Genomic DNA, 57,671 nt, shown 5'->3' on the forward strand with positions numbered 1-57,671 from the left:
TTTCGTCGCCGTGCATTTGGCTCCACATCATCACTTTGATTGGGCCTGTGCCGATTTTAAGAGAGTTAAGTGCCTGTCCTTGGAAAGAGGTGCCTAATTGTTTTAGTGTAACGCTTGGGTGTTTTGCTGCGCTTTTTAAGTGTGGCTCTATATCGGCGTAGTAAATCGCAGGTTTATCTAAGCCAGCTACAGCGGTGTCTTCAATCGTACTTGCGAATGTCGTGTTACTTAATACTAAAAGGGCTGTGGCGAGTGCATATAGGCGCATAATTATCTCTTTTATTCTTTATTTTAATGTTATTAAGAATATTATATTTTTTATGGTTTGGCTAATCCTTGTTCAGTATTAAAGCTTTGATTGCTACTGACTAAGTATGTTTTAAAACGCTATTTTTATGCTATTTTCTTTTTCTTCATTGCTTTTCGCTATATAAAATACAGTATTACTTTTAAATACTTAGCTGTAATAAGGTTGGTTTTTTACAGTTTGTTATCAAATGGCTAAATAATACTTAACCATGTGCTGTTAAATTCTACTTGTACCGTCTGTTGACTTTGTTATACTCCACATCGAAATTTCAGTAATTACTGAAACTTTATTGATGAAGATCATGTTACCGCATTAAAAAATAGGGTAAGCCACTTACCTCAAATGCAGTAAAAGCGATAAAAAGGCGTGAGTTTTGCGAGCAATTAATCAGTCACAAGGTGTCAAACAGTCTAGCTTAGCTAGATTGCAATTGGCTGCGCGTGCGTTTTTTGCTGGTAAAGAGCTAATGTCAGTTTTAGCCTTGTTGCTGATTAATTCAGCGATGCTAATCAACGGTACATTAGAAGATGCTCAAGGGCTAAGAAGTTTATTAAGCGAAGGTGCTTTATACGAAGCACCATTGCTTAACGTGTTGAGTTTTTTAGCTTACCCTGTGGTGTCTTGCCAATTACTTATTGGTTTATGCTGGTTGGTCTTCCATTTCTTCCCTGCGCGTCGTGCAGGTGTCATTTTACGTAAAGCGGCCTTCGCTGCGCGTGAAACGATAAAGTCTTTAGTAGTACACAGCGCTCATGGCTGTCGTGCTCCTCCTCGTGTAAGTGGTTGTCTGTAAATGAGCTTTGTTGCTTAAGTTCAGCCATTTTAGTCATTTTCTAAGTTGTCTTTACTAAGCACCTAGTGGGATTTTTACGCCCAAATTTCAGTCAGCCAACCTAATAAAATCCCTCACTTTTTAGCGTGCCTTTTTGTCGTGCTCGTTATTCAGCCGAGGGATATCTGTAGCATCTGTTGCAGAAAAGCGTCGTGTTCTTATTTCGACAAGTGTTAACTTTTAGGTTGTAGGATATTCCTTTGTCAATTCGAAACCTTTGTAATATTGCTCTAGCGTCTTTAGTGCTGGCTTTGTCTGGCTGTAAAGGCGGGGTACTCGATCCAAAAGGTCAAATTGGTGTCGACGAGAAGTATTTAATTATCGTAGCTACGGTGTTAATGCTGATTGTTGTGATTCCAGTTATTGCCATGACAATTTATTTTGCATGGAAATACCGTGATGGACGAGATCAAGAAATTTACGCTCCAAAGTGGGCGCACTCTAATAAGATTGAAGCTGTAGTTTGGACCATTCCTATCATCATCGTTGCGATTTTAGGTGTGATCACGTGGCAGTCAACGCAACAACTTGACCCATATAAACCACTTGAGGGTAAAGGTAAGCACCTTACTGTTGAGGTTGTTTCTTTGAACTGGAAATGGTTATTCATTTATCCAGAACAAGGCATCGCCACAGTGAATGAGCTTGTTTTTCCTGCCAATGTGCCAGTGCAGTACAAAATCACCTCAGAAAGCACCATGAACTCGTTTTTCATTCCACAGCTTGGTAGCCAAATTTATTCAATGGCCGGTATGGAAACAAAGCTTCACTTAATCGCTGATGAGCCGGGTACTTTTAAAGGCTTTTCTGCTAACTACAGTGGTGCAGGTTTCACTGGTATGAAGTTCGATGCCATTGCAACAGCCACAGAAGCTGATTTCGATGCTTGGGTAAACAAAGTAAAAAATACCGGTTCTGCATTGACTAAGCAAAGCTATGTTGAACTTGCAAAACCAAGTGAATACGACCCAGTTAAATACTATGCCAGCGTAGATAAAGATATGTTCCATTCAATCGTAATGAAATATATGCAAGCGCATGGCTCTCACGGTGCAATGCAACACGCTATGCCAGAGCACTCAGCTCATAAAAAGCACAGCGAGGACGAGGAATAATCATGTCGTTGTTAGGTAAATTAACATTAGACGCAATCCCGTTTCATGAACCAATTATCATGGTTACCATGACGGTTGTTGCTGTCTTAGGTCTGTTAGTGGCAGGCTTAGTAACAAAATATAAAAAGTGGGGCGTGATTTGGCACGACTGGATCACCTCAATTGACCATAAGCGTTTAGGTGTGATGTACATCATTCTTGCGCTTATCATGCTTTTCCGTGGTTTCGCGGATGCCATTATGATGCGACTGCAATTAGCAATGGCTACCGGCGGTGCAAGTGGTTACTTACCACCAGAACACTATGATCAAATCTTTACGGCGCACGGGGTGATCATGATCATCTTTATGGCGATGCCGTTTATGATTGGTTTAATGAACATCATCTTACCGTTGCAAATTGGTGCTCGTGATGTTGCATTCCCATTCTTAAATAACCTTAGCTTTTGGTTAACTGCTGGCGGTGCAATCCTAATCAATATCTCATTATTCTTTGGTGAGTTTGCGAAAACGGGTTGGGTGGCATATCCACCATTGTCAGAGTTGTCATTCAGTCCGGGTGTCGGGGTCGATTATTATATATGGGCCTTGCAGATATCCGGCTTGGGTACCTTATTAACTTCGGTAAACTTCTTAGCGACTGTATTTAAAATGCGTGCACCAGGCATGACATTAATGAAAATGCCTATTTTTACTTGGGCATGTACGTGGGCGAATATCTTAATTGCAGCATCGTTCCCAATTTTAACAGCGGTACTGGCAATGCTAACGCTTGATCGTTATCTCGATTTCCACTTCTTCACGAATGAATTAGGTGGTAACGCGATGATGTACATCAACTTATTCTGGGCCTGGGGTCACCCTGAGGTTTACATTCTGATCTTACCTGCGTTTGGTATTTTCTCAGAAGTTATCTCAACGTTTGCGGGTAAACGCCTGTTTGGTTATAAGTCGATGGTTTATGCAAGCGGTGCAATTTCGATTTTAGGTTTCATCGTTTGGCTTCACCACTTCTTTACTATGGGCTCAAGCGCTAACGTTAATGCCTTCTTTGGTGTTATGACCATGGTTATTGCGGTACCGACCGGGGTTAAGTTGTTTAACTGGTTATTCACTATGTATCGTGGTCGTTTACGTATTACTGTGCCTGTCCTTTGGACTTTAGGTTTTATGGTGACGTTCACTATCGGTGGTATGACCGGCGTGTTACTTGCTATTCCTGGTGCTGACTACGTATTACATAACAGCTTATTCTTAATCGCTCACTTCCATAACACCATCATTGGTGGTGCGGTATTTGGTTATTTAGCTGGTTTTGCGTTTTGGTTCCCTAAAGCAATGGGCTTCAAACTTGACGAGAGCTGGGGCAGACGATCTTTCTGGTGCTGGTTAATTGGTTTCTTCGTGGCATTTATGCCGTTATACGTACTTGGTTTCTTAGGTATGACACGTCGCTTAAACCACACGAACAACCCTGATTGGAACATTTGGTTATACATTGCAGCTGGTGGTGCGGTGATCATTATGTTCGGTATCTTGTTCCAAGTTGTGCAACTTGTAGTGAGCTTCAAAAACCGCGAGCAACTTGATGATACAACGGGCGATCCGTGGAATGGTCATACCCTTGAGTGGGCATCGGCTTCACCTCCGCAGTACTACAACTTTGCGAAAATCCCTCATGTTGATGACATCGATGCGTGGACAGACATGAAAGAAAAAGGCTTAGCTTACAAGCAAGAAGACTCTTATAGCCCAATCCATATGCCAAAGAATACATCGGCAGGTGTATTAATGAGCGCAGCTTTAACAACCTTCTGTTTTGCCATGATCTGGCACATTTGGTGGCTTGCAGCCTTTGGTTTACTGGGTGCTATCGTGGTGTTCATCAAACGTTGTTACATCAGCGATGTTGATTACTACGTGCAACCAGATGAAATTGTTGAACTGGAAACGGCTCACAATACAGCCGCTACGAAGGAGGTGAATGCATGAGTAGCATTTCTGCAGGACTCGACACCTTAAACGGCGCACACGGTCATGTCGATGCACATGACCATGAGCACCACGATACAGGTGGTAACACCGTATTTGGTTTTTGGCTTTACCTTATGACTGACTGTTTGTTGTTTGCATCATTCTTTGCAACCTACGCAGTATTGTTCATGAACACTGCTGGCGGTGTGTCGGGTAAAGACATTTTTGAACTTGATTTTGTTGCGGTTGAAACCGCAGCTCTACTACTTAGTAGTATCACTTTTGGTTTCGCGATGATTTCTGCTCATGGGCAGAAAAAGGCGGCTACGTTAACTTGGTTGCTGGTTACTTTTGCCTTTGGTGCAGTGTTTATTGGTATGGAAGTTTACGAATTCCATCACCTAATTGCGCACGGTAATGGCCCTCAGCAAAGTGCCTTTTTAACATCGTTCTTCTCTTTGGTGGGCTTACATGGTCTTCACGTAACAGCTGGTCTTATTTGGATGACTGTCCTGATGATTGAAGTTGTGCGCCGTGGTTTAAACCCACAAACAGTGACACGCCTAAGTTGTTTAAGCCTATTCTGGCACTTCTTAGATGTGGTGTGGATCTGTGTATTTACCGTTGTTTATTTAATGGGAGCAATGTAATGAGCCACAGTGAATCACATGTAATGAATAACTTAGAAGTTCATGCACATAACGAACAATCACATGGCAGTGTTAAAGACTATTTAATTGGTTTTGTATTGTCAGTGGTTTTAACGGCTATTCCATTTTGGGCTGTGATGAGTGGTTCGTTTTCTAAAACGACCACTGCATGGTGCATCGTGAGCATGGCGATTGTGCAAATTTGGGTGCATTTGAAATATTTCTTACACCTAAACTTCAAAACTGAAGACGGCAAGGCAAGTTCATTGTCGTTTATCTTTAGTGCTTTAATCATTGTAATGGTGGTTGGTTTGTCGGTGTGGATCATCTACGAATCGAACGCCATGATGATGTACTAATAACAATTACTTGGTAATTGGTAAAAGATTTACGAAAGGAGCTGGTTAGTCTGAGGTTGTGTCTCCAGTTCTCACAGTCTGTTACTAACTAGTTTCTTTCGTAATATTGCGTTTGTGCTGAAAATTAGAGGAGTCGAGGAAGTGTTTCGACGTTATTTAAATGTCACTAAACCTGGCATTATCATGGGCAATTTGATCTCTGTCGCGGGGGGATTCTTGCTAGCCTCTCGTGGTGATGTTGACCCATGGTTAATGATCGCAACCTTACTAGGGTTATCTTTAGTAGTGGCATCAGGATGCGCGATTAATAACGTAATTGATCGTGATATTGATGTTGCTATGGCGCGCACTCGCAAACGCGTCACAGTGACTGGCGAAATGTCAGCAAAGGCGGCTATGGCACATGGCATCGTGCTTGGTGTTATTGGTTTCGGATTATTAGCAGTGTATACCAACGTAGTGGCACTCTTATTTGCTACTTTTGGTTACGTCATCTACGTAGGTGTGTACAGCTTATACATGAAACGTCGTTCTGTGTACGGCACCTTTGTAGGAAGTTTATCTGGCGCAGTACCACCTGTAGTGGGTTATTGTGCCGTAACTGGGCAGTTTGATGCTGGTGCTGTGATTTTATTGGTTATGTTTAGTCTATGGCAAATGCCTCATTCATATGCAATTGCAATCTTTCGTTATAACGACTACCAAGCGGCCAGAATTCCCGTGTTACCAGTAGCTCAGGGGATCGAGAAGGCAAAGCATCACATTGTTTTATATATCGCCGTGTATGCGTTGGTTGTGATGTTATTAACCATTAGTGGTTATACAGGTTTAGCCTTTATGGCTGTAGCCTGTACAACGAGTTTTTGGTGGTTGCTAATGGCGCTTCGTGGCTATCGTCGCAATATTGACGTAAGCGGCTGGGCGCGCCAAGTGTTTGCTTTTTCAATTGTAAACATCACGGTTTTGAGCATAGCTATGGCTTTAGATTACCATTCGGTAGCTCCACAGCTACTTGTTTTAACTTAGAAAAAAGTTGCTAACATATCCCAATGTTACAGTAGCAAAGGCCCGGTTTTTTCTCCACCGGGCCTTTTTTCTTTGTTGTTTTTAAAATCGAGCAGCTTGCTCTACCACAATGCCATGACGAGCCGCTAAACGGCGATGGTCTTTATCATAACCACCCCCAATTACGGTTGCGACAGGTACATTGTGCTCAAGGCAACGTTTGAGAACTAAATGGTCCCGTTGTGCTATCCCTTGCCAGCTTATATCAAGTTTTCCTAAGCCATCTTGCTGCCACACATCTACACCTGCATCATAAAGCACTAAATCTGGGTTTAGGGTGTTTAATAAATAACTCAGCGTATCGTCAACAATGCCTAGGTATTTATTATCAGCGACATTCGGTGCTAAACCTATGTCTAAATCGCTGGCTGACTTTCGAAACGGAAAATTCTTTTCACAGTGAATAGAGCAGGTATAAGCATAGGGCTGATGCGCCAGCATTGCTGCAGTACCATCACCTTGATGAACATCTAGGTCAAAAATAAGTATATTGGTCACTTCACCACTTTTTATCAGGGTTTCGCTGGTAAAAGCGAGATCGTTTACCATGCAATAGCCTGAGCCAAAATCAGTATGGGCATGATGAGTGCCACCGGCTAAGTGACAAGCGATGCCATGTTTAAGTGCTAAACGTGCTGTTTGTAAGGTGCCTAGAGGCGCAGTAAAGGTACGTGCCATCAGCTCTTTTGACCAAGGTAAGCCAATACGGCGCATCGCTTTTTCATCTAAGCGGTTGTGCCAAAGGTCGTGGATATAGTTTTCGCAGTGCACTAATTCAAGAGGTTCAGGGCTGCCAAGCACTGGTTGAGTTAGGTTGTCATTTATTAATCCAAGGTTTTGCACATGCTCATATAAATAAGCAAACTTACTCATTACAAAGCGATGGTTAGGATCGAAACTAAACGAATAATTAGGATGATACACCAAGGGTAAGTGGGGATTTAACTGCATAGCTCATTGAATAGCTGAATTTGCTACAGCATAACGAATCTACCGACAAATGTTTACTCTGGTGTGTGAATTAAATGAGCTAACTCGCGATGTAATAATGCTTCGTCACCCAGATTGAGCTCAATCAATCGTTTTAAGTGAGTAATACTATCAATATCAATATGTTCGCAGCGAAGGCCTGCATGCTGATGCTCAACATGGCACAGCTCCACTTGCATTTTAATCTCGATAGTTGACTCTGGCAGGGTGAAGATTAAGTCAGCTTTACTATGAATAGGCACTAAAAATGAATCACTTTTAGTAATGAGCGCACCTTGTAAAGATAAATCAAGTAACTGACAGTGATAGTCGTTATCTTCGATACGAAGGATCGCAGGGCAAGAAAATAATACCCGCGAAAACTCTCTGCGTTCATTCATAGCTGTATCTCCCACTTTAGTTACTTAATGAGTATAGATCATAATGGAGTGAGTGATAGTAAAGCTTAATGCAACAAAAAAGCCCCTAAACAGGGGCTTTTTGAGTATCAGCTAATTAGCCAATTTTTTTGTATTTAATACGCTTTGGTTGTGCCGCTTCTGCGCCTAAGGTTTTCTTCAACCACTCTTCGTATTCTGTGTAGTTACCATCGAAGAAGTTAATTTGGCCTTCATCACGGTAATCAAGAATATGTGTAGCAATACGGTCAAGGAACCAACGGTCATGCGAGATACACATTACACAGCCAGGGAACTCTAAAATAGCGTTCTCAAGTGCACGTAGTGTTTCAACGTCTAGGTCATTGGTTGGCTCATCCAGTAGTAATACGTTGCCACCTGCTTTTAATAGCTTAGCTAGGTGTAAACGGTTGCGCTCACCACCTGATAGGTCTTTAACGAATTTTTGTTGGTCGTTACCTTTGAAGTTAAAGCGGCCAACATAGGCACGGCTTGGGAATTCAAAGTTACCAATTTTTAATACGTCTTGGCCGTTAGAGATTTCTTGGAAAACAGTGTTGCTTTCGTCCATGTCGCCACGGAACTGATCAACCGTTGCAAGCTCAACAGTGTCACCAACAATGATCTCACCGCTATCTGGCGTTTCTTCACCACTTAGCATTTTGAATAGCGTCGATTTACCCGCACCATTGGCACCGATAATACCTACGATAGCGCCTTTCGGCATTGCAAAGTTTAAGTCATCGATTAATACGCGATCGCCAAAGCTCTTCTTCAGGCCTTTCACTTCGATAACTTGGTCACCTAAGCGTGGACCCGGTGGAATGAATAGTTCATTCGTTTCGTTACGCTTTTGGTAATCGTTTTGCTGAAGCTCAGAGAACTGTGCCATACGTGCTTTAGACTTAGCTTGACGGCCTTTCGGGTTTGAACGAACCCATTCAAGTTCTTGCGCGATTGATTTTTGACGTGCTTTTTCAGATTTCTGTTCTTGTTGTAAACGTAAATCTTTTTGCTCAAGCCACGATGAGTAGTTACCTTCCCAAGGAATACCTTCACCACGGTCAAGCTCTAAAATCCAACCTGCTACGTTATCTAAGAAGTAACGGTCGTGGGTTACAGCAACCACGGTACCTTCATAGTCGTGTAAGAAGCGCTCTAACCAAGCAACTGACTCAGCGTCTAAGTGGTTGGTAGGTTCGTCAAGAATAAGCATATCTGGTTTTTCAAGTAGTAAACGACAGATCGCAACACGGCGACGCTCACCACCCGAAAGGTGTTCAATTTTTGCATCCCAAGGTGGAAGGCGTAATGCATCAGCTGCACGCTCTAACACGTTGTCGATATTGTGACCGTCGTGCGCTTGGATGATAGCTTCTAATTCGCCTTGCTCTTTAGCAAGCGCATCGAAGTCAGCACCGTCCATTGCATACTCGTTGTATACTTCATCAAGGCGGTTTAGTGCATTTTTAACTTCGCTAACTGCTTCTTCTACCGTTTCGCGAACTGTTTTGCTTTCGTCTAGCACAGGCTCTTGCGGTAAGTAACCGATTTTAGTGCCTGGTTGAGGGCGAGCTTCACCTTCAAAGTCTTGGTCAACACCAGCCATAATGCGAAGTAACGTTGATTTACCTGCACCGTTAAGACCTAGCACACCAATTTTTGCGCCTGGGAAAAAGTGTAAAGAAATATCTTTTAAGATAGTGCGCTTAGGTGGCACAACCTTAGAAACTCGACTCATCGAGAATATAAACTTATCTGGTAACACCATGAAAGGAGCCTTCAATTTATAAGAAAAATTAACAGCGTATATTGTATACCCAAACCACCTCAAGGTGCGAGTTTCAGTTGGAATTAAAAGCGATTTAGGCAAGGCATTGATTGCAAACAATAGTGGTTCTATTGTTAAAATCAATAACGCAGTATAAATCGCTTTTAAACCAACCCTTTGGGCGCTTCACAGGCACTTACTCTCATCGTTGTTACTTTTTAAAAGGGACTGCCATTCTTGCAAAGTAACGCCTTGATATTAAGCTCCTGTGAAACGCTGAATTCTGCATCTTGAGGAGGCTTGGGTATAGATGCTCTGTCGCGTATACGTCAACGAAACAGGCTTTTATGGGCTTTGCTTTCAAACAATTAAAATTCATTTGGACATCTAAACATCTAGAGGTTGAAATTTCTAACTATCCGTTCATAATTAGCAGTCAGATAAGTATGCTCGGAGCCAGCTATGCCCATTACAGTAAAAGATGAATTGCCTGCCATTGCAAAGTTACGTCAAGAAAACGTGTTTGTAATGCCAAAAAGTCGTGCTAAAACGCAAGAAATCCGCCCAATGCGTTTGGCCATCTTAAACTTAATGCCAAACAAAGTTGAAACCGAAGTGCAGTTTATTCGCTTGTTAGCAAACTCACCGTTGCAAGTTAATGTTGAGCTGTTGCGCTTAGATACCCATCGCACCAGTAGTAACTCTGAGCAGCACATGGATACGTTTTATCGTTATTTTTCAGAAGTGAAAGATAATAACTACGATGCCATGATCATAACAGGCGCGCCGCTTGCTCATTTAGAGTATGACGAAGTTGCTTACTGGGACGAACTAAAAGTTATTTTAGATTGGGCAGAGCAGCATGTGACGTCTACGCTGTTTTCGTGTTGGGCGGCCCATGCGGGGCTTTATCATCACTATGGTCTTAAACGTGATTTGAAACCAAACAAACTCAGTGGCGTATTTACCCATAAAAGCTATTTTGACCATGCAGCGCTAACGCGTGGCTTTGATGATACCTTTTTAGTGCCACATTCTCGTTATGGTCATATTGATATCGATAAGATCACTGCCTGTGAAGAGCTGGTGGTGCTTGCCGGATCAGAGCGAGTTGGTGCCTACTTAATTAAAAATAAATCAGGCAGCCAAGTGTATATTACTGGCCATCCAGAGTACGATGCTCATACCTTAAAAGGGGAGTATTTACGCGACCAAGAAAAATCAGCAGATGCGCCTAAGCCAGAAAACTACTTCCCTGACGATAACCCAGACAACGAACCGTCGAAAACGTGGCAAAGCCATGCCTTTTTATTGTTTTCGAATTGGTTAAACTATTATGTGTACCAAACTACACCGTATGATATTAACTTAGTTAGCCAAGATGTAAGGACTAACAACTATGCCGAGTAATGCAGTGAATAAACGCGAACAATTAACCGAGGCGCTAAAACAGCGAATTTTAATCCTCGATGGCGCGATGGGCACCATGATCCAAGAATATAAATTAGAAGAACAGGATTATCGCGGTGAGCGCTTTAAAGACTGGCATGTACTTATTAAAGGCAATAACGATTTATTAAGCCTGACTCAGCCAAAAATCATTGCTGATATTCACCGTGCTTATTTAGAAGCGGGTGCCGATATCATCGAAACGAATACCTTTAATGCCACGACTATTTCGATGGAAGATTACGACATGGCGAGCCTTAGCCGCGAAATCAACCTCGAGTCAGCGAAGCTTGCACGCAGCGTGTGTGATGAACTTGAAGTAAAGGATCCTAGCAAACCGCGTTATGTAGCCGGTGTGCTTGGGCCAACGTCAAAAACCTGTTCTATTTCACCAGATGTAAACGACCCAGGTTATCGTAATATCAACTTTGATAAGCTAGTGGCTGCCTATGTTGAGTCTACACTGGCATTAATGGAAGGTGGTGCTGACCTTATTTTGATAGAAACCATCTTTGATACCCTTAATGCAAAAGCGGCTTCGTTCGCTGTAGAAGAAGCATTCGAGCAAGCTGGTCGTAGTTTACCTGTGATGATATCAGGCACCATTACCGATGCCTCAGGCCGTACTTTATCAGGGCAAACCACAGAAGCATTTTATAACTCAATCCGTCATATCAAACCGCTATCAATCGGCCTTAACTGCGCCCTTGGCCCTGACTTACTGCGCCAGTATGTTGAAGAGTTATCGCGCGTTTGTGAAACCTTTACCTCGGTGCACCCAAATGCAGGTTTGCCAAACGAGTTTGGCGAATATGATTTAGAAGCTCCTGAAATGGCAAAAGAAATTATTGATTGGGGCAAGTCTGGCTTTATCAACATTGTAGGTGGTTGTTGTGGCACGACACCGGCTCATATTAAGGCGTTTGCGAAAGGCCTTGAAGGTGTTAAACCTCGCCAATTACCTGAGCTTGAAGTGCGTATGCGCTTATCGGGCCTTGAAGCGTGTAACTTAAACTAGGAAACCGACATGACTGACCAAATTGCTGTATTTACTAACGTCGGTGAGCGTACCAATGTAACAGGCTCGGCTAAGTTTAAGCGCTTGATCATGGAAGAAGATTACGAGACTGCTCTCGATGTTGCCCGTGAACAAGTAGAAAATGGCGCGCAAGTGATTGATATCAACATGGATGAAGCCATGTTGGACTCGAAAGCGGCGATGGTAAAGTTTTTAAACTTAATTGCCTCAGAGCCTGATATCTCAAAAGTACCTATCATGGTCGACTCATCTAAATGGGACGTGATTGAAGCAGGCTTAAAGTGTATTCAAGGTAAGGCCATTGTTAACTCAATTTCACTTAAAGAAGGTGAAGAGCCTTTCATCCGCCAAGCTAAGTTAATTAAACGCTTTGGTGCTGCTGCGGTTGTAATGGCGTTTGATGAAACCGGGCAAGCAGAAACTGCTGATCGTAAGTTCGAGATTTGTCAGCGTAGTTACAAAATACTCGTTGATGATATTGGCTTTCCGCCAGAAGACATTATTTTTGACCCGAACATTTTTGCCGTCGCAACGGGCATTGAAGAGCACGATAACTACGCTGTTGAGTTTATCGAAGGTACGCGCCGAATCAAGCAAGGCTTACCGCATTGTAAAGTGTCGGGCGGTGTATCGAATGTGTCGTTCTCGTTCCGAGGTAATAACCCAGTGCGTGAAGCTATTCACTCTGTGTTTTTATACCACGCGATTAAAGCGGGTATGGATATGGGCATTGTAAATGCTGGCCAATTAGCGGTTTACGACGATATCCCCGAAGAGCTGCGCAAAGCTGTAGAAGATGTGATCCTCAATAGCGACCCAGGTGCTGGTGAGCGACTTGTTGAACTTGCACCAAAATACTCAGGTATGGCGCAAGCAGAGAAAGTAGAAGATTTAGAGTGGCGTACTTGGCCTGTTGAAAAGCGCCTAGAACATGCGTTAGTAAAAGGCATTACCGAGTATATTGACGAAGATACTGAAGAGTGCCGCAAGAGCAAAGCTAAGCCTATCGAAGTGATTGAAGGTCCGCTGATGGACGGAATGAACGTAGTAGGCGACTTATTCGGTGCAGGTAAAATGTTCTTACCTCAGGTTGTTAAATCTGCTCGTGTAATGAAACGCGCCGTTGCTTATCTTGACCCTTTCATTGAAGCCGAAAAAGAAGAGGGCGCAACCAATGGTAAAGTGGTTATGGCAACCGTTAAGGGCGACGTACACGACATTGGTAAGAATATTGTAGGCGTTGTACTGCAGTGTAATAACTACGAGGTTATCGACCTTGGTGTGATGGTGCCGGCAGAGAAAATCTTGCAAACCGCCATTGACGAAAAAGCCGACATTATTGGTTTATCAGGGCTTATTACCCCTTCGCTTGATGAAATGGTGCATGTTGCGAAAGAAATGACCCGTCGTGGCTTTGAATTGCCGCTACTAATTGGTGGTGCAACAACCTCTAAAGCGCATACCGCGGTTAAAATTGAACCTCAGTATGATAAAGGTGTGGTTTACGTCAATAATGCCAGCCGCGCTGTTGGGGTGGTTTCTAATTTACTGTCGAAAGAGTTAAAGCCGGCATTTTTAGAGAAAACCAAGGCTGAGTATGAAAAAGTACGTGAACAACAAGCACGTAAAAAGCCGCGCTCAAAACCAGTTACTTTACAACGTGCTCGCGACAACGCTGTAAAACTTGATTGGGACAACTACACACCACCTGTGCCGAAAAAGCTGGGTGTGACTGAGTTTAAAGATGTTTCGATTGCGACGTTAAGACAGTACATCGACTGGACTCCTTATTTCATGACGTGGTCAATCGCTGGTAAGTACCCACGTATTCTTGAAGATGAAATTGTAGGTGAACAGGCTAAAAGCTTATTCGCTGATGCCAACGCAATGCTTGATGAGCTTGAGCAATCAGGTGCGCTGCAACCTTTAGGTGTCATTGGTTTATTCCCTGCAAACCGAGTAGGGGATGACATTGAGATTTACACCGATGAGTCGCGTACAACGCTTTTAACTACATCGTGTCATTTACGTCAGCAAACGGAAAAAACCGACTTTGCTAACTACTGTTTAGCTGATTATATTGCGCCAAAAGGCACTCCTGATTACTTTGGTGCTTTTGCGGTTACTGGTGGTCTTGAAGAAGATGACCTTGCCGATGCCTTTGATGCTAAGCAAGATGATTATAATAAGATTATGGTTAAAGCCGTTGCAGACCGTTTAGCTGAGGCGTTTGCTGAGTACTTGCATGAGCAAGTGCGTAAAGAGTATTGGGGCTATGCGGTAGATGAAAATCTATCGAACGATGAACTTATTCGTGAAAACTACCAAGGTATTCGCCCAGCGCCAGGTTATCCTGCTTGTCCTGAACATACAGAGAAGAAGAAAATCTGGCAGTTACTTGATACCGAGCAGCGTATTGGCATGAAGCTAACAAGTTCATACGCAATGTGGCCGGGTGCGGCGGTTTCTGGTTGGTATTTCTCTCACCCTGAAGCTAAGTACTACGCAGTGGCGCAAATTCAAAAAGATCAGGTTGAAGATTACGCTAAGCGTACCAACATGACTCTTGCAGAAGCCGAGCGTTGGTTGTCGCCTAATTTGGGCTATGAACCAGAATAATAACCTTTAGTTATTAGCTTTTGTTTAAATTAAAAACGAGCCCCCAAATGGCTCGTTTTTTTATGCTCATTTTTTATCATACTTTTTTCTTTTTAATTGTTTTAATACTGGCAAATTCCTTCTAATTTATATATTTGTGTTAAAGTTATACCAATTCGCTTAATAAAGTGGTCTATTTTGAGGCAATAAAACCTCGTTGATAACAAGGCAAAAATTTCGTTATTTAGTTGTTCTAAATGAGAAATTTTTAACGCAGGTAGCGACAGGTTTAATCCCTCAAAATGATTAAGTATTATTGCGGATTGGTATTGTTGAGATTGATCAAGAAATCTAAGGTGAAATTGTGATTGATACAGTGAATGCAAGTGACAAAGATAAAGCACGATTTTTACGTGTTTTTGCATTTATTGGTTCGATCACCTCGTTTTTAATGGCGATCACCAGCTATCAAGATGGTTACCATGCCCTTAGCTATTTATTGATTATTGGCGGCTTTGTGTTTGCCTCACCTTTCGTTATTAAAAATCGTGACGAAACCATAGCAGTACTTATGCTGTACGCTCTCTATTCGATGATGTGTTTTTTAATCGTCTCAGGAGGTAGTAATGGCACGGGGCCATTGTGGTTGTTTATCGTATCTCCTGTGACCTTTTTTATTCGTGGTTTAAAGCGCGGAGCGTTCGATCTTATCTTGCTTGCCATTATTATCTCGGTGCTTTTCTATTTTACCGATCAATTTGGTTATTACAGTTATCCGAGTCATTACTTTCCTACACGTGTCATGCTGTGTTTCTCGATTTTATGTATTTTGGCTGGCTTCTACGAATATTACCGTAACAAATACAGTTTGCAGTTAATGGAGCAACTTAAGCTTAATCAAAAGCTTGCTCGCACTGACGCAATGACAGAACTCGCTAACCGTCGCTACACAACTGAATGCTTGCAAGATAAGCGCTTTGGCGAAGGGGCTGTATTCTTGCTGATGGATGTTGATAACTTTAAGCAAATCAACGACACCTACGGTCATCAAGTGGGTGATGAGGTGCTGATATTCTTTGCTGATGTCTTTAAAGAAGTGTGCACAGAAGAAGATGTTATTTCCCGTTGGGGCGGCGAAGAGTTTTTAATAGTGATCCCAACAGGGTATGAGCTTAGAGCCAGAAAAGTCGCTGAAAGAATCCATAAGAAGCTTGCTGAAAAGCCATTTACGAGCGGCCAGCATCGTTTTCATGTTACCTTAAGTATTGGCTTGTACGTGCGTGTCGCTGATGAGAGCGTGGATCACTGTTTGAACATTGCCGATAAACGGCTTTACCGCGCTAAATCGCAAGGTAAAAATCAAACGGTTGCTGAAGTCGATTTAGCAAAGCATGAGCCTGCTTGATAAATAAAGCCGCAATTAGCGGCTTTATCTATTGCTCAAATTAATGGCTTTTTTCAAAGTCGCTGACTTCACGCTCAGCTTCTTCTTTCGATTTACCGTATTTTTGCTGGATTTTACCAACAAGCTCTTTACGGCTACCCTCAATCACATCTAAATCATCATCGGTAAGGTCACCCCATTTACGTTGTGCTTTACCTTTCAGCTCTTTCCAGTTGCCTTCTAAACGATCGCTGTTCATCATAATCTCCTTACTTTGTTAAACATTCATCTTAGTAAGAGCAATCGCTGTACCAATTTGGTGAAATTTATTAACTAATTGATTTATAGTTGTTTTATGATTTTACATATAATGAGTGGAATTTAAAAGTTTGCAATTACTACGTAGTTTTTAGAATCAGCCTGTAATATTTTCTGTTGCGCTAGTTTTTAGATACTTAGTGGCTCTTAGAGGTATAGCGATTGATTATCCGCGTGTATTCTTCAGTTGATTTTAGTTTACGCAAGTTCTCGTTAAACTGGTCTCTTAAGGCTTCGTCTCGAAATAAAAAGCCACTGGGGTTTTTGCCAAATAACGCAAATCGTTGCACAGGTTTAGAGACATCAATTTCGTCATTGATATTAATTAACGCTCGATAATAATCAAAAATTTTACCGTCCATCTGGATCACTTCGTAGCGCTCTCGATACAAAAGCTGTACTTGTGCAAGCTGATCATAGGTTTCTGCGTATTGTGGGTTTTCTCTGGCCATTGCTTGATATTCTGGTGAGAGTAATTCTTTTGCACCTTGCCATGAAAGAACACTAAAGTGTTTTAATTGTGCAATTGAACTAAGCTGCAGGTTTTGCTTGGCCAGACTAAAAGCAAAGTTCTCGTAGCTGTAAGCAATATCTGAAAAGTAACCGCTCATTTGATGGGTTTCGATAACTTTTTCATTAATATCAGACACAACATCAACTAAGTTCTCAGTATACAAAGGGATCCGCCTTGCATAGGGAACGTAGACAAAGTGTATTTGATAACCGTGAACACCGAGTGTTGCACGAAGTAAGTCAGGAATAATGCCTGTGTTGTCTTCAACCATGACCCAAGGGGGTAGTGTATTGCCAAGTGCAACCGTAATTTTTTGCTGACTAAACGCTTTATGAAACGGGAAAACTAAAAGTAGCAAGGTGATTAAAATACGGGTGTAAATCCTGAACAAGTTAATTCCTTATTCTGATTTTTGTTTGGTCGTTTAATCAAGAATAAGTCTAAACTGGCAGAATGCAATGTTTTCACTTCTAAAGCCCGAGATAGAAAATAAGCCTATAGCCATCGCAATTTTTTGTTTTTTGATACAATGCGCGAAAAGAAAGTAAGAGATACCTAACGTGCTGCCAGTTCAAGATATTTATCAATCCCTGTTAACCACATTACAGAGTAACCCAATGGCCTTATTGCAAGCGCCACCGGGAGCGGGTAAATCGACATGGCTGCCTCTTACATTAATGCGCGAAGGGCACTTTAAACGCATTGTTATGTTAGAGCCAAGACGACTGGCCGCACGCAACATTGCCCAGTATTTGGCAAGTCAGCAGAATGAAAAAGTCGGTGACAGTGTCGGCTTACGCATTCGTGGTGAATCAAAAGTAAGTTCTACAACTAAACTCGAAATTGTCACCGAAGGCATGCTGACGCGTATGTTGCAAAATGACCCAGAGCTTAGTGATGTAGACTTACTTATTTTTGATGAGTTTCATGAGCGCTCAATTGCCGCAGATACGGCTTTGGCATTTGCCCTCGAAACACAGGCAGCACTTCGCGATGATTTAAAAATCTTACTGATGTCGGCAACCTTAGACGGCGATCGTTACAGTGAGTTTTTCAGCTGTCCTGTCATCTCATCACAAGGACGAAGCTACCCAATTGATGAAGTGTATATTCCACTTAAAGACGAAAGCCGCTGGCTTGATGACATACCTGCAGTAATAAAACAGGCGCTTAGTGAGCAAACGGGCAGTGCTTTAGTATTTTTGCCAGGGCAGCGTGAAATCATGCGCGTTCAGCAGTCTTTAAATGATTTAGGTGATAGCGTCGAAGTATTTAGCTTGTATGGTGAGCAAAATAAAAACGAGCAACAAGCTGCTATCGCGCCTGCTAAAAATGGTAAACGCAAAGTGGTATTAACCACCAATGTGGCTGAAACCAGTTTGACCATTGAAGGAATACGCATTGTGGTAGATAGCGGCAAACGCCGTGCTGCCAATTTCAATTTAAAAACCGGTGTTACAGAGCTTGTTACGCAAAGCATTTCTCGTTCTTCAGCCATACAGCGCGCTGGTCGTGCTGGGCGAATTGAGCCGGGGGTTGTGTATCGATTAGGTTCTAAACAAACCTTTGAGCGCCGTAACAGCCATGATGCGCCAGAAATTTTGACCAGTGATATTAGTCAGTTGTTATTAGAGGCAAAGCAGTGGGGGGCATCACTTGCTGAGCTTAGCTTACTCGACCCACCTAGTAGCCAGCAGATTAAACAAGCAACGGCACTTTTAAAAATGCTCGAAGCCATTGATGACAATGAAAAGCTGACACCCCTTGGCAGCCAAATGCTGAGCTATGGAGCCGATATTCGCCTCTCGCATATGCTCATTAAGGCAAAGCAACTAGAGCAGCACATGTCTGGTATTTATGTATTAGCGGGATATTTAACGGCGCTGCTTGAAAGCCGCATTAGTATGCCAGCTGATCTTAATTTGGCATTGCATAGTCAGCACAGCAAACCGCACCCAGTATTTAAGCAGCAATTAAATTATTGGCTATCGCGCTTGCAACTCAAGCCGGTTAATGAGCTTAAAACAGAGTATTTGTCGCTGCTGGTGGCACTTGCCTTTCCTGACCGTTTAGCCAAAAAACGCGGTAATGGTTATTTACTTGCCAATGGTGCGGGCGCTGATTTAAGTGAGGAGTTTTGGCATAACGATGACTATATTGCCATTGCGCATATGGGCGGCCATAAGGGAAACCGTGTTTTTGCTGCTGTTGCCTTTATGCCAAGTGACCTTGAAGATGAGCTTTCGCATTTATTTACTGAGCAAACTCGCTGCGAATACGATGAAAAAGCAGGGCGTTTTATTCATCAAGATGAGCTCAAGCTCGGTGCTATCACAATAGCGAGTCAGCCAAGTAAACAGCCACTAGATAAAAACGAGCGCACCAAAGCCTGGTTAAACTTATTTAGTAAGCAGGGCTTTTCGCTATTTAATGATCAGCCCGACAGTGAGCAGTTACTTATTCGAATGAGCTTGGCAAGTAAGCTGTTACCAAAGTCATTCCCGCTTTTAAATCACGATGAATTAATTGCCGATAGCCAATGGCTTGCACCTTATTTGGATGATATTAAAAACCTTGAGCAATTAAAAAAGTTCAATTACAGCGAAGCGATCAAAAGCTGTTTTGATTGGCAGCAGCAAAGCCTATTGAATGAACACCTGCCCTTACGATTAACTGTGCCAAGTGGTTCAAATGTAAAAGTGACCTATCAGCTAGATGGTCCTGCGAAGCTCAGTGTGCGCATGCAAGAAGTGTATGGCATGACCAGCACGCCTTTGCTGGCCCAAGGTAAACTGCCATTATTAATGGAGCTATTATCACCAGCGAGGCGACCACTACAGCTAACTCAAGATTTAGCTAATTTTTGGCAAACAAGTTACCGCGATGTGCAAAAAGAAATGAAAGGGCGTTATCCAAAACATTTTTGGCCAGACAACCCTGCCACCAGCCAAGCGACTAATAAAGTAAAAAGTAAGATGTGATTTTAATGAAATGAGTTTTACAGCGCTTTGGATTAGGCTTAAGCGATTACTTCTAACCCTTTTTGCTCTGCCAGAGTGAGCATTTTCAATGCTGCTCCTCTTGGTGAGCTATCACCTTGCTCCCATTTTTTAACTAACTTGTCACTGACATTTAAGTATTGAGCAAAAACCGGTTGTGAAAGATTGTATTTCAGTCTTAAGTTACGAACTTGTTCGGGGGTAAATTCATGAACACTTGTAAGGCATAATGCGTCAAATTTACGCATCGTCGTTTTGTCTATAACTCCTGACTTTTTTAATCCACTCACTGTTTTGTGAACTGACTTTAATATGTCACTCATGATCATCACCTACAATTAAAAGTTCGCCATCATCGACTAGTTGTTTAAGTTCACTTTGGGAAAATCGAATAAACTCTTTTGCTAACTCTTTTAATGCTAATTTTTCTTTAGCATTTATATTAGCTCTAGCGTTTTTAGCAAACGCATAGAGAAAGAAATATTTATCACCAATTACCGCCCCGACGATAGTTCTATAACCAGTTCTTTTTCCTTTACTGCCCATGGCTACGCGCTTTTTATAGACATTACCACCTAGGTCTGCATCGTAAAGGCCTGCTGACATCTCTTTGCAAGCGTTTATTAAATCAGCATCAGACAGGCTTTCTTTTTTCGTGCGCGAAACAAAATCCTTTGTTTTATAAATTATAGTATACTCCATTAGGGTACACTTTCAATGTTTCACTCAGTAGCCAATCAATGATAATGAGGTTTTCATTGGTGTCCCTCTATTGTTGATAGCAGAAGTAATGGGTGATTACTAGTTATCTATCTGCGCAAAACCAATACGAATAAAATAAACCGTTACAATTTCTGGCCTTGTTTTGGTTTCTCTTTTGTTGGTTGTTTAGTAGTCTGAATTAGTCATTAATAAAAAAGAGAAAGTCGGTGTCTGCAGCTATTACCCTTGCTCAATACGTTAAAAAACGCACAGGTGTGCCCCTTGGGCATAAAGATTCGTTGCGCAATATGCTGACACGCTCGCTGGGTGCGAGTTCGTTTTATCTGTTTTGGCGATATTGGAATCCGGTCTGGAGCTATTATTTATCTCGGTTTGTAATGAAGCCTTGCAATGACATTATGCCGGCTTGGTGTGCCCTTGTTGTGACTTTTGCTGTCAGTGGGGCGCTGCACGATTTAGCTGTGAGTTTAGTGAAGTTAAAGCCACTATTCTTTTTTACTCCTTGGTTTACTGTGATGGGCGCTTTGGTATTAGTAAGCAAGTACAGCCAACTCCAGTTTAGCTCTGCTCCTTGGTGGTTAAGAGCGCTCGCCAACATCAGCTTTATTGTATTGAGCTTTTGGTTGACGAGCCACCTTTTTTAGCGCGTTACTGCGTTGCTAAAAGGTAGTCAGTGTAGCCTTTAGCACCGCCTCCAAATAAGGTATCAGGATCGTGCTGTGCAAGCTCAATACCTTGTTCAATGCGCGCTGGCAGATCTGGGTTTGCAACAAACGGGCGACCAAAACCTATTAAATCAGCCCAGCCTGCGGCTAATGCTTGCTCTGCTTTCTCGCCAGTGTATTTGCCCGCATAAATCATTAACCCGGCATAGTTTTCACGCAGTGCTAGTTTAAAACTTTGCTCCATTAATGGCGCATCATCCCAATCAGCTTCGGCAATGTGCAAATAAGCAACGGTAAGGTCATTGAGTACTTTTGCTGCGCCAATATAGGTTTCAAACGGGTTATCATCGACCGTACCATTGAGGGTTGTGAGTGGAGCAAGGCGCACGCCAACACGCTCAGCGCCAATTTCATCACAAACCGCTTGTGTCACTTGTTGTAAAAAGCGTAAGCGGTTTTCTAAACTACCGCCGTATTCATCAGTGCGTTGGTTTGACTCTGAATCAATAAATTGATTAATTAAGTAACCATTAGCAGCGTGAAGTTCAATACCATCAAACCCAGCATCAACTGCATTACGGGCAGCTTGTCGGTATTCGTTTATAACCTGTTTGATATCGTCATGGCTCATTGCGCGTGGCTGTGCTGTGGCAACAAAGTCGGGTTTGTCATCTTCATCAATAAAAACTTTTACGTCTTTAGCTGCAATCGCAGATGGTGCAATTGGTTGCTCGCCACCTGTGTTACTTGGGTGAGATACTCGGCCAACATGCCAAAGCTGAGCGAACATAACGCCACCAGCTTGATGAACTTTGTCGGTTACTTTCTTCCAACCTGCAATTTGCTCGGCTGTGTAAATACCCGGTGTCCAAGCATAACCCTTACCTAGGGCTGATATTTGTGTGCCTTCGCTGATAATTAAGCCAGCGCTGGCACGCTGTGCATAGTAGTTGGCCATTAACTCATTGGCGACATCACCCGGTTGTGATGAGCGAGAGCGGGTCATCGGTGGCATAACAATGCGGTTTTTTAATGTATGACCGGCAAGTTGTACGGTATCGAATAATTTGTTCATTACGGCTCCTTGAAAGCGAATATGCTTTCAGCATAACGAAAATTATTTATGAAATTAATGCCACTAATCACAAAACACTTTTGTTAAAAACGCAAAAACTACAGTGTTAATCTTGGTGCTATAAAGTCTAAAAACGCTAATACTCGTGATGACACACCGCTGTTTTGGTAATACACCGCATGCACTTTTTCGCGGCGATTAGGGCTCAGTACCTCGCCTTCAAGCACTTTTACTAAACGGCCTGCTTTTAAATCTTCGTTGATCATAAATTCCGACAACAAGGTAATGCCATGACCTTGAATACAAAGCTGACGCACAGTTTCACCACTTGATGCACTGATTGAAAATTTCAGGTCTAACGGCGTGGTTAGCGGCCAGTGGTTTAAATGTGGCGCATCGGTAAAACCAATAAGCTGGTGCGAGGCTAAGTCGGTTAGCTCATTTAATGGTGGCGCCGCTTTTAAATAGTCAGGGCTGGCAACGAGCTGTAGTTTGCTAACTCCCAAAGTGCGCGCATGCAAGTTTGAGTCAGCGAGTTCGCCAATACGAATAGCAATATCGGTTTTATGCTCAAGTAAATCGATAATGTTGTCGTGGCTGGTGATCTCGAGCTTTATATCAGGATAAGCTTGGTTAAAGGCTTTTAAATGTGGCGCTAATTGATGAAACACAAAAGGACTTGCGGCATCGACTCTTAATTTTCCTGATGGCGCACAGTGCAAAAGCTTTAAGGCCTCTTCGCCTTGTGCGAGCTGACTCAGTGCTTCTCTAGCATAGCCTAAAAATAACTGACCTTCTTCGGTTAGCTCAATGCGCCTTGTGGTGCGGTTGAATAAGGTAACGTTTAATGATTTTTCGAGCCGAGTTACCGCCCGTGATATTTTTGCTACTTGCTCATCGAGAGCATTGGCTGCACTTGAGAACCCGCCGGTATCAACCACGCTAATAAATGCTTCTAAATCTTGGGTGTTGGAGATCACGCTCATGGTTTTACCTTTTCATTTTTGACAAAAGTATTTTGTCACTACTGCTATTTTTTGCAAATTTAATTTTAGCCACAATAGCCGCACTTTCAAAATTAAACAGAGGATATGTGATGCCAATAGCATTACTTGCGTTAACTCTCAGTGCGTTTGCCATAGGCACCACTGAGTTTGTGATTGTCGGCTTAGTGCCAACCATCGCTGATGATTTAGCGGTTTCGTTACCGAGTGCCGGGCTACTTGTTAGCTTGTACGCATTAGGGGTTGCGGTTGGGGCGCCAGTATTAACCGCGCTAACAGGGCGATGGAATCGAAAACATGTATTACTTAGCTTAATGAGCCTATTTGTAATCGGTAATTTACTGGCTTGGCAAGCACCTAGTTATGGTAGCTTGATCACCGCAAGGATTCTAACAGGCCTTGCTCATGGGGTGTTTTTCTCAATTGGTTCAACGATCGCTACTGGGCTTGTCAGTAAAGATAAAGAAGCTAGTGCCATTGCGATTATGTTTACCGGTTTAACGGTTGCATTAGTAACCGGTGTGCCATTAGGGACTTGGATTGGTCAGCACTTTGGTTGGCGAGCGACCTTTTTAGTAGTGTCTTTACTGGGCTTAATTGCACTTGTTGGTAGCGCGTTTTTAATTCCTAGCAACTTAAAGCAAAGTAAACCAGCGACTTTGGGTGAGCAGCTAAAAGTAATGGTGCAACCTAGGCTTTTACTGGTGTACTTGATGACCATACTTGGTTATGGCGGCACATTTACTGCCTTTACCTATTTAGCGCCAATTTTAGAGCAGCAAACTGGATTTGCATCAGCCACTATTAGCTTAATCATGCTGGTATATGGGGTATCGGTTGCTGTTGGCAATATCTACGGCGGTAAATTAGCCGATAAAAAAGGCCCCATTAGTGCGCTGACCATTATCTTTAGTGCTTTGAGTATTGTGCTGTTAGTGCTGACCTTTACCATGCAATCTAAAGTCGCTGCGGTACTGACCATACTTGTATGGGGGGCATTTGCGTTTGGTAATGTGCCTGGGCTGCAAGTCTATGTGGTTAAACTTGCCGAAAAGTTCACCCCCAATGCCGTCGATGTGGCATCAGGGTTAAACATTGCAGCGTTTAATATCGGTATTGCGCTGGGCTCAGTGATAGGTGGCGTTGTCGTTGAAAACTACTCATTGCAAGACACAGCTTGGATTGGCGCTATCATCAGTTTAGCTGCGTTAATTGCAACTCGATACAGCGGTTATTTAGATAAACGCGAGATCCCAAAGCCACAAACAGCTTAAACTAAAATATTGATAGTTCGGGGCTTTGTCGTTATTTTAGGTTCGTAGTTTGATTATTAGTCAATAACTAAAACCACAAGGAATAACGATGAAGCACCTTTATTTTCTGGCTATTTGCCTGTTGAGCACATTTAGCAGCCAAGCAAAGCAAGCTAATCCAGAGCTTACAGCATTAGCACAGCAGTACTTTAATACCATGGTTGCAACACAAGCACCCAATGCCACCAACAAAGAGTTAGAAGCCTTTTTAGCTTTATTAACTGACGATGTAGCAAATCAACACTTACCTTATCAAACAGATGATTCTAGAGAGCCAGATGGCAAAGCGATGATGCGTAAAGGCATGACTTTTTACCTTGGAGCGCACACTGAATACCAAGCAAACTTACTCGATACCTTTATTTTTAATGATTCTGCCATTGCTTTACGTTATACCCATCACGCTAAAGGTATACATCCACAAAACCAGCAAGAAATTGAATACACGCAAACCATTATGGATGTGCTCGAAATAGAAGATGGCAAGATAGCGGTTATTCGTAAATACCACGAATGAGCTTAACTTAACTTTTAGCCTAACATGAGCGCTTTTATAAGCGCTTTTTTATTAAAAATACGCCTGCAATAAATTTTCTCTTTTTTCCGCATTTCAGCTTAAATTCATACTTTTTAGGCTTTATTTTGAATAAATTTAAAACTTTTTTATATTTCGGATAATAAACGTAAGAACAGTGGGTTAGCTTAACTTACGTGTGTGGCTTTGCGGTTGTTTACAATTTGTCAACCTTGAATTGCCATGCTCATTACCTTAACCTTTATTTTAATTGAACGTTCAATCAATAAAAAATTATGCCGAAAGTTGGAATGGAACCTGTTCGTCGTCAGCAGTTAATTGACGCCACAATAGAGTCGGTTGCAGAGCTTGGTTTGCAAGGCACCACCATAAATAGCATTAGTAAAAAGGCAGGCTTATCGTCTGGCATTATCAGTCATTATTTTGGTGGTAAGCAGGGCTTAATTGAAGCCACTGTGCGTTATTTATTGACCAGCTTAAAGCAAGCACTTTTGAATCAAGTAACGCCACAAACTAGTCCAGAGCAACGATTAATGTTTATCGTTGAAGCAAACTTTTCGCGTATTCAGCAGCAAAGCAACAACACCAAAACTTGGTTGAGCTTTTGGGCGCATTCAATGCACGATGCCCAGTTGCATCGCTTACAAAACGTAAATAGTAAACGTTTATTTAGTAACTTATTAAGCTCATTCAAACAGTTAATGAGCGATAGCGATGCCAATTTAGCTGCTGAGCTAAGTGCAGCCATGATCGATGGTTTATGGCTAAGAGCCGTATTAAGTAAGTCAGACCAAGATCAATTCGAACATTGTGAGCGATTAGCCAAAGACTACATTCGTTCACTGATAAAACAGTATGGAGCCTAAAATGACCACACCTGTTTACGAAAATTTTATTAATGGCCATTTTTTAAAGAATCAAACTGGCGATACCTTTGCAGTTAAGAATCCTGCAACGGATGAAGTGATTTATCACGTTGAAATCGCTGATGAGTTTATTCAAAACGCGGCAATCGAAAGCGCAAAACAAGGGTTTGCAGCATGGTCTGCAATGACGCCAATTGAGCGTAGCCGTATTTTATTAAAAGCCGTGGCAATCTTACGCGAGCGTAACGATGAACTGGCAAAAGTAGAAGTACTTGACACGGGTAAGCCATGGCAAGAAGCCGAGTGTGTCGATGTTGAAACTGGCGCCGATGTTATCGAATATTTTGCTGGTCTTGCTCCTGCGCAAGTGGGTCAGCAACAAATGGTTGGCAATGATTTTTACTACACACGTAAAGAGCCTTTAGGTGTTTGTGCCGGTATTGGTGCATGGAACTACCCACTACAAATTGCTTGTTGGAAATCAGGCCCAGCACTGGCTGCGGGTAATGCGGTTATTTTCAAGCCTTCTGAAGAAACACCACTTGGTGCAATTAAACTTGCAGAGATTTTCATCGAAGCGGGTGTACCTGCTGGCGTATTCAACGTTGTGCAAGGCGCTGCTGAAGTAGGGCAATGGTTAACAGCAAACCCAAATATTGAAAAAGTGTCGTTCACTGGTGAAGTAGGCACAGGCAAAAAAGTAATGGCAAGCGCTGCTGGTTCACTTAAAGATGTGACCATGGAGCTTGGTGGTAAGTCACCGTTATTAGTATTTGATGATGCCGATGTATCACAAGCTGTTAGTGCGGCAATGTTAGGTAATTTTTATACGCAAGGCGAAATCTGCACTAACTGTACGCGCATCTATGTGCATAAAAATGTTTATCAGCAGTTTATTGATGAGCTGAAAACACGCACTGAGCAAAATATTATCGCTGGCGATCCAATGGATCCTGAGGTGAATTTAGGGGCGCTTATCTCTAAAAAACACCAAGAGCTTGTACTTGGCTATATCGATAAAGGTATTCAAGAAGGCGCAACCTTACTAACCGGCGGTAAGGCACTATCACCAGCATCTGCGCCAAACGGCTACTTTGTGGAACCGACCGTTTTTGTCGACTGTAAAGACGACATGACCATAGTTAAAGAAGAGATCTTTGGTCCGGTAATGAGCGTGTTGGTGTTTGATGATGAAGATGACGTTATTCAGCGTGCAAACGATACCCACCTAGGCTTAGCCGCAGGCGTGTTCACTAAAGATATTCAGCGTGCACACCGCGTGATCCACCAGTTACAAGCCGGTATTTGTTGGATAAACAGCTATGGTAATTCACCTGCAGAAATGCCAGTAGGTGGTTACAAGCAATCAGGTATCGGCCGTGAAAACGGTATCGAAACTTTAGATCACTATACCCAAACTAAATCGATTTATGTGGGTATGAGCAATATAGAGAGTCCATTTTAATGAGTACACAGAACTATGATTACATCATAGTCGGTGCTGGCTCAGCAGGCTGCGTGTTGGCAAACCGACTATCAGCAGACCCTTCTAATAAGGTGTTATTACTTGAAACGGGTGGTAGCGATAAAAGCATTTTTATAAAGATGCCTACCGCACTATCAATCCCAATGAATACCGACAAATATGCATGGCAATTTCATACCGAGCCAGAGCCATATTTAGATAACCGTCAAATGCACTGCCCACGAGGTAAGGTGTTAGGTGGCTCATCATCGATTAACGGCATGGTCTATGTACGTGGTCATGCCAAAGATTTTGATGAATGGCAGCAACACGGCGCTAATGGTTGGGATTACCAAGCATGTTTACCGTACTTTAAACGTGCGGAATCATTCTACTTAGGTGGTAACAGTTACCGTGGCGATAACGGCCCATTAGGGGTTAATAACGGTAATGAAATGGCTAATCCGCTTTATAAAGCCTTTATCAAAGCGGGCCAGCAAGCAGGTTATGCGCAAACTGATGACTACAATGCAGCCCAGCAAGAAGGTTTTGGGCCAATGCATATGACAGTTAAAGATGGCGTAAGAAGCTCTGCTAGCCGTGAGTATTTAGACCCAGTTAAGTCACGTAAAAACTTAACGCTAGTCACCGGTGCTTTAGCTGAAAAAGTTTTGCTAGAAGGCAAAAAAGCCGTGGGCGTTGAGTATTCAGTATCTGGCTCTAAGCAGCAAGCATTTGCAGCAAAAGACGTTATTTTAAGTGCGGGCCCAATTGGTTCACCGCATATTCTGCAATTATCAGGTATTGGTGATAAAGACATCCTGAGCGAAGCGGGTGTTGAGGTTAAACACCACTTACCAGGTGTTGGCCAAAACTTACAAGACCACTTGGAGTTTTACTTCCAATATAAGTGTAAGCAACCAATTACTTTAAACGGCAAATTAGGCCTTGTTTCAAAAGGGCTAATTGGTGCTCGTTGGTTATTAAATCGCTCAGGTTTAGGGGCGACTAACCATTTTGAATCATGTGCATTTATTCGCTCAAAACCGGGTGTTGAATGGCCAGATATTCAGTATCACTTTTTACCAGCAGCCATTCGTTATGACGGTAAGAGTGCCTTTGATGGTCATGGTTTCCAAGTTCATGTTGGGCATAACAAACCAAAAAGCCGTGGTGCAGTAACGATTAAGTCGGCGGATCCACAGGTTGCGCCTAAGATCCAATTTAACTACTTACAGCATCAAGATGACATTGAAGGCTTTAGAGCTTGCGTACGTCTAACTCGTGAGATTATTGAGCAAAGTGCGTTTGATGAATATCGCGATGGTGAAATTCAACCCGGTAAAGATGTTCAAAGCGATGAAGAAATCGATGCTTTTGTTCGTCAAGCGGTTGAGAGTGCTTACCATCCGTCATGTTCGTGCAAGATGGGTGAAGATGAGATGGCCGTGGTTAACTCGCAAACTCAAGTACACGGTATCGAAGGTTTACGGGTTGTGGATTCATCTATCTTCCCAACCGTTCCAAACGGTAATTTAAATGCGCCAACCATTATGGTGGCAGAAAAAGCGGCGGACCACATTTTAGGTAAGCCTGTGTTATCGGCATCAACTGCAGATGTTGCCATGGAAAAACAATGGCAATCAACGCAGCGTAGTTCGGAGATCTAATAAGGCCACCCGCAGTTTCGGCTGTGGGGCTTGCAGTGGCGCGCATCACGAGTTGTTTGTGGTGCGTTAATGCGAGGAATAAAACTGGAGAAACAATGAAGTATTATTACTTATTTTGGGGGGGTAACTATGACCTTTTGGCTTAGTGCTGGCATCATTTTTACCCTGTTAGCAATTGCGGTTATTTTATTTAAATGGGGTACGGTTAGGTGTGTTGGCGTCACACCGGTTAGAACGTTTACGTTCATTGCAATTTTATTTACATCGGGCCTAGATGTTGGCTTGATTATGTTTCCACTGACAGAGTTTGCAGGTTATGCAGACATAAAAGCAAGCCCAGAGTATGCGTTTGCCAATCCTCTAGCCATTGAATTTGGTTATTGGGGCTTCTTGATCTGGGGATTTTATTTCCTTACGTGCTTTTATTTCTGCGTAATAGAACCCAAAGTAAAGTTCTTTGAAATTGCTTGGGTAAAACTAATTAATAACATCGTTATTATTGGTACATGCGCATTTACTGCATTTTTACTGCTGTCGAATTTACCTTGGTATTTGCCGTCACTTGGTGATGGTGAGTCAATTATTCCGACATTCTACTTAATGGTGTTTGCAGCGATTTGTTTTGCTGTTTATTCGAGCACAGACATTAAGTATGTACGCTTTTTAAGTATTTCTACTACTTGGTTGTTTATCGCTTTAATCGCATTTATGTGGTTCGGTGCCTTTGTTGGTTCTGATGCACAAACATCAGCATTTGTTGATAACCTTGCGTTGATCGGCGGTTACTTTGGCAATATCAATGAATTTATATTACCGCTGAATGATTACCATGCCTTCTACCTGTTTTGGTGGTTTGCTTGGAGCATCATGATTGGTCAATTTACCTCACGTTTTGTGGGTGGTTTAAAAACTTACCAAGTGCTGGCGGCTATGTTGATTTTCCCGTCTATTCCAATCGCTATCTGGTTTAGTGTTTTGTATCAATATCATGAAGCGGGTATTGCAACAGCAGGCCTGAAAAACATCGCTATGGTGTTTGTTGGTGTGGTGTTTGTGATCAACTCACTTGATTCTTTGATCCGTTTATACACAGATAACCTAAACTTAACGGTGAAACGTTTAGGTAAGTTTAATTATATTGCCTTAAATGTGGTGGCGCTTTCATTGTTAACCCTGCTGTTTAAGTTCGACTTTTTACAGATCCAATGGGTTGGTGCGCTCGTTATTGCGTTATTTTTCGGCTGTGCTGCGTTCATTGGCTACAGCAAGTTAAAAACAGTGAAAAATATCGAAGGTTCACCAAAAGACAATAAATTAGATTACACAAAAATAGAAACAGTTAGCTAAGGGAAACCAACATGACAACAAGACAAACAGTATTAGCAGCAGCGTTGCCATTGGCATTACTATCGACATCAGCCATGGCTGACTTATCGACTACGGTTACATTGGCATCAGATTACACCTTCAATGGTGTAAGCCAAACTATGAATGACCCAGCGATTCAGGGCAGCTTAGATTATGCTTTTGCAGATTCAGGTATGTATGTAGGTACGTGGGCTTCAAATGTAGATTTTGGCGATGGCACCGACATCGAGTGGGATGCGTATTTTGGTAACTATGCTGAGTTAACTGACGCCCTTAGTGTTGATTATGGTATTGCTTATTACTCTTACCATGGTGAAGATTACTCAAGCGATGGCAACTACCCTGAAGTGTATTCTAAATTTGGTTATGCCAGCAGCATTGGTCAAGTAGAGCTTAACTTTTGGTATACTTGGGATTACTTTGGTACTGGTGCAGGCCATTTAATCTACATGGTAGCGCACACATTTGAAGTAGCGCCAAATCATGCAATTCGTGCCAGCTTTGATGTATCTAATTCACTAGATGGCGATAAGTTTAGCTGGGATGGCAGTGATAAGTCATACAAGCATTATCGTTTGGCGTATCAAACGAGCTATGCGGGCTTTAATATTGAAATTGCAGGTGAGAATACCAGCATTGATTCTGAGTACGCAGACGAGCGAATTGTTGCGTCTATTTCACGTAGCTTTGATTTATAAGTAGCGTTTTATTGTAAGGCTTTAAAATGAAACGGCTAACCTTAGTTAGCCGTTTTTTTATGTCTAGAATTTGATAATTAAATCTCTTCGCCTTCGTGTTGCATCGCTAAATCATCAAGCTCTGCAAGAGTGTAATCAAAACCACTGGTATCGACTTCGTAGCGTATTTTCACGCCATAACCACCTTGGCAAAGACTCGCCGTGACCTTAGCCACTGACCAATGCTTAAGCTTGTTTAAAAACCGATTGGCGGTTTGCTGTGAGTCAAAGCGATAACTGACTTGCGATTCCATCTCTTTTCTAGCCTAAAATTTTTTCGAGAGTGTATGAAATTGCTCTGTTTAAATCAATTGCTCATTGAAAAACGCCAATGTGCGCTGCCAAGAAAGCTCCGCCTGTTTTTCATCATAACGAGAAGTAGAGTCGTTATGAAAACCATGATTTGCTTGCTCATACATGTGCATAGTGTAAGGCACTTGATGCGCTTTTAAGTCGCTCTCGTATTCTGGCCATGTTGCATTAACGCGGTTATCAAACTCGGCTAAGTGTACAAGTAGTGGAGCTTTGATGTTTTGTCTGAGTTCTTTAACAGCCGGAGTGCCGTAATAAGGCACGCCCGCATCAATTAATTTGCTATCAACAGCTGCTAAGTAGTTAACCATATAACCACCAAAGCAAAAGCCTACCGCACCAAGTTTGCCGTTACTATTTGGGTGTCTTTTTATGTATTCTGCTGCGGCTATAAAGTCTTGTTGGATTTTTTGTTTATCCATAGAGCGTTGCATGGCGCGGCCTTCATCGTCATTGCCAGGGTAGCCACCAAGAGGGTGTAATGCATCTGGCGCAAAGGCAATAAAACCGGCTTTGGCAAGGCGGCGAGCAACATCTTTAATATAAGGGTTTAAGCCCCTGTTTTCGTGGATCACTAATACTATTGGGAGCTTGCCCGTTAAATTAGCGGGTTCGACTAAATAACCTTTACCTTCGCCATGGCCTTTAAACGAGTCAAAGGTTTTATAGCTGGCTTTGATATCAGGGTCATTAAAGGACACTTGCTCAGCTAATGCGTAGTTTGGCAGTAAAGCGCTACTTAGCATTGCCATTGAATAACCAAGGGCGACTAAGCCACCCAGCTTTTTCATAAAGGTACGGCGGTCCATCAAGCCATGGGCGTATTCATCGTACCAATCGAAAGCTTCTTGGGGAATGTGGTTATGGCGTTGCTCAGTCATACTTATATCCTTTAAAAACGAGTTAGGTTTATAACTTTAGCTGAAATATCAGCGATTAACAGCCAGTTGCTTTGTTTGTATTACCACATCCATAAAGCGGCGCTGCCAAATGGCCTTAAAGGCTTTGTTAAATAGGTATAAAAATATTAGCGGCATTAATAACAGTTTTAAAATCAGCAGTGACAAGATATTCAAAAAGTCGATAAATAAGTCTTCGACGGCTGCCACCATGTTACTAATGCCAGAGGTGACGGTGTCTATAATTTTACTCACTTGCGACGATTGGTCATGATTGAGTGATGCGTTAAGGTTTTCTAGTTGTTCGTTTAAGGCGTCTTTGTCAAGATTCAGCTGTCTTTGCTGGTTTAGTACTGCATTAAGTTGCGCTGTTAATTGCTGCTTTTTATCAAGTAATGGTTTGGCTTGTTCAAGCTCAGTAAAGGTCAGTCGCTCAGACAAGCTGCGAGTTGCTTGAATCGCCTCTATTTGGCTATCAACCTCTGCCAGCTTAACTTTGAGTTCTGTCGCTTGCTGGTGGTTTTTTATCTGCTGCTCATTTAATAGTGAGAGTTTGTCGAAGATGGTTTGTTTTTCACTATCGACCTCGGCCTTTAGCTTGGCAGATAGGGCTGAGGTATTATTTGCACTGCTATTCACCGTATCGACTTTTTCGCTCACGATTTCACTTTGCTGGTTTATTTGCTCATCTAAGAATATTTGACTAACAAGACCAGTTGTAAGTACTACTGCTGGCACTAAGAAGCGAATTAAAATCAGGCTTGCCATAATTTTATGACGCAAGTTGGGTAAGAAGTTACGCCATTCACAAATAAGGTAAGCGACAACCGAAACTGTAAATACACCACTAAAAATAACCCCAGAAGAAATGGTGTATAAAATGCGCTGTAAAAATAACGAGCCTATTGCAAGGCGCATAGCATCCGACATGTATTCAGCTAGGTCATTGACTGGGTCGAGTAGTTGTGCAGGTTGAATACTCGCAATACCAATGCCCACTTCGGCTGATTGCAATAGCGATATAGCAGCATTAACTGTACGAGATGAAGCGTACACTAGGGTTGATTGTACAAGGGCGCTGTCGATAAAGCGCATAATGAAATGGTTATAATGCTCTAGCCAACAAAGAAGTAGCAGTATTGTAAGAGATAAATACTTGATAATATGTTGTTTAGTTAGCATAACGCCCCCGACAGTTAGTACGCTTGTTCACGCTACACTATTCATAGCCGTTGAAGCAATCTAATAGGATTGAATTATTTTTCCGATTAACTGTCTATGAATTGCTATTAACCGCTTTAGAGGAAATATGAAAGAACCTGCATCAATTGGCCAGTGCTGTATTGAAGATTTAGATCCCGTGCAAGACTTAGGTCGCTTAGTCTCTTACTTACGTTCAAACCTAGTGACTCATCTTGATAATGCGTTAGAGGATAAAGAGTTAACCTCGGCTCAGTACATTGTGGTTGTGCTACTTGCGCGTGGTAAAGTAAATACCTTGGCTGAGCTTTGTGAGCACATGGTGTATGACCGTGGTGCCATGAGTCGCTTACTTTCTCGTTTAGAAGACAAGGGCTTAGTTGCTAAAAAGCAGTCAGTTGAAGATCGCCGTTCAACTCTTTTATGCCTCACAGAAAAAGGCCAACAGCTTTACCCGGAAATTTTACCCACTGTAAATGATATCTATCGCAAAGCACTCACAGGCTTCTCTGATGATGAGCAAGAGCAACTCGCAAGCTTATTGTTTAGAGCAATTCATAATTTAAAAGCATAAATTTCTCTAAGCGGTACATTGTCGCTGTAGACGCATTTTGATAATATAGTTGCCTAGGCATTTAATTTTAACAAGTCCGGGTTGTTATGTTTGAATCATCTTTGCTTGCAGAGCTTCACGCTCAATTTCCAGCTCATCAATTTAGCCCAGAAGGTTTGTCGGTTGTTCACACAGGCCGCTTTGCCAATGCCATTGTTTATCGTTATAAAGACGCGAAATTTGATTTAATTATTAAAGATTTTCAGCACAGCCCATGGTGGGTGAGAAAAACCATCGCGCCGCTTTTTATCAATCAAGAGTACAAGGGGCTGGCACGCCTGCAAGACGTAGACGGAGTGGTTGATAACTTTTGCCGCTTGTCATCGATTGCCATTGCTTATGACTTTATTGAAGGCACGCCACTTCGCCAGCTTGCCTTGCAACAGCAGCATTTACCGAGTGAGTTCTTTAAAGAATTTGAGCGTTTGGTAGCAAAAATGCATCGCCGCGGCGTGGTGCACCTCGACTTACGTAATTTAGGTAATGTTATTTGTTCAAAAGACGGCAAGCCTTACATTATTGATTTTCAGTCAGCGATTCGCTTTGCACGCTTTCCGCGCTGGTTACAGCGTTTTATGCGTGGTGCCGATATGAGTGGGGTTTATAAAGCATGGCATAAGTTAGCCAAAGACTCGTTACCGCAAGCAAAGGCTGATTATTTGCACGACTTTAATCATGTGCGTAAGCGTTGGATTTTTAAAGGTTACCCGATTCAACGTGCCTATTTGTGGTGTAGCGGGGCAGTAACTCAGATTCTTAATTCTGAATTTGTTCGCAGTATATTAGATAGATTGTAAAAAGCGCGCTTGCACGCGCTTAGTGGGGAGAACTAGTATTTAGGCCAACCATTCGCATCCCAATTCAGGGTGCTGATGAGCAATTTAGGGGTGCCATTATCACCTGCATCATAAGCATGACGAACAATCACATCGGTATTTAAAATGTCTTGTCCACCCGGACCTACCCATTGGCTATTGCCCGCATCTAGAATGCTCCCGCCGCTAGCTAGCATGTCGGTGCCATTTTTATCTAGGTATGGACCGCGGATGTCACTAGAGCGGCCATACGCAATACGGTAAGTACTATTCGTGCCATCACAGCATTTGCCAACTGAAACAAACAAATAGTAGTAGCCTTGGCGATACACTATGGTAGGTGCTTCGATACCACCAGAGCGACTTGCTAAAGAGTAGATTTGACCAAATGGCTTCATGGTCATTGGGTTAATACGCGTTAGTTTAATACCCGAATTCCATGAGCCAAAGGCAAGCCAAGGTGCACCATCTTTTGCTACCACGAGATCGGGGTCAATGGCGTTATAATTATTGCTATTGGTCGTGTTAATTACTAAACCATCATCACGCCAATCACCGGCTGCTACACTACTTGCTGAGGTAAGGCCAATAGCGCTAACACGTGAACCAAAGGTCGAAATCGAATAATAAAGCCAGCTACGACCATTGTAGCTTTTTAATTCAGGCGCCCAGACATCAATTCCATCATGATCTGGCACATAGTTACTCCACCAGCTTAAACCATTTGAGAAAATTGGTAGGGCATCATTCCAATCTACACCGTTACTTGAATATTTACCGTAGATACCAGGGCCTGTTTGAAAAACCCACCAAGTGCCATTTTCATAGCCAAGGGTTGGATCGTGGGTGACTAAATTACCAGTAAGTGGCCAGTGATCTGCAGCGCCATTGGTTGTGGATGGATCCCAAGGGGTTGATTCAACATTAGCAAGCTTGGTTAGCTGCCACTGCTGTGCATCGCTGCCGTTGTAGCTCCACTGGCTAATATTCGCGCCATCGTTGCCATCAAAAGCATAAAGGTCGAGTGCCTTACCACTGTGATCGTTAATGAAGCTGTAATAGCCGCTACCTTCATCATTAATTTGCCAGTGTTGGCTGGCAAGATTAGCGTACTCATATTGCACCACATTGCCGCCATCGGCAGTCGAGAAGTCAAACACTTCTAGGGCTTTACCACTATTTAAGTTAATAACCGAATAGTTGCTGCCACCTATGTTGGTGATTAACCAGCGCTGGGTGTCGTGATTCGTGTCAGCCCATTGACTAACATTCGCACCATCGTTGGTTTGCGCGCTGGCTACTTCAACAAACTTAGCACTGTACTTTGATTTAATGGTGTATACGCCATTATCAATCGCATAAGCACTGGGCAGTATGAGGGTTGTTGCCAAGCTGAGCGCAGCTAGCGCTTTTTTTGAAAGTATCATTGTGTCTCCAAATCATTGTTATTGAGCTTTCCTTGTGTGTTTTGCTCCTTGGATTAGTTTTGATCTACAGCTAATAACTCAATTAAGAGCATTGGTGCAAATGAAAACTATTTATAATACTTTATTATATTATTACCTTTGTAAAGGTGATCGGTAAAATTAATTAACAAAAATTTTACCTTTAACCATTTTGGAAGGGACTTGAGTGTTTAGCTGAGATACAAAAAAGCCACTCAGTGAGTGGCTTTTCGGATGTTATTGAGTAATAAACTGGCTGGGAATATCCCATTTGAGGGTATGCAGTTGGCCTTGCCAAGTTTGTATTGTGATCCACAGTTTATCATCTGCTGATATGGTTTTAGGAGCTATCGCATGGGCGTGCTGACCATGATTGGTGCCATGCATTATGCCTTCTTCATCTTTAGCAAACTCCGTTAGTGGTAAAGGCGCTTGGCCAATATTTAAATACGCCTGACGAACATTACTTATGTCACCTTGATTAAAGGCGATAAAGAAATCTTTAACATACTCATTGTGGTGTGAGTACGGGGCGTCTTCATTAAGCGGCATTGGAGCGATTTTAAATTCGCCCGCTTGTTGCTCTTGCCAAAGTGCAGGAAACTGAGGGTTTAATGACTGATAAATAAACCATACAGGCAAAGCCAGTACCACAGCATGTAAAACATACTTTTTACGTTGCCACCAAGTTGCTTGTAAACGAGCCATTAGTTTGCCTCCTGAACGTTATTCACTGGCGCAGCTTGGCGCGCTTTTACAGGTTTGTTATTTACTAATTTTGCGGCGTACATCATAAAGCCAGTGATTGACATACCACTTAAAATCAAACCAAAGATAAACCAGATAACCTTTGTCCACAGACCGCCAATATTACCGTAATGCAGCGGATCGGCGATATGCGAAAGGGTAAGTAGTCCCGACATTGTTTCTGGGCTCTTGCTTGCTGCAATTTCACCTGTCCAAGGATTGATTGAAGTTGAGTAAGCGTAGTTATCGTAGAAAATAGTATCGCCACTGCCCATGATATTAAACATGCCGCGGTTATGCTCTGGCAGCATCACATAACTAGGTTTGAAATCTGGGTATTTCTCTTTGGTAATTGCCAGTGCCGCTTTTAAGTCGGTTGGTGGTGTTTGTTTATTCGCAGGCAAAGTTGAAACCGCCACTAGCGGTGCATGCTCTTCTATGTCTATTTCGTTATGCCACATGATGGCTTGCACCAAATACCACAGGCCTGTTAGTGCCATTACTGCCATAAACCAAATTGACCAAACGCCACTTAGGGTATGTAAATCTTTTAGAAAGGTTTTTTTACCTTGGTTAAAACGTAGTTTTGGCTGACTAAATGCGCGCCAAAAGTTTTTATAAATCACTAAACCAGTTACTAGTGCACCTAAAATAACAAAAGCCATAGCGCTGACGAGGTAGTAACCTACGCTGTAACCTTCTTGCCAAGGGAAGAATAGCCAGCCGTGTAGGGTACGCATAAATTCAATGAATGAGATAGTGTCATTAACCGCTTGAACTTCGCCGGTGTATTGATTGACGTAAGCCACAGCATAAGGTTTGTCGGTATCAGTGAAAATAACCGCATTAACCAAGTAAGGCTCATAAGTAAGTACACTCATTACATCGGCAGTCGGATAGGCTTTTTCAACGCTATTAATAACTTGATCAACACCAAGTGCTGGTAAATCATTTGGGTTGTTTGCACGTGCTTCACTGTTGGTCAGCCAAGTAAGCTCATGGCTTATCACAGATACAGTACCTGTGACGCAAATAAAGCAAAATAGCACCCATACAGGGAGCGAAAACCAACCATGTAGTTGGAACCAAAGACGTTTACTCATGGTAAAAATAGCCCGACGTTAATTGATGATAGTAATTGTTATCATTTAAATTGTACTACAATCTTTTGAACAAACACAATCTCTGTCGACGAGCTGTAAAAAAGGCGCTTTAAGCGCCTTTATCATTAGTTTGGTTGAGGGTAACAATTCGTTGTGGGAAAGGAATTTCGATATCCGCTCCTTGAATTGCTTTAAATACATTGCGGTTCACCGCTAATTTGGTCTCAATAATTTTGGTGGTTGGCACCCAAAAGCGATAGCTCAAGGTAACACCGCTCTCAGCAAAGCGCTCAATACCGACTTGTGCATGAGGAGAGTCACTAACTAGCTCATGCTCGTCTAACACTTTTTCGATAAGCTCAATAGCGAGATCTGCATTGGCATCATAGGCGATGTCAATTTCACCTTTAACTAATGAATAGCTAAACGAGTTATGTAAAATCTCACCAACAATATGTTTGTTAGGAATGGTGATTTCGACTTTTTCTTCGTTAATCAAAATTGTGTGACCAAGCTCAATGGTTTTAACTTGCCCACTAACGCCTTTTACTTCAATAGTATCGCCAACAACAAATGGCCTTGTTGCAATGATAGCAAGGCCCGCACCATAGTTTGAAAGCATGCCTTGCATTGCTAAACCAGCACCTAAAGATGCAGCACCAATGGCAGCAACAAATGGGGTCACGCTTATACCAATTTTGCCAAGGGCAATAACCAAGAACATGATGATCAGCAATACTTTGATGACATTACTAACAAAGTTGGTGAGGGTAATATCGATATTGTGACGTTGCATGAGGCCAGCAACCATATTCGATACTTTTTGCGCAATCCATAAACCAATAAATAGAATTAAGATGGCACCTAAAATTTGCATACTGTAGGTGACCAAATATTCCATAATCAGATTGTAGTATTTTTCGACTTGCTGTATTTCTGAGTCAATCATGTGTTTTCCTAACAAGGTTACTGCGAATTCTGACTATACCAGAACATGCTGAATAACAGGATAAAGTATCGGCACTATTATAGCGCTGAGAAGCGCACTTAATGCCATCGCCACAGAAGCAAAGGCACCAGCTTTTGGCTGTTCACTAATCAATGATGCTGTGCCAATGGCATGGCAAGCGGTACCAATAGCAACACCTTTTGCTTGGGCGTTGCGGATATTTATCAACGAGAAAATCAAATTACCAAATATAGCCCCAAGTACGCCAATAAAAATCACCATGGCTGCCGCTAAAGAAGGTATTCCGCCTAGCGACTCTGTCACTAACAAGGTGATAGGGGTTGTTACAGATAAACTTGCTAAAGATGCGCTTAACTGTGCAGGGGCTGCAAAAACATAGCATATTAGCGAGGCTACCAAGGTGGCATTGATCACCCCTAAGCTGCAACTTATGAGGATTAGCAGCAGGTTCTTTTTTACGTGGATAAATTGCTGATAAAGCGGTAGAGCCAATGCCACAATGGCAGGCTCAAGCAACCAGCTTAAAACTTTACTGTGCTCGGCAAAAGGCTCATAAGGAAGCTTTAGTGTCACTAACAAGGCTGCAGTTAATATAATTGCCCAGCACACAGGATTACTAAGCGCTTTGGCAGTGGCATGCTGGGTTTTCGCGTTTAAAAAACGCAGTACTAAGAAAAGCGCAATAATGCACGGAACGCAGAGCCACCATAAACTAACTGTCATTTTCACGGCCCTTAAAATAGGCGATAACAGCGCCTATGAGTAAAACACTACTCAGCGGCACGACAATAAAAATAGTCAGTAATAAAGGCCAGTTCTGCGAAATTAAACCTAGGTGCTCAATAATGCCAACCCCTGCAGGGATGAAGAACAACGGCATGTAATTAAGTAAAGGGCTGGCTGTTGGTTTTAAATGTTGTTCTTTTACGAGGCCCGTTAATAGTAGCACGAGCAGTAACACCATACCGAGTAATGGGGCAGGGAAAGAGCTTTCAAGCAAAGCCGTTAAAAACTTGGCAACGGCTAAGCAGGTAAGAATAATGACACTACTGATAAGGTATTTCATAAGTCAGGATAATTGCGAATAAAGTACAACTACATCATACCCTTGTCAGTTGTACTATGCGACTTTAGCTTACCATGATTTGGCATTATTAAATTGAATATCCTCTGCACCTTTCGCCTTTGCAATCGCCTTTTTAGTATTAGGGTTCATCAGTAAGCGAATTTGACTCCAGGTTTCTTTAGCGAGAATTTTACGCTGCTGTGAACGGTAGCTTTGCTGAGTAATTCGTTTAATTGCTGCCAGAGTATCTGGCGAGCGCGCTAGTAGCGTTTCTAGTACGGCATCGGTTTGTTTATTAACGTCATCAGTGAGCTGTGTAACTAAGCCATACTCTTTAGCATCTTCAGCAGAGACTGGCCCAGCATGACTTGCTAACCAAAGTGCTTGGTCACGCTTCATTAAACCTGCAAGCACCACGTTAGCCCCCATATCAGGGCATAAGCCCCAACGAGCTTCCATGATCGCTAATTTAGCGTTTTTATCGACGATGCGGTAATCAGCACCGAGTGCGATTTGCATACCGCCACCAAAGCAGTGTCCGGTTACTTTTGCAATCACAGGAATACTTAAGTCTTGCCAACCTAGCACTACTTTTTGCGCTAAATTTTGGTTTCCTGGTAACCACTTGAATAAAAGCTTGATGATATTGCTTGGCTTTTTCATCACCGCAGCAACATCCAGTCCAGAGCAAAAGTGTTCGCCTTCGCCTGAGATAACCACCGCACGTAAGCTGCGATCACGTTTAATTTTTTTGATTACGTTTGAAAGCTCGACAAACATGGCAAAACTGAGCGCATTTTGTTTCTCTGGACGAGCAAGGCTAACCCATGCGACTTGTTGTTTTATTTCTAGTTTTATCATGGTAACTCCTCTGACCTGTTTGCTAGAGCTTACGAGTTAATTACAACTAAGTAAAGAATTGCTGATGTGTCGCAAGGAATCATTATATTTTCCAAAAATGGGTAACCTTGTCATATATTTAGTTACAAATTGGTGTATATTTTTAAAACAAAGATGCTAGTTCATCGCTAGTTTGATTTTGTGATTAGTTAGATACTTTCGCAAAATCCCATGACACGACTAGACTTAGCTTTAAGTCGCGCTACAAGGAGTAAATATATGCTGATGCGCAAAACAGCTCGCATAACAAAACAATCATCTCGTTCTTTGGCTTTTGCTGCAATTTCTGTCGCATTAACAACCACATTGGTTGGCTGTTCAGATGATAAAGCACAACAACAAGCTACGCCGCCACCGGCTGTATCAGTATTTAATGTCGTTACACAAGAAGTTGGTAATTACCGAGAATTTGTCGCGCGTACTGAAGCATTCCAAGAGGTTGCGATTAGAGCCCGTGTTGAGGGGGAACTTATTGAACGTCACTTTAATGAAGGCTCATCGGTTGAAAAAGATCAGCTCTTACTGCGTATTGACCCATCTGAGTACCGCTCGACTGTGTCAGAAGCTGAGGCTGATTTAAAAAGTAAAATTGCCGCAGCAGGCGCCGCTGAACGTGATTTAAAACGCGGCAAAGATGTGGCTGCGCAAGGTTTTATTTCACAATCAGACCTCGATAAACTAACCACTAATTTTGAGCAAACCACCGCAGCTGTTAAAGCCGCAGAAGCTGAACTTGAAAAAGCAAAACTTAATCTAAGTTATACCGAAATTCGTGCGCCGTTTGCAGGGCGTATTGGTAAAGTGAACTATGATGTGGGGAATATTGTTGGGCCATCATCCAATGAGCTTGCGGAGCTGACCGATGTAGACCCAATTTATGTAAGTTTTCAGGTTGAAGAAGCTGACTACATCTCTTATCGCCAAAATCATCAAGCACCGTCAGATAAAGACCCTCGAGATGTGCCTATCGATTTAACTTTACGCTTACCGAATAACTCGACCTTTCCTGATAAAGGCGTACTTGAATTTGCTGATACCAAAATTAACCGCAATACAGGCACGGTTGAGCTTAGAGCCGCTTTTGATAACCCAGATGGCATTGTCATGCCGGGCTTATTTGTCACCTTGATCGTTGAAAGCACCAATAAACAAGACTTGGCACTCATTCCTCAAGTAGCGGTACAAGAAAACCAGCAAGGTAAGTTTGTGCTTGTTGTTGATGACGAAAACAAAGTGGCTATGCGGATTGTTAAACTGGATCGACGTATTAATGCGATGTGGGTGGTTGAGTCAGGCTTAGAGGCTGGTGAAAAAGTCATTATTGAAGGTTTACAAAAGGTACGCCAAGGCGCTGAAGTGAAAGCTGTTGAAAAAAATGTCGATGAAACAACCGGCACTATTTCTAGCAAAGCTAACTCTTAGGAGTGAGATATGATCAGTAAAACTTTTATATCTCGCCCAAAATTTGCCTTGGTAATTTCGATTGTTATTACCATTGCGGGTTTAATTTCAATGGCCTTGCTGCCAGTGAATATGTATCCGCAAATTACCCCTCCGCAAGTACAAATTAGTGCTAGTTACCCAGGTGCAAGTGCGCAAATTGTAGAAGAGTCGGTGATCCGGCCCATAGAAGAGCAAGTTAATGGCGTTGAAGATATGATGTACATCGAATCAACATCGTCTAATAATGGCACGGCCAACATAACTGTTTATTTTAAGGTCGGCACAGATACAGATATTGCCCAAGTTAATGTGCAAAACCGTGTGGCACTTGCTGAAGCAGGCTTACCTGAAGAGGTTAAACGGCAAGGTGTGTCGGTTAAGAAAAAATCGAGCTCGATGTTACTTGGTATCAACTTATACTCGAATCAAGAAAATATCGACGCTATTTTCTTAAGCAACTATGCAACCAACTACTTAACCGAGCCTCTTGGCCGTATTAATGGGGTTGCATCAGCTGAGGTAATGGGTGAACAAACCTATTCAATGCGCTTGTGGTTACGCCCAGATCGAATGGCATCACTGGGTTTAACTGTTTCAGAAGTTCAAGCTGCGCTACAAGAGCAAAATACCATCGTAGCAGCGGGTAAGCTGGGGGCTGCCCCCTCAGCACCGAGCCAGCAATTTGAATATTCGATTCAGGCAAAAGGGCGCTTAAAAACCCCTGAAGAGTTTGGTCAAACTATTATTCGCTCGAGTAAAGATGGTAACTTTGTGCGCCTGCACGATATTGCCCGTATTGAATTAGGTGCAGCAAGCTACAGCACAACAGCAAAGTTAAACCAGCAAGACACTGCATTTATAGTTATTTATCAGCTAACAGAAGCGAATGCGACGCAAGTTGCCAACGATGTAAAAGCACGTATGGCAGAGCTGGCTAAACAGTTACCTGATGGTGTTGAGTACTCAATTCCTTATGACACCACAGAGTTCATCAATCGCTCGATTGATGAAGTGGTCGTCACCCTTGTCCAAGCGGTTGGCTTGGTTATTTTAGTGGTATTTTTATTCTTACAAAATTGGCGCGCTACGCTCATTCCAACGGTGGCTATTCCGGTATCTTTGGTGGGGACTTTCGCGTTTATGATGATGATGGATTACTCCATCAACTTAATCACCTTGTTTGGCTTAGTGCTTGCAATAGGTATCGTGGTAGATGATGCCATTATCGTTATTGAAAACGTTGAGCGAATACTAAAAGAAGAAAAGCTGCCAATTAAAGAAGCGGTTACCAAAGCGATGGAGCAGGTATCTGGGCCGATAGTGGCAACGACCTTAGTTTTGCTTGCGGTGTTTGTGCCAGTAGGCTTTATGCCGGGAATAACTGGGGAGCTTTATAAACAGTTCTCGGTGACGATTTCATTTGCAGTACTCATTTCATCTTTAAATGCACTGACATTAAGCCCTGCTTTGTGTGCTTTATTGTTAAGTGAAAAAGCCATGAAGCCGATTAAATGGCTAGCCCCGTTTGAAAACATCATTACCCGCTCAACCAATGGTTACAGTAAAGTTATTAACTTTATCCTCAAACGTACAGCGAGAATGGCACTGTTTGCGGTGGTTATTTTTGCTGCTGCAGGTTGGTTGGTAAAAACAGTGCCTACAGGCTTTGTACCAGCAGAAGACCAAGGCTTTCTTTTTGTTGATGTGCAATTACCTGATGCCGCAGCAAGCGGCCGTACCCAAGATGTGATGCATAAGCTGGGAGATATTGTTAAAAATGAACCAGCGGCAACTGATTTTATTGCGGTTTCTGGTTTCTCATTACTCGGTGGTGCGGGGTCTAATAATGCGCTTGGTATCGTAGTACTTAAAGACTGGGAAGAGCGAACTAGCCCTGAGCTTGGTTTACGTGCGGTACTAACGCGCTTGATGGGGCAGTTTTGGGCGATGCCAGATGCGCAAATCATGGCCTTTAACCCGCCTTCAATACCTGGGCTCGGTACAAGCGCTGGCTTTGAGTTTAGGTTACAAGACAGTGAAGGGCGCGAGCCTGCTGAGCTTGCTCAAGTATTAAATGGTTTGATTTATGAAGCGAACCAGCGCCCAGAGCTATCAAATGTTTACAGTACATTTAGAGCGAATGTGCCACAGTATTTCCTTGAAATTGACCGTAATAAGGCAAAAGCTCAAGGGGTCGCGCTTAGCGATATTTTCTTAACCTTGCAGGCGCAACTCGGCTCGTTATACATTAATGACTTCAACCAATTCAGTCGTACTTACCGCGTTATCATGCAGGCGGAAAGCCGTTTTCGTCAAAACCCTGCAGACTTACAATACTACTATGTACGTAATGATGAGGGAGCAATGGTGCCGCTCACTACATTGGCTAAACTTGAGCCAATTCTGGGCCCAACAAGCTTAACGCACTTTAACTTATACCGAAGTGCAAGCATTAGCGGACAACCTGCGGCGGGGTATGCCAGTGGTGATGCCATTAAAGCGATGCAAGAGCTGGCCGAGCAATTACCTACAGGCTATGTATATGAGTGGGCAGGGCAGTCTAAACAAGAGATTGAAGCGGGTAACATGGCGCCAATCTTGTTTGGCTTAGCGGTGGTATTTGTGTATCTATTCTTGGTTGCGCAATACGAAAGTTGGACAATTCCGTTCTCAGTCATTGCAGCGGTGCCGCTGGCATTATTTGGTGCCATGCTTGCGCTGTATGTAATTGGCATGGAAAACAACATCTATGCGCAGGTTGGTTTAGTGCTACTGATTGGCCTATCCACCAAAACCGCTATTTTGATTGTTGAATTTGCTATGGAAGAACGCGCGGCAGGCAAAAGTATTTTTGAAGCGGCTCTTAATGCGGCAAGATTACGTTTTAGAGCGGTGTTGATGACGGCACTGTCGTTTGTACTTGGCGTATTACCGCTGGTGTTTGCAAGTGGCGCAGGAGCAGGGAGTCGAATATCACTCGGTATTACCGTATTATTCGGGATGTTAGCTGCAACCATTTTTGGCACCTTACTTGTTCCTCTATTCTATACGTTAGTGCAATCAATGCGCGAAAAAATAAAAGGCACAGCAAGTGCTGAGTAAAATCTGTTATTAATTACAAAAAAGTCAGGGCAACCTGGCTTTTTTTTTGGTAAAACTCAAAAGAGGTTTGTTATCATAGTTAGATTCAAAGCGACACACATGTGCAGAGGTTTAAGGAATGGCTGGTCCACGCTTATACAGTGAAGAAGAAGTAACTCATCAGGCTTATGATATCTTTTTAGAATTAGCGCCTGATAATTTAAGCGAGCAAGATATTGCTGATTTTAACGAGCACAGAGAAGAGCTTGGCTTTATTGAAGAAGGTGAGCCTGACGAGCAGTGGCAAGATTTTGTTGCACTCGAAATTGAACCTGAGCTATTTGTACAAGTCTTAGTAGGACTTGAATTCGACAATCAAGATATCTTGTTTGCGAAAATTTTAATTAGCCGAGACAAAGATGCACCGTTTTGCCACATTCTTTGGAAAGATAGCGAATAACTCTCCAGCCGATGTTTGACTCTACTTTTAGTTGTTTTAATTCAATAAAACGAATTATTTTGCCCGCCCTGCTAGTTTGCAGTTGGCAGGCTTTTGCTGTTGATCCGTTTGAAGATTTCCATGAATACGGGCAATTATCAGAAGAAGAAATCCATAAAATTCATAAAGGCGAGTTGCTGTACGGAGATATGGAGTTTGGTTTTATGGTAAGCCGCGGCAATACCAACTCAACCAGCTTCAAACTTAAAGGTAACCTGTACCAAGATTTCGAAAAGTGGCGTAACCAATTTAAGCTCGATACTTTGTACAAACGTGACCGTAATGAAGAAACTGGTGATGAAGAAGTCTCTGCTGACCGTATTTTTGTATCGGGTCAAGGTAACTATAAGCTAAATGTGAAAAATGAGTCATTTTTCATTTATGGTGACTATGAGCGAGATAAGTTTAGTGGTCTTGAGTTTAAGAGCACCATAGCGACTGGTTACGGTAACCGCATTTACCAAGGCAGCAAGAATAAAGTCGATATCGATGTGGGGCCGGGTTTATACCGCTCGGTGGCTGATCAAGAGACTGCAACAGAAGAAGATGAAACAAAAACCGGTTACCTGCTTCGTTTAGCGCTGCAGTGGGAGCGTACGGTCTCTGCTCGTACTCGCTTTAATCAAGATGTCAGTTATGAACAATCATTGTCAGGGTTAAACTCGCGTTTAAAGTCAGAAACATCCCTGATCAGCAAAATTATGGGTGATGTATCACTCAAATTTACTTACATGTATCGCTATAACTCAAAACCAGAGGAAGATAAGCTCAAGTACGATTCTGAGCTGAGTGCAACCTTTGTTTATAGCTTTTAAGAGAATACTTCAGAATGTATCAACATAAACAGTACGCTATTTTTATTTTTGTTATCTTAGGCTGGATTGGCGCCTTCATTGCCTTAGCTTGGAACTTAATTGGTGCAGATATTCCTCTTATGGTGTTTAGCGCTATCTTAGTGCTGGTGGCTTTTTTGTTTCATGGCTTAACGATTAAGGTGAGCGATAAAAACGTAAGCTGGGCATTTGGTCCGGGTGTATTTGGTAAAACAGTGACTTTTGATGAGATTGAATCTGTTCGAGCGGTAAGTAATTCATTTCGTCATGGTATTGGTCTGCGTATCACGCATGATGGCTGGGTTTACAGTGTATCTGGATTTAGTGCTGTTGAATTGGCAATGAAAGACGGTACGCACTATCGCTTAGGGACAAATGACCAAGAAGGCTTACTTGCTGCGCTTAGAGAGCATATTGCAGAACCTGTGACAGACGCTTCTGTGGATACAGAAGAAGTAGTCGAATAGGCACACAGCAGATATAAAAAAAGCGCCAATGGCGCTTTTTTTATAGTATTGGTTTAGTGGCTGTGACCGCAACCACCTTCACCGTGCACATGACCATGTGCTAATTCTTCTTCAGTTGCATCGCGTACTTCAAGTACTTCAACATCAAAATGAAGGGTAATACCTGAAAGAGGGTGGTTACCATCTACAATAACGTCTTCGTCTTGAATTTCAATGATCATCACTGATTGGTCGCCAGCGTCTGTCGTAGCGCGGAACTGCATACCAACTTCAATTTCCATACCTTCAAACATTGATTTTGGCACTGCTTGCATTAGGTCATCATGACGTTCACCATAGCCTTGCTCTGGCTCAACTGTTACGCTGAATGTGTCGCCCGCTTCTTTACCTAATAGCGCATTTTCGAGGCCTGGAATTAAGAAACCCGTGCCAACGATAAACACCAGTGGCTCGCCATCGAAAGAGTTGTCGATGGTGTTTTTGTTATTATCCAATACTGAATAATGCATTTTTACCACTTTGTTTGCTGCTACGATCATAGTCATTCCTATTTATTCATCTTCGAGAGAGTAAGGCAGAGCTTGAATAGATAACTCTACCTGAGGGAGGTGTTTTGCTCGCAAAATTTGGCCTGCTTCATTGTCGTTAGGAAGCACAACCAGACCCATTAAGGTTTGCGTTTGTTGATTAAAACTTTGGCTAATAAGCTTGCCAGCACGGCGCCAGTTTTCGCCCATTTGTGTCTCGAGTTCAAGCTCGTCAAGTAAGCCTTCAGCTTTGCCCGAAACTATATACATAGCACGTTTATTTTTGCCTAGGTATTTCATACGAGCGACGGTTTCTTGCCCTGTGTAGCAGCCTTTTCTGAAACTGATACCACCAAGCGCTTGCAAGTTAACCATTTGCGGTACGTATTCGCCAATAGCGTCGCTGTTTAATGACGGCTCGCCTGCGGCAATAGCTGCCTGTTGCCATAACGCGTCATCATCAAGAGCTGTGACGTTATCAGGTAAGCTAAATTCTTCGTTGACCATCAGCAATACGCGGTTATCTGCAAGCTTTAACGCTTTACCGCCAGCAAAATCGACTGCGCTGTGCTCGTAGTCAAAATTAATTGCTAAGGCTTCTAGAGTCGCTGTTAGGTCATCACCTAGTAAGCCAATTAGCGGTTTTTCAGATTGCTGAATTTCTACTTGCGAAAATACCGCATATTTTTTTAACTCGACTAGCGATTGCTCTACCTCAGGTTTTGAGCCCGCAAGGTAATAGCTATCAAGGTGTGAAAACAACCTAAACACACCCCAAAGCTTGCCTTTTGCATTACAGTGGCCAGCCCAAAGGAAGTTATCATCAGTTAATTTGTTGATATCTTGCGTAATTTGTCCGTGAAGGTAAGACAACTTATCTTTGCCAGTTAGGCTGATAAGTGAATAAGATAAAGGACATGCGTAAACAGTCGACATAAAAACCTTCTTTACGATATGAATGAGCGCTAATGATAACTTAGTTAGGGTAGCAATTTAAATAGCTGTTTATTCGATAGCAATTTGGTAAACTGCAGACAAATAAGTACGAGGTTTAAAATGACTGAAATTCACAGTAAAGAACGTATTCGTTGGGCATGCCGTCGCGGTATGTTAGAACTAGATGTTTTATTTATGCCATTCGTTGAAGAAGCGTTTGACTCACTATCAAAAGAACAGCAAGCCGTTTTTCAACGCTTACTTGAGTGCGATGATCCTGATTTATTCGCCTGGTTCATGGGTCATGAAGAGTGTAAAGACCCAGAGCTTAACGGTATGGTCGCGTTAATTTTAGACCGAGTTCGTGTATAGATTTACCGTTACAAATAACACCACAGACCACAAACCCTTTGTGGTCTTTTTTTGCTTAACAGCCATCACTTTATGCTTTGTTTACCAGCATGTTTTCGCTCAACTTTTGGCTTGTTTAGCGTGCTTCTTCTTAGCCATTCTTAGTTTTAAAAAAGTCCAACAAGCACAGCCTGAAAAGGGTTTTATAATTTTAGAGCAAGCAGAGCTCAGGTTTGTTAACGACAAACTTAAAATTCAAGGCCAGATAACAGCTAAAAGTTATGTGTTTGCTAATTTTGTAGTGCTGAGGTTGGCTGGGTTTTATCAATCACACTGGCTGATTATAAGCTCAGCCAGTGTTGATGAAGAAAGTTTCTCGCGCTTAAAGCGTGCAATTATTGCAGTGCAGCAACCGACTTAGGCGTTAAAATTGTCGGCGTTGGATTTTCGTTTTGCTCTGGGTAATCAATCGTGTAATGAAGACCACGACTTTCTTTACGCTCAAGGGCGCTGCGAATAATAAGCTCTGCAACCTGTACTAGGTTTCGAAGTTCTAATAAGTTATTTGTAACTCTAAAGTTCGCGTAATAGTCGTGAATCTCTTGCTGCAGTAATTCAACGCGGTGAAGCGCACGTTCTAAACGTTTTGTTGAGCGTACAATACCCACGTAATCCCACATAAATAACCTTAGTTCATGCCAGTTGTGGGTAATAACGATTTCTTCGTCTGAGTTAGTTACGCGACTTTCATCCCAAAGTGGTAAGGCTTCAAGGGCAGGGCTTGCATCGATTTTACTCAGAATATCTTTCGCAGCAGCATGGGCAAACACGATGCATTCGAGTAGCGAATTACTCGCCATACGATTAGCGCCATGTAAACCTGTGTAAGCCACTTCGCCAACAGCGTATAAGTTATCTAAATCTGTACGGCCGTTAAAGTCAGTCATAACACCGCCACAGGTATAGTGTGCAGCAGGCACCACAGGAATGGCTTCTTTGGTAATGTCGAGACCAACACTTAAGCATTTTGCGTAGATAGTTGGGAAGTGCTCAATGATAAAATCTTTATCTTTGTGACTAATATCAAGGTACACACAGTTCGCACCAAGGCGTTTCATTTCAAAATCGATAGCGCGAGCAACAATATCGCGAGGGGCAAGTTCTTCGCGCTCATCAAAGTCTTTCATAAAGCGAGTGCCATCAGGGCGTTTTAAATACGCACCTTCACCGCGCATTGCTTCGGTGATCAAGAAGTTTTGCAGCTCTGGGTGATACAAACTTGTTGGATGGAATTGGTTAAACTCCATATTGGCAACACGGCACCCTGCACGCCATGCCATTGCGATACCATCACCACTCGATACATCAGGGTTAGAAGTATATAAATACACTTTACTTGCGCCACCTGTTGCCAGTGATACGAACTTAGCAGCAATGGTTTCAACTTTTTTATCAACACAGTTCCACACATACAAGCCGTGAACATGCTTGCCTTTTTTAGCTAAGCTTTTATCTGTAATTAAATCAATGGCATTGTAGTTTTCTAACAGAGTGATGTTAGGGTGTGCTTGTACTTGGCTAATTAAGGTTGTTTGTACTGCTCGGCCAGTTGCATCGGCAGCATGTAAAATACGGCGGTGACTATGACCACCTTCGCGAGTTAAATGAAAACGCTCTTTACCTTTTGAATCGAACTCCATATCAAAAGGTACGCCTTGCTCAATAAGCCACTTTAAACATTTTTTAGCATTGCTTGCTGTGTAGTGAACCGCATCACGGTCACATAATCCGCCGCCTGCATCTAGAGTGTCTTCAACATGAGATTCAATACTGTCATTCTTTTTATCAAATACTGCTGCAATACCACCTTGAGCATATAAGGTAGAACCTTCAGTTAATGCGCCTTTACTAAGTACTGTCACCTTACAGTGATTAGCAAGCGATAAAGCAAGAGAAAGGCCAGCGGCGCCGCTGCCAATGATAGCGACATCAGTAATGTGATGTTTATTTTGGTTCATGTCTGTGGTCTTTGCGGTTACAATGCTCGGCTAGTAGTGCCAAAAGTTTGAGCAAATAAATTTTTATGTGGTATACGTATATGTACCATATTTGCTTTAACACTATTAGTCATTTTAATACGTTATACCAATCTTATTAGTTTTATCGTCACACAAACAGTTTATTGTTAGCTGTTTTAAATTGTGAATTTAATTTAGATAACCGTTGATTTTTAAGCAGTTATTGAGGTTGTCGTGTAATAAGATTGGTATGACACAATTTATTTGCGTGCTATTTTATAAAAAAATCATTTTAAACTGAACTTTTATATTCATGGTGCAGTCAGAGTTTGTGTAAACAATGGCGAGTATATGAATAGCAAGCAAGAATCAAACAGAGGAGTACCGGCTCGAATGAGCGAGCAGGATTTGGATTTAGCGCTAGTTAAAAGGGTCCAGCAAGGAGATAAAAACGCCTTCAACCTATTAGTTAGAAAATATCAGAATAAAATTGCAGGTTTGATTTCACGTTATGTTTCGAACCAAGGTGATGTTGCTGATGTCGCACAAGAAGCTTTTATTAAAGCCTACCGTGCTTTACCTAACTTTAGAGGTGATAGCGCCTTTTATACTTGGTTGTACCGTATCGCCGTAAATTGTGCTAAAAATTACTTAGTTGCGCAGGGTCGTAAACCCCCAGCTAACGATGTTGATGCCGAAGAAGCAGAATTTTATGACAGTGCAGATGCAATGCGTTCAAACGCATCGCCAGAAAACCTGTTATTAAGTGACGAAGTACGTGCTGTAATTTTTAATACGATTGATAGTTTGCCTGAAGATCTAAAAACCGCGATTACCCTTCGTGAAATTGAAGGTATGAGCTATGAAGAAATAGCCGTGGTTATGGATTGCCCTGTGGGAACGGTGCGTTCACGTATTTTCCGTGCCCGTGAGGCGATTGATAATAAATTGAATCCATTAATAGGTGAGTCTTAGTATGACAAAAGCAGACGTTAACAAGTTGGATAATGAGCAGTTGTCCGCGTTACTTGACGGCGAGCAGCAGTTAACTGATCAAGCGATCACAAACGACGATGTATCTACATTTGGTCGTTACGCAATGATTGGTGATGTAATGCGTGCTGAGGCAAATAACAACGCTTTTAATTTTGACATTGCAGATGCAGTGGCAGAATCACTTGAGCAAGAACCTGTTTACGCAGATTTCGCGAATAAAACAACGGCACCAAAAAGCGAAGAAATCGTGGCGGCAACAGGCACTGATAACGTGGTAGCATTTAATTGGCGTCGTCCATTTGCCCAAGTGGCTATTGCTGCTAGTGTTGCTATGTTTGCGATTGTGGGCGTACAAACATTGCCACAAAACACCGAGTCACCGCAAAGTGATATTCCAACATTACAAACAGTACCATTAACAGGTATGGCTTCTCCTGTAAGTTACTCATCAGAGCAACCTGCATTAGAAAATGCAGAGCAAGGTTTACGTGAGTTACAACAGCAGCGTATTGGCGCATTAGTTCTTGAGCACCAACGTCAAGCACGTGTTGCATATTCGCTAGAAAAATCGCAAACTGCAGAAAATGCAGACGAGGAAAAAAACTAATTAAATGAAAGTTTTTACTTTTATTTTGTCGCTGGTATTAACGGCTCCAGCCATTGCCAGCGACGAAAATCCCGCCAAGACTTTATTAAATGATATGGCTACGGCCGTTCATACTCGCAACTTTGACGCATCATTTGTGGTTGTAAAAGGCCAAGCTATGGAACCTTATCGCTGGTTACATGCAAAACAAGGTGATATTGAACTTGAGCACCTAAGTTTACTCAACGGCGCTGGCTTAGAAATGGTGCGCGTTGACGATCAAGTGACCTATTTTGAGCCTCATTCAGAGCCTTACTCAGTTAAAACCGACTCTATTGCCGGGCCAATTCCTGAAGTACTTTTTAAAGATATAAATCGACTAAGCGCTCACTATGATTTTGTGCTTGGCGGAAAAGGGCGTATTGCAGGGCGCTCAGCACAGTTAGTGCGTATCGAGTCAAAAGATGAATACAAATATAACTATTGGATTTGGTTAGATACTGAGTCTTCGTTGTTACTTAAATCTGCCTATGTGAATCATAAAGGTGAGATGCTTGAGCAGTTACAGTTAACTCATATCAGCGTAACAGAGCAGCCTGCTCCTATGTTAGTTGAAATGCAAAATCGTGACTTTCCTGCGGTGCTTGCGACTAACGATTTAGCCAATAATGAAGACAGCGCAGCGAATGATTGGAAAATTGGTTGGCTTCCTGATGGCTTTAAGTTATTAAAGTCAGATCGTCATAAACTTGATTTAAATAATGAACTTGCTGACTATTATTTATACTCAGATGGGTTTGTTGAAGTGTCTGTTTTTATTCAAAGACCTTTACCGGGTAAGCGCGCAAGCGGTGCTTTAACGTCAGGCGCAACGACTGTGTATGTACACAATGGTGGTAGCTTTGATGTATCGGTTGTTGGTAATATTCCTGCTATGACAGCCAAAGCTATAGCTGAGTCGGTAGCGCGACCTCTTTAAATCATGATTGAACAAACACTCACTGTCGTGTCGGTTAAAGGCACGACAGCGAATTTAGAAGCAGAACAAAAGCAAGCCTGTGCCGGCTGTAATGGTCGTTGTGGTTCGCAAGTTTTTGCAAAGCTGTTTGGAACAGCTAAAAAAACCTTTCCTTATACCTTCGAAAAAGAGCTCCAAGTAGGGCAAAAAGTAACTTTAGCACTCGATGATAGCCACTTAGTTAAACACGCTATGGCTGTTTACATGCTACCCCTTTTGTTTAGTTTAGGGTTTGCTTTAATCGCATTTTCGGCTTTTTCGCTTACAGAAGGCTGGCAAATTTTAGCCGCCGTGATTGGTGGCTTAACGGGCTATGCGATAGCAAAATCAAGGGTTAAGAGCCTTAAGCATGATATTAAAGTAATAAAAATTCACCCAATTACTATTCCTTTCACTCAAATAGATGGTGATTAAAGCCAATTAAATGTAAAATTGTCGCTTTATACACTTAGTCCATTTTATATAGAAGTTTAGAATCCAGTTTATGAAGCATATCCGTAATTTTTCGATCATCGCCCATATTGACCATGGTAAATCGACTCTCTCTGACCGTCTTATCCAAGTTTGTGGTGGTTTAACAGACCGTGAAATGCAGCAGCAGGTGTTAGACTCAATGGACATTGAGCGTGAGCGTGGTATTACCATCAAAGCGCAAAGTGTAACGCTAAATTATAAAGCTAAAGACGGCGAAACATATCAGTTAAACTTTATCGACACGCCAGGACACGTTGACTTCACATACGAAGTATCGCGTTCACTTGCAGCCTGTGAAGGTGCGCTTTTAGTTGTTGATGCGGGTCAAGGTGTGGAAGCTCAAACTTTAGCTAACTGCTACACAGCAATCGAAATGGACTTAGAAGTTATTCCAGTTCTGAATAAAATCGATTTACCGCAAGCCGACCCACTGCGTGTAGCAGAAGAAATTGAAGACATCATTGGTATCGATGCCCTAGATGCTGTGCAATGTAGTGCTAAAACTGGTATTGGTATTGAAGAAGTACTCGAAATCATTGTTAAAGATATTCCGCCACCAGAAGGTGACAAAGATGAGCCACTACAGGCGCTTATCATTGACTCATGGTTTGACCCATACCAAGGCGTTGTATCACTTGTGCGTATTAAGCATGGTGAATTGCGCTCGGGCGATAAAATTAAGATCATGTCGAATGATCAAGTTCATATCGCAGATAAAGTGGGTATTTTCACACCAAAACAAACCAACACGGGTATCCTAAAAACCGGTGAGGTAGGCTTTGTTATTGCGGGTATTAAAGAAATCCATGGTGCACCTGTAGGTGATACCATCACTTTACAACGTAATTCTGCTCCAGAGCGTTTACCGGGCTTCCAACGCATTAAACCGCAGGTTTATGCAGGTATGTTCCCAATTTCATCAGATGACTATGAGTCATTCCGTGATGCGCTAGATAAATTAAGCTTGAACGATGCGTCGTTATTCTTCGAGCCAGAAAACTCAACAGCACTAGGCTTTGGTTTCCGTTGTGGCTTCTTAGGTATGCTACACATGGAAATCATTCAAGAGCGTCTTGAGCGTGAATACGACATTGATCTTATTACCACTGCGCCAACAGTAATCTACGAAGTAGAGACTAAAGACGGAACTAAACAGATAGATAACCCGTCTGACTTACCACCGGTGAATAATATTCTTGAAATCCGTGAGCCAATTGTTGAAGCTAACATACTAGTTCCGCAAGAGTTTTTAGGTAACGTAATTACGCTTTGTGTTGAAAAGCGTGGTATGCAAACTAAAATGAGCTACCATGGTAAGCAAGTTGCGGTGACGTACGAATTACCGATGGCTGAAGTAGTCATGGACTTCTTCGATAAGTTAAAATCAACAAGCCGTGGTTTTGCATCGCTTGATTATAACTTTAAGCATTTCCAAGCTTCAGACATGGTACGTGTTGACGTATTAATTAATGGTGAGCGTGTTGATGCGTTAGCGATTATTGTACACCGCGATATTGCACAATCACGTGGTCGTCAGTTAGCTGAAGCACTGAAAGACTTAATTCCACGTCAGCAGTTTGATATTGCGATTCAAGCAGCGATTGGTCAGCATGTTATTGCCCGTACAACAGTTAAGCAATTACGTAAAAACGTAATCGCGAAATGTTACGGTGGTGACGTGAGTCGTAAGAAGAAACTACTACAAAAACAAAAAGAAGGTAAAAAGCGAATGAAGCAACTAGGTAACGTTGAAGTACCTCAAGATGCATTCTTAGCTATCCTTAAAGTTGGTAAATAATTAGAAGTAAATAAAGGAATTAATGCATGGCGGGTTACTTTTCTATTTTCTTAGTGTTGTTAACGCTAGGCTCAGGATTAATTTGGTTAATTGACCACTTTATGTTTGCGCCAAAGCGTCAGCAACGCATTGCCCTTGCTCAAAATGCAGCAGGTGGCGAATTAGACGAAGAAACCGCTGCATTAATTGCGCCTGAGCCAAGCATCACTGAAACGGCTAAGTCAATCTTCCCGATGATTGCAGCGATCACTATTTTTCGCTCTTTCATTTTTGAACCGTTTCAAATTCCATCAGGTTCAATGATGCCAACCCTATTAGTGGGTGACTTCATTTTGGTACAGAAGTACTCATATGGCATCAAAGACCCAATTTGGCGTAGCCAGTTAGTTGATGTTGATGAACCTGAACGTGGTGATATTGTGGTATTTAAATACCCATTAGACGAGCGCGTGGATTACATTAAACGCACGATTGGTTTACCGGGCGATAAAATTGTATATCGCAATAAGCACCTTTATATTCAGCCAAAATGTGCCGAAGGTGTAACACAGCAAGGTGATTTGCTGTGTAATGAATACAACAAAATTGATATGGAAATCCTCAATAGTGACGAGTTCAAGCAGGGTTCGATGAATTTAGTGCGCTTAGAAGAAAACCTAAGCACAGTGAATCATAATATTTTAATTAACCCGCAAGCTCCTGAAATGAAAGGCCGTTATTATCAACAACCAGGTACACGCTCAGACGAGTGGGTTGTTCCTGCCGATCATTATTTCATGATGGGTGATAACCGTGATAATAGCCAAGACAGTCGCTTTTGGGGCTTTGTACCTAAAGAAAACTTGGTAGGTAAAGCCGTCTTTATATGGATGAGTTTTGAATTTGAGAATGGCCCAGATGACTTTTTACCAGGCTGGGTTCCAACTGGTGTTCGTTTTGAACGCCTAGGTAATATTCAGTAACGATGAAAAAAAACGTAACAGAGTTATACAACAAAATAGGTTATACATTTACTGATCAAGCTTTGCTTGAGCAGGCAATGACGCACCGCAGTCATAAAGGCCAACATAACGAGCGCTTAGAGTTTTTAGGTGATTCGATTTTGAGCTTTGTGATTGCGAATGCACTTTACACTAAATTTCCAAAAGCACGCGAAGGTGATTTAAGCCGCATGCGTTCGACCCTAGTTCGTGGTCAAACGTTGGCTGAATTTGGCCTAGAGTTTGGCTTAGGCGATTACTTACGCTTAGGTCCGGGTGAGCTTAAAAGCGGTGGTTTTCGCCGTGAATCAACCCTTGCTGATGCCGTAGAGGCGATTATTGGTGCGGTGTTCTTAGACTCAAACATTGAACAATGTGGTGAGTTAATTTTAAGTTGGTACGAGTCGCG

General features: G+C 42.3%; 58 protein-coding genes (2 of these 58 cut by a window edge). 35 read left to right on the top strand and 23 right to left on the bottom strand.

Annotated features, from left to right (window positions below):
- A protein-coding gene (locus VRK28_RS12215; protein WP_062566714.1) for a M14 family metallopeptidase crosses the window boundary here: on the bottom strand, nucleotides 1-268 show its beginning. The gene continues 1,088 nt to the left of window position 1, outside the view; 268 of the gene's 1,356 nt are visible here — the first part of the coding sequence; it begins with the start codon at nucleotides 266-268; its stop codon lies beyond the left edge, outside the window.
- A 415-nt stretch (nucleotides 269-683) separates the two neighbouring features.
- On the opposite strand from VRK28_RS12215, the gene VRK28_RS12220 reads away from it, so the two are divergent.
- The 6 genes from VRK28_RS12220 to cyoE all read left to right on the top strand — a co-directional run bounded on the left by VRK28_RS12220 (nucleotide 684) and on the right by cyoE (nucleotide 6,265).
- Nucleotides 684-1,103 carry a hypothetical protein gene (locus VRK28_RS12220; RefSeq protein WP_062566715.1) on the top strand — a complete coding sequence of 140 codons (420 nt, stop codon included), beginning with the start codon at nucleotides 684-686 and terminating at the stop codon, nucleotides 1,101-1,103.
- Nucleotides 1,104-1,342: 239 nt separating this feature from the next.
- A complete protein-coding gene (gene cyoA / locus VRK28_RS12225) occupies nucleotides 1,343-2,257 on the top strand; it encodes a ubiquinol oxidase subunit II (RefSeq protein WP_054562298.1) in 915 nt (304 codons plus the stop codon).
- Between the two features lie 2 nt (nucleotides 2,258-2,259).
- The gene (gene cyoB / locus VRK28_RS12230) at nucleotides 2,260-4,248 is read left to right on the top strand and encodes a cytochrome o ubiquinol oxidase subunit I (protein WP_062566716.1); all 1,989 of its coding nucleotides are present in this window, start codon (nucleotides 2,260-2,262) and stop codon (nucleotides 4,246-4,248) included.
- Nucleotides 4,245-4,880, top strand: coding sequence for a cytochrome o ubiquinol oxidase subunit III (cyoC, locus tag VRK28_RS12235; RefSeq protein ID WP_054554290.1), 636 nt, complete (start codon nucleotides 4,245-4,247; stop codon nucleotides 4,878-4,880). Before cyoB ends, cyoC begins: the two co-directional genes overlap by 4 nt.
- Nucleotides 4,880-5,239, top strand: a complete 360-nt coding sequence (gene cyoD, locus VRK28_RS12240) for a cytochrome o ubiquinol oxidase subunit IV (RefSeq protein ID WP_062566717.1) — start codon at nucleotides 4,880-4,882, stop codon at nucleotides 5,237-5,239. The genes cyoC and cyoD overlap by 1 nt, the downstream gene beginning before the upstream one ends.
- Before the next feature lie 141 nt (nucleotides 5,240-5,380).
- Entirely contained in the window at nucleotides 5,381-6,265 is an 885-nt protein-coding gene (gene cyoE, locus VRK28_RS12245) for a heme o synthase (RefSeq protein ID WP_062566718.1), read from the top strand.
- 81 nt (nucleotides 6,266-6,346) lie between these two features.
- On the opposite strand, the gene VRK28_RS12250 is transcribed toward cyoE, so the two are convergent.
- From VRK28_RS12250 to ettA, 3 genes are all read right to left on the bottom strand, one after another.
- Entirely contained in the window at nucleotides 6,347-7,255 is a 909-nt protein-coding gene (locus VRK28_RS12250; RefSeq protein ID WP_332394009.1) for a histone deacetylase family protein, read from the bottom strand.
- A gap of 53 nt (nucleotides 7,256-7,308) precedes the next feature.
- A complete protein-coding gene (locus VRK28_RS12255; RefSeq protein ID WP_058586492.1) occupies nucleotides 7,309-7,674 on the bottom strand; it encodes a PilZ domain-containing protein in 366 nt (121 codons plus the stop codon).
- A gap of 115 nt (nucleotides 7,675-7,789) precedes the next feature.
- On the bottom strand, nucleotides 7,790-9,463 hold the full coding sequence (ettA, locus tag VRK28_RS12260; RefSeq protein WP_054562291.1) for an energy-dependent translational throttle protein EttA: 1,674 nt from the start codon (nucleotides 9,461-9,463) through the stop codon (nucleotides 7,790-7,792).
- 462 nt (nucleotides 9,464-9,925) lie between these two features.
- On the opposite strand from ettA, the gene VRK28_RS12265 reads away from it, so the two are divergent.
- The 4 genes from VRK28_RS12265 (at nucleotide 9,926) to VRK28_RS12280 (ending at nucleotide 15,954) form a co-directional block, all read left to right on the top strand.
- A complete protein-coding gene (locus VRK28_RS12265; RefSeq protein WP_274168398.1) occupies nucleotides 9,926-10,873 on the top strand; it encodes a homoserine O-succinyltransferase in 948 nt (315 codons plus the stop codon).
- A complete protein-coding gene (locus tag VRK28_RS12270; RefSeq protein WP_332394010.1) occupies nucleotides 10,863-11,930 on the top strand; it encodes a homocysteine S-methyltransferase family protein in 1,068 nt (355 codons plus the stop codon). Before VRK28_RS12265 ends, VRK28_RS12270 begins: the two co-directional genes overlap by 11 nt.
- Nucleotides 11,931-11,939: 9 nt before the next feature.
- Entirely contained in the window at nucleotides 11,940-14,570 is a 2,631-nt protein-coding gene (gene metH, locus VRK28_RS12275; RefSeq protein WP_332394011.1) for a methionine synthase, read from the top strand.
- A gap of 343 nt (nucleotides 14,571-14,913) precedes the next feature.
- On the top strand, nucleotides 14,914-15,954 hold the full coding sequence (locus VRK28_RS12280; protein WP_332394012.1) for a GGDEF domain-containing protein: 1,041 nt from the start codon (nucleotides 14,914-14,916) through the stop codon (nucleotides 15,952-15,954).
- A gap of 40 nt (nucleotides 15,955-15,994) precedes the next feature.
- Here VRK28_RS12280 and VRK28_RS12285 read toward each other — a convergent pair whose 3' ends face one another.
- Both VRK28_RS12285 and VRK28_RS12290 read right to left on the bottom strand, forming a co-directional pair.
- Nucleotides 15,995-16,192, bottom strand: coding sequence for a CsbD family protein (locus VRK28_RS12285; protein ID WP_269408353.1), 198 nt, complete (start codon nucleotides 16,190-16,192; stop codon nucleotides 15,995-15,997).
- 196 nt (nucleotides 16,193-16,388) lie between these two features.
- A complete protein-coding gene (locus VRK28_RS12290) occupies nucleotides 16,389-17,156 on the bottom strand; it encodes a substrate-binding periplasmic protein (protein WP_332394013.1) in 768 nt (255 codons plus the stop codon).
- Between the two features lie 169 nt (nucleotides 17,157-17,325).
- Between VRK28_RS12290 and hrpB the strand changes: the two genes are divergently transcribed.
- The gene (gene hrpB / locus VRK28_RS12295) at nucleotides 17,326-19,746 is read left to right on the top strand and encodes an ATP-dependent helicase HrpB (protein WP_332394014.1); all 2,421 of its coding nucleotides are present in this window, start codon (nucleotides 17,326-17,328) and stop codon (nucleotides 19,744-19,746) included.
- 38 nt (nucleotides 19,747-19,784) lie between these two features.
- Here the strand turns inward: hrpB and VRK28_RS12300 are convergent, their stop codons facing one another.
- On the bottom strand, nucleotides 19,785-20,087 hold the full coding sequence (locus VRK28_RS12300; RefSeq protein WP_138600233.1) for a helix-turn-helix domain-containing protein: 303 nt from the start codon (nucleotides 20,085-20,087) through the stop codon (nucleotides 19,785-19,787).
- The gene (locus tag VRK28_RS12305; RefSeq protein WP_332394015.1) at nucleotides 20,080-20,466 is read right to left on the bottom strand and encodes a type II toxin-antitoxin system RelE/ParE family toxin; all 387 of its coding nucleotides are present in this window, start codon (nucleotides 20,464-20,466) and stop codon (nucleotides 20,080-20,082) included. Before VRK28_RS12305 ends, VRK28_RS12300 begins: the two co-directional genes overlap by 8 nt.
- A gap of 227 nt (nucleotides 20,467-20,693) precedes the next feature.
- On the opposite strand from VRK28_RS12305, the gene VRK28_RS12310 reads away from it, so the two are divergent.
- Entirely contained in the window at nucleotides 20,694-21,131 is a 438-nt protein-coding gene (locus tag VRK28_RS12310) for an acyltransferase (protein ID WP_269408326.1), read from the top strand.
- A 4-nt stretch (nucleotides 21,132-21,135) separates the two neighbouring features.
- On the opposite strand, the gene VRK28_RS12315 is transcribed toward VRK28_RS12310, so the two are convergent.
- Together VRK28_RS12315 and VRK28_RS12320 are read right to left on the bottom strand one after the other, a co-directional pair.
- Nucleotides 21,136-22,227, bottom strand: a complete 1,092-nt coding sequence (locus VRK28_RS12315; protein WP_332394016.1) for an alkene reductase — start codon at nucleotides 22,225-22,227, stop codon at nucleotides 21,136-21,138.
- A gap of 98 nt (nucleotides 22,228-22,325) precedes the next feature.
- Entirely contained in the window at nucleotides 22,326-23,213 is an 888-nt protein-coding gene (locus VRK28_RS12320) for a LysR substrate-binding domain-containing protein (protein WP_105175293.1), read from the bottom strand.
- Between the two features lie 110 nt (nucleotides 23,214-23,323).
- Here VRK28_RS12320 and VRK28_RS12325 point away from each other — a divergent pair, with 110 nt between their 5' ends.
- From VRK28_RS12325 to VRK28_RS12355, 7 genes are all read left to right on the top strand, one after another.
- Nucleotides 23,324-24,505: an MFS transporter gene (locus tag VRK28_RS12325; protein ID WP_332394017.1), complete on the top strand. Its 1,182-nt coding sequence runs from the start codon at nucleotides 23,324-23,326 to the stop codon at nucleotides 24,503-24,505.
- 88 nt (nucleotides 24,506-24,593) lie between these two features.
- A complete protein-coding gene (locus VRK28_RS12330) occupies nucleotides 24,594-25,061 on the top strand; it encodes a nuclear transport factor 2 family protein (RefSeq protein ID WP_130166591.1) in 468 nt (155 codons plus the stop codon).
- 293 nt (nucleotides 25,062-25,354) lie between these two features.
- A complete protein-coding gene (gene betI, locus VRK28_RS12335) occupies nucleotides 25,355-25,945 on the top strand; it encodes a transcriptional regulator BetI (protein WP_332394018.1) in 591 nt (196 codons plus the stop codon).
- Nucleotide 25,946: 1 nt separating this feature from the next.
- Nucleotides 25,947-27,410, top strand: coding sequence for a betaine-aldehyde dehydrogenase (gene betB, locus VRK28_RS12340; RefSeq protein WP_332394019.1), 1,464 nt, complete (start codon nucleotides 25,947-25,949; stop codon nucleotides 27,408-27,410).
- Nucleotides 27,410-29,080, top strand: coding sequence for a choline dehydrogenase (betA, locus tag VRK28_RS12345; RefSeq protein ID WP_217874774.1), 1,671 nt, complete (start codon nucleotides 27,410-27,412; stop codon nucleotides 29,078-29,080). The genes betB and betA overlap by 1 nt, the downstream gene beginning before the upstream one ends.
- A 129-nt stretch (nucleotides 29,081-29,209) precedes the next feature.
- Complete coding sequence (locus tag VRK28_RS12350) at nucleotides 29,210-30,427, top strand: choline transporter (RefSeq protein WP_058586477.1); 1,218 nt, start codon at nucleotides 29,210-29,212, stop codon at nucleotides 30,425-30,427.
- Nucleotides 30,428-30,438: 11 nt separating this feature from the next.
- The gene (locus VRK28_RS12355; RefSeq protein ID WP_062566735.1) at nucleotides 30,439-31,146 is read left to right on the top strand and encodes a TorF family putative porin; all 708 of its coding nucleotides are present in this window, start codon (nucleotides 30,439-30,441) and stop codon (nucleotides 31,144-31,146) included.
- Between the two features lie 77 nt (nucleotides 31,147-31,223).
- On the opposite strand, the gene VRK28_RS12360 is transcribed toward VRK28_RS12355, so the two are convergent.
- The 3 genes from VRK28_RS12360 to VRK28_RS12370 are packed head-to-tail and all read right to left on the bottom strand — an operon-like array spanning nucleotide 31,224 to nucleotide 33,578.
- The gene (locus tag VRK28_RS12360) at nucleotides 31,224-31,439 is read right to left on the bottom strand and encodes a hypothetical protein (protein ID WP_054562273.1); all 216 of its coding nucleotides are present in this window, start codon (nucleotides 31,437-31,439) and stop codon (nucleotides 31,224-31,226) included.
- A gap of 48 nt (nucleotides 31,440-31,487) precedes the next feature.
- On the bottom strand, nucleotides 31,488-32,378 hold the full coding sequence (locus tag VRK28_RS12365; protein WP_332394020.1) for a dienelactone hydrolase family protein: 891 nt from the start codon (nucleotides 32,376-32,378) through the stop codon (nucleotides 31,488-31,490).
- 48 nt (nucleotides 32,379-32,426) lie between these two features.
- Nucleotides 32,427-33,578 carry a hypothetical protein gene (locus VRK28_RS12370; RefSeq protein ID WP_332394021.1) on the bottom strand — a complete coding sequence of 384 codons (1,152 nt, stop codon included), beginning with the start codon at nucleotides 33,576-33,578 and terminating at the stop codon, nucleotides 32,427-32,429.
- A 127-nt stretch (nucleotides 33,579-33,705) separates the two neighbouring features.
- Here VRK28_RS12370 and VRK28_RS12375 point away from each other — a divergent pair, with 127 nt between their 5' ends.
- Complete coding sequence (locus VRK28_RS12375; protein WP_235377480.1) at nucleotides 33,706-34,170, top strand: MarR family winged helix-turn-helix transcriptional regulator; 465 nt, start codon at nucleotides 33,706-33,708, stop codon at nucleotides 34,168-34,170.
- Between the two features lie 86 nt (nucleotides 34,171-34,256).
- Nucleotides 34,257-35,006 (top strand): RIO1 family regulatory kinase/ATPase domain-containing protein, encoded by a 750-nt coding sequence (locus VRK28_RS12380; protein ID WP_062566739.1) that lies wholly within the window; start codon nucleotides 34,257-34,259, stop codon nucleotides 35,004-35,006.
- A gap of 32 nt (nucleotides 35,007-35,038) precedes the next feature.
- Here the strand turns inward: VRK28_RS12380 and VRK28_RS12385 are convergent, their stop codons facing one another.
- The 7 genes from VRK28_RS12385 to VRK28_RS12415 all read right to left on the bottom strand — a co-directional run bounded on the left by VRK28_RS12385 (nucleotide 35,039) and on the right by VRK28_RS12415 (nucleotide 41,216).
- A complete protein-coding gene (locus VRK28_RS12385; protein WP_130166597.1) occupies nucleotides 35,039-36,451 on the bottom strand; it encodes a family 43 glycosylhydrolase in 1,413 nt (470 codons plus the stop codon).
- Between the two features lie 255 nt (nucleotides 36,452-36,706).
- Nucleotides 36,707-37,177 (bottom strand): hypothetical protein, encoded by a 471-nt coding sequence (locus tag VRK28_RS12390; RefSeq protein ID WP_130166598.1) that lies wholly within the window; start codon nucleotides 37,175-37,177, stop codon nucleotides 36,707-36,709.
- Entirely contained in the window at nucleotides 37,177-38,328 is a 1,152-nt protein-coding gene (locus VRK28_RS12395) for a PepSY-associated TM helix domain-containing protein (RefSeq protein ID WP_332394048.1), read from the bottom strand. Before VRK28_RS12395 ends, VRK28_RS12390 begins: the two co-directional genes overlap by 1 nt.
- 100 nt (nucleotides 38,329-38,428) lie before the next feature.
- A complete protein-coding gene (locus VRK28_RS12400; RefSeq protein WP_054562265.1) occupies nucleotides 38,429-39,268 on the bottom strand; it encodes a mechanosensitive ion channel family protein in 840 nt (279 codons plus the stop codon).
- Nucleotides 39,269-39,301: 33 nt separating this feature from the next.
- Complete coding sequence (locus VRK28_RS12405) at nucleotides 39,302-40,012, bottom strand: LrgB family protein (RefSeq protein ID WP_063529211.1); 711 nt, start codon at nucleotides 40,010-40,012, stop codon at nucleotides 39,302-39,304.
- On the bottom strand, nucleotides 40,002-40,355 hold the full coding sequence (locus VRK28_RS12410) for a CidA/LrgA family protein (protein ID WP_063529212.1): 354 nt from the start codon (nucleotides 40,353-40,355) through the stop codon (nucleotides 40,002-40,004). Before VRK28_RS12410 ends, VRK28_RS12405 begins: the two co-directional genes overlap by 11 nt.
- 69 nt (nucleotides 40,356-40,424) lie before the next feature.
- Nucleotides 40,425-41,216, bottom strand: coding sequence for a crotonase/enoyl-CoA hydratase family protein (locus VRK28_RS12415; RefSeq protein ID WP_332394022.1), 792 nt, complete (start codon nucleotides 41,214-41,216; stop codon nucleotides 40,425-40,427).
- A gap of 258 nt (nucleotides 41,217-41,474) precedes the next feature.
- On the opposite strand from VRK28_RS12415, the gene VRK28_RS12420 reads away from it, so the two are divergent.
- The 5 genes from VRK28_RS12420 to VRK28_RS12440 all read left to right on the top strand — a co-directional run bounded on the left by VRK28_RS12420 (nucleotide 41,475) and on the right by VRK28_RS12440 (nucleotide 47,578).
- Nucleotides 41,475-42,677, top strand: a complete 1,203-nt coding sequence (locus VRK28_RS12420; protein ID WP_332394023.1) for an efflux RND transporter periplasmic adaptor subunit — start codon at nucleotides 41,475-41,477, stop codon at nucleotides 42,675-42,677.
- A gap of 9 nt (nucleotides 42,678-42,686) precedes the next feature.
- A complete protein-coding gene (locus VRK28_RS12425) occupies nucleotides 42,687-45,800 on the top strand; it encodes an efflux RND transporter permease subunit (RefSeq protein WP_062566747.1) in 3,114 nt (1,037 codons plus the stop codon).
- A 118-nt stretch (nucleotides 45,801-45,918) separates the two neighbouring features.
- Complete coding sequence (locus VRK28_RS12430) at nucleotides 45,919-46,239, top strand: HI1450 family dsDNA-mimic protein (protein ID WP_054554325.1); 321 nt, start codon at nucleotides 45,919-45,921, stop codon at nucleotides 46,237-46,239.
- 59 nt (nucleotides 46,240-46,298) lie between these two features.
- Nucleotides 46,299-47,093, top strand: coding sequence for a DUF481 domain-containing protein (locus VRK28_RS12435; RefSeq protein ID WP_370316364.1), 795 nt, complete (start codon nucleotides 46,299-46,301; stop codon nucleotides 47,091-47,093).
- Nucleotides 47,094-47,107: 14 nt separating this feature from the next.
- Complete coding sequence (locus VRK28_RS12440) at nucleotides 47,108-47,578, top strand: hypothetical protein (RefSeq protein WP_063529680.1); 471 nt, start codon at nucleotides 47,108-47,110, stop codon at nucleotides 47,576-47,578.
- A 53-nt stretch (nucleotides 47,579-47,631) separates the two neighbouring features.
- Here the strand turns inward: VRK28_RS12440 and VRK28_RS12445 are convergent, their stop codons facing one another.
- Together VRK28_RS12445 and ygfZ are read right to left on the bottom strand one after the other, a co-directional pair.
- Nucleotides 47,632-48,117: an FKBP-type peptidyl-prolyl cis-trans isomerase gene (locus VRK28_RS12445; RefSeq protein WP_054554327.1), complete on the bottom strand. Its 486-nt coding sequence runs from the start codon at nucleotides 48,115-48,117 to the stop codon at nucleotides 47,632-47,634.
- Between the two features lie 12 nt (nucleotides 48,118-48,129).
- Nucleotides 48,130-49,041: a tRNA-modifying protein YgfZ gene (ygfZ, locus tag VRK28_RS12450; RefSeq protein WP_063529679.1), complete on the bottom strand. Its 912-nt coding sequence runs from the start codon at nucleotides 49,039-49,041 to the stop codon at nucleotides 48,130-48,132.
- A 120-nt stretch (nucleotides 49,042-49,161) separates the two neighbouring features.
- Between ygfZ and VRK28_RS12455 the strand changes: the two genes are divergently transcribed.
- Together VRK28_RS12455 and VRK28_RS15935 are read left to right on the top strand one after the other, a co-directional pair.
- Entirely contained in the window at nucleotides 49,162-49,413 is a 252-nt protein-coding gene (locus VRK28_RS12455; protein WP_054562257.1) for an FAD assembly factor SdhE, read from the top strand.
- A 40-nt stretch (nucleotides 49,414-49,453) separates the two neighbouring features.
- Nucleotides 49,454-49,813: a protein YgfX gene (locus tag VRK28_RS15935; protein WP_350338387.1), complete on the top strand. Its 360-nt coding sequence runs from the start codon at nucleotides 49,454-49,456 to the stop codon at nucleotides 49,811-49,813.
- Here the strand turns inward: VRK28_RS15935 and nadB are convergent.
- Nucleotides 49,788-51,410, bottom strand: a complete 1,623-nt coding sequence (nadB, locus tag VRK28_RS12460; protein WP_054554331.1) for an L-aspartate oxidase — start codon at nucleotides 51,408-51,410, stop codon at nucleotides 49,788-49,790. The genes VRK28_RS15935 and nadB overlap by 26 nt on opposite strands.
- A gap of 393 nt (nucleotides 51,411-51,803) precedes the next feature.
- On the opposite strand from nadB, the gene rpoE reads away from it, so the two are divergent.
- The 7 genes from rpoE to rnc form a co-directional block, all read left to right on the top strand.
- Entirely contained in the window at nucleotides 51,804-52,385 is a 582-nt protein-coding gene (gene rpoE, locus VRK28_RS12465) for an RNA polymerase sigma factor RpoE (RefSeq protein WP_036969086.1), read from the top strand.
- Nucleotide 52,386: 1 nt separating this feature from the next.
- The gene (locus VRK28_RS12470; protein ID WP_054562254.1) at nucleotides 52,387-53,013 is read left to right on the top strand and encodes a sigma-E factor negative regulatory protein; all 627 of its coding nucleotides are present in this window, start codon (nucleotides 52,387-52,389) and stop codon (nucleotides 53,011-53,013) included.
- Nucleotides 53,014-53,017: 4 nt separating this feature from the next.
- Nucleotides 53,018-53,971 (top strand): MucB/RseB C-terminal domain-containing protein, encoded by a 954-nt coding sequence (locus VRK28_RS12475; RefSeq protein ID WP_054562253.1) that lies wholly within the window; start codon nucleotides 53,018-53,020, stop codon nucleotides 53,969-53,971.
- A gap of 3 nt (nucleotides 53,972-53,974) precedes the next feature.
- Nucleotides 53,975-54,424 (top strand): SoxR reducing system RseC family protein, encoded by a 450-nt coding sequence (locus VRK28_RS12480; protein WP_058586462.1) that lies wholly within the window; start codon nucleotides 53,975-53,977, stop codon nucleotides 54,422-54,424.
- A 70-nt stretch (nucleotides 54,425-54,494) separates the two neighbouring features.
- Entirely contained in the window at nucleotides 54,495-56,282 is a 1,788-nt protein-coding gene (gene lepA / locus VRK28_RS12485; RefSeq protein WP_062566751.1) for a translation elongation factor 4, read from the top strand.
- 26 nt (nucleotides 56,283-56,308) lie between these two features.
- The gene (lepB, locus tag VRK28_RS12490; RefSeq protein WP_062566752.1) at nucleotides 56,309-57,244 is read left to right on the top strand and encodes a signal peptidase I; all 936 of its coding nucleotides are present in this window, start codon (nucleotides 56,309-56,311) and stop codon (nucleotides 57,242-57,244) included.
- A gap of 2 nt (nucleotides 57,245-57,246) precedes the next feature.
- Nucleotides 57,247-57,671, top strand: the 5' portion of a protein-coding gene (gene rnc, locus VRK28_RS12495) for a ribonuclease III (protein WP_054554337.1). It continues 253 nt past the right edge of the window; 425 of the gene's 678 nt are visible here — the first part of the coding sequence; the start codon lies at nucleotides 57,247-57,249; its stop codon lies off the right edge, out of view.

This window comes from Pseudoalteromonas sp. P80D2, assembly GCF_036680945.1.
In the GTDB taxonomy this organism is placed as follows: domain Bacteria; phylum Pseudomonadota; class Gammaproteobacteria; order Enterobacterales; family Alteromonadaceae; genus Pseudoalteromonas; species Pseudoalteromonas shioyasakiensis.

Bases quoted from the DNA above. Each gene is read 5' to 3' on its own strand.
- VRK28_RS12285 (WP_269408353.1), bottom strand. From the start codon at position 16,192: ATGAACAGCGATCGTTTAGAAGGCAACTGGAAAGAGCTGAAAGGTAAA.
- cyoC (WP_054554290.1), top strand. From the start codon at position 4,245: ATGAGTAGCATTTCTGCAGGACTCGACACCTTAAACGGCGCACACGGT.
- ygfZ (WP_063529679.1), bottom strand. From the start codon at position 49,041: ATGTCGACTGTTTACGCATGTCCTTTATCTTATTCACTTATCAGCCTA.
- VRK28_RS12350 (WP_058586477.1), top strand. From the start codon at position 29,210: ATGACCTTTTGGCTTAGTGCTGGCATCATTTTTACCCTGTTAGCAATT.
- VRK28_RS12330 (WP_130166591.1), top strand. From the start codon at position 24,594: ATGAAGCACCTTTATTTTCTGGCTATTTGCCTGTTGAGCACATTTAGC.
- VRK28_RS12480 (WP_058586462.1), top strand. From the start codon at position 53,975: ATGATTGAACAAACACTCACTGTCGTGTCGGTTAAAGGCACGACAGCG.
- VRK28_RS12270 (WP_332394010.1), top strand. From the start codon at position 10,863: ATGCCGAGTAATGCAGTGAATAAACGCGAACAATTAACCGAGGCGCTA.
- VRK28_RS12375 (WP_235377480.1), top strand. From the start codon at position 33,706: ATGAAAGAACCTGCATCAATTGGCCAGTGCTGTATTGAAGATTTAGAT.
- VRK28_RS12430 (WP_054554325.1), top strand. From the start codon at position 45,919: ATGGCTGGTCCACGCTTATACAGTGAAGAAGAAGTAACTCATCAGGCT.
- VRK28_RS12365 (WP_332394020.1), bottom strand. From the start codon at position 32,378: ATGACTGAGCAACGCCATAACCACATTCCCCAAGAAGCTTTCGATTGG.
- VRK28_RS12470 (WP_054562254.1), top strand. From the start codon at position 52,387: ATGACAAAAGCAGACGTTAACAAGTTGGATAATGAGCAGTTGTCCGCG.
- VRK28_RS12305 (WP_332394015.1), bottom strand. From the start codon at position 20,466: ATGGAGTATACTATAATTTATAAAACAAAGGATTTTGTTTCGCGCACG.
- lepB (WP_062566752.1), top strand. From the start codon at position 56,309: ATGGCGGGTTACTTTTCTATTTTCTTAGTGTTGTTAACGCTAGGCTCA.
- VRK28_RS12265 (WP_274168398.1), top strand. From the start codon at position 9,926: ATGCCCATTACAGTAAAAGATGAATTGCCTGCCATTGCAAAGTTACGT.
- betB (WP_332394019.1), top strand. From the start codon at position 25,947: ATGACCACACCTGTTTACGAAAATTTTATTAATGGCCATTTTTTAAAG.
- metH (WP_332394011.1), top strand. From the start codon at position 11,940: ATGACTGACCAAATTGCTGTATTTACTAACGTCGGTGAGCGTACCAAT.
- betA (WP_217874774.1), top strand. From the start codon at position 27,410: ATGAGTACACAGAACTATGATTACATCATAGTCGGTGCTGGCTCAGCA.
- VRK28_RS12475 (WP_054562253.1), top strand. From the start codon at position 53,018: ATGAAAGTTTTTACTTTTATTTTGTCGCTGGTATTAACGGCTCCAGCC.
- VRK28_RS12355 (WP_062566735.1), top strand. From the start codon at position 30,439: ATGACAACAAGACAAACAGTATTAGCAGCAGCGTTGCCATTGGCATTA.
- VRK28_RS12420 (WP_332394023.1), top strand. From the start codon at position 41,475: ATGCTGATGCGCAAAACAGCTCGCATAACAAAACAATCATCTCGTTCT.
- VRK28_RS12300 (WP_138600233.1), bottom strand. From the start codon at position 20,087: ATGAGTGACATATTAAAGTCAGTTCACAAAACAGTGAGTGGATTAAAA.
- nadB (WP_054554331.1), bottom strand. From the start codon at position 51,410: ATGAACCAAAATAAACATCACATTACTGATGTCGCTATCATTGGCAGC.
- rpoE (WP_036969086.1), top strand. From the start codon at position 51,804: ATGAGCGAGCAGGATTTGGATTTAGCGCTAGTTAAAAGGGTCCAGCAA.
- VRK28_RS12360 (WP_054562273.1), bottom strand. From the start codon at position 31,439: ATGGAATCGCAAGTCAGTTATCGCTTTGACTCACAGCAAACCGCCAAT.
- VRK28_RS12385 (WP_130166597.1), bottom strand. From the start codon at position 36,451: ATGATACTTTCAAAAAAAGCGCTAGCTGCGCTCAGCTTGGCAACAACC.
- VRK28_RS12320 (WP_105175293.1), bottom strand. From the start codon at position 23,213: ATGAGCGTGATCTCCAACACCCAAGATTTAGAAGCATTTATTAGCGTG.
- VRK28_RS12440 (WP_063529680.1), top strand. From the start codon at position 47,108: ATGTATCAACATAAACAGTACGCTATTTTTATTTTTGTTATCTTAGGC.
- VRK28_RS12410 (WP_063529212.1), bottom strand. From the start codon at position 40,355: ATGAAATACCTTATCAGTAGTGTCATTATTCTTACCTGCTTAGCCGTT.
- cyoB (WP_062566716.1), top strand. From the start codon at position 2,260: ATGTCGTTGTTAGGTAAATTAACATTAGACGCAATCCCGTTTCATGAA.
- VRK28_RS12425 (WP_062566747.1), top strand. From the start codon at position 42,687: ATGATCAGTAAAACTTTTATATCTCGCCCAAAATTTGCCTTGGTAATT.
- cyoD (WP_062566717.1), top strand. From the start codon at position 4,880: ATGAGCCACAGTGAATCACATGTAATGAATAACTTAGAAGTTCATGCA.
- VRK28_RS12325 (WP_332394017.1), top strand. From the start codon at position 23,324: ATGCCAATAGCATTACTTGCGTTAACTCTCAGTGCGTTTGCCATAGGC.
- VRK28_RS12255 (WP_058586492.1), bottom strand. From the start codon at position 7,674: ATGAATGAACGCAGAGAGTTTTCGCGGGTATTATTTTCTTGCCCTGCG.
- VRK28_RS12400 (WP_054562265.1), bottom strand. From the start codon at position 39,268: ATGATTGACTCAGAAATACAGCAAGTCGAAAAATACTACAATCTGATT.
- VRK28_RS12250 (WP_332394009.1), bottom strand. From the start codon at position 7,255: ATGCAGTTAAATCCCCACTTACCCTTGGTGTATCATCCTAATTATTCG.
- VRK28_RS12445 (WP_054554327.1), bottom strand. From the start codon at position 48,117: ATGATCGTAGCAGCAAACAAAGTGGTAAAAATGCATTATTCAGTATTG.
- VRK28_RS12455 (WP_054562257.1), top strand. From the start codon at position 49,162: ATGACTGAAATTCACAGTAAAGAACGTATTCGTTGGGCATGCCGTCGC.
- VRK28_RS12370 (WP_332394021.1), bottom strand. From the start codon at position 33,578: ATGCTAACTAAACAACATATTATCAAGTATTTATCTCTTACAATACTG.
- ettA (WP_054562291.1), bottom strand. From the start codon at position 9,463: ATGGTGTTACCAGATAAGTTTATATTCTCGATGAGTCGAGTTTCTAAG.
- lepA (WP_062566751.1), top strand. From the start codon at position 54,495: ATGAAGCATATCCGTAATTTTTCGATCATCGCCCATATTGACCATGGT.
- VRK28_RS12380 (WP_062566739.1), top strand. From the start codon at position 34,257: ATGTTTGAATCATCTTTGCTTGCAGAGCTTCACGCTCAATTTCCAGCT.
- VRK28_RS12405 (WP_063529211.1), bottom strand. From the start codon at position 40,012: ATGACAGTTAGTTTATGGTGGCTCTGCGTTCCGTGCATTATTGCGCTT.
- betI (WP_332394018.1), top strand. From the start codon at position 25,355: ATGCCGAAAGTTGGAATGGAACCTGTTCGTCGTCAGCAGTTAATTGAC.
- VRK28_RS12390 (WP_130166598.1), bottom strand. From the start codon at position 37,177: ATGGCTCGTTTACAAGCAACTTGGTGGCAACGTAAAAAGTATGTTTTA.
- VRK28_RS12415 (WP_332394022.1), bottom strand. From the start codon at position 41,216: ATGATAAAACTAGAAATAAAACAACAAGTCGCATGGGTTAGCCTTGCT.
- VRK28_RS12315 (WP_332394016.1), bottom strand. From the start codon at position 22,227: ATGAACAAATTATTCGATACCGTACAACTTGCCGGTCATACATTAAAA.